This window comes from Streptomyces sp. NPDC017991 (genome assembly GCF_044328075.1).
Lineage (GTDB): Bacteria > Actinomycetota > Actinomycetes > Streptomycetales > Streptomycetaceae > Streptomyces.
The window spans coordinates 135,155-191,280 of the sequence record NZ_JBIRGP010000007.1; the positions used below are offsets into that span (position 1 = coordinate 135,155).

General features: G+C 71.5%; 50 protein-coding genes (2 of these 50 running past the window's edge). 16 read left to right on the forward strand and 34 right to left on the reverse strand.

Features of this window, described 5'->3' with window-relative positions; genetic code table 11:
• The 3 genes from ACH4DZ_RS21750 to ACH4DZ_RS21760 form a co-directional block, all read right to left on the reverse strand.
• Positions 1 to 191, reverse strand: the 5' portion of a protein-coding gene (locus ACH4DZ_RS21750; RefSeq protein ID WP_398288889.1) for a zf-TFIIB domain-containing protein. The gene continues 109 nt to the left of window position 1, outside the view; only the first 191 of its 300 coding nucleotides appear in the window; it begins with the start codon at positions 189 to 191; its stop codon lies beyond the left edge, outside the window.
• A gap of 74 nt (positions 192 to 265) precedes the next feature.
• Positions 266 to 1,213 (reverse strand): phosphotransferase, encoded by a 948-nt coding sequence (locus tag ACH4DZ_RS21755; protein WP_398288891.1) that lies wholly within the window; start codon positions 1,211 to 1,213, stop codon positions 266 to 268.
• Between the two features lie 222 nt (positions 1,214 to 1,435).
• Entirely contained in the window at positions 1,436 to 1,645 is a 210-nt protein-coding gene (locus ACH4DZ_RS21760; RefSeq protein ID WP_189772681.1) for a hypothetical protein, read from the reverse strand.
• 635 nt (positions 1,646 to 2,280) lie between these two features.
• Here ACH4DZ_RS21760 and ACH4DZ_RS21765 point away from each other — a divergent pair.
• On the forward strand, positions 2,281 to 3,720 hold the full coding sequence (locus tag ACH4DZ_RS21765) for a protein kinase (RefSeq protein WP_398289217.1): 1,440 nt from the start codon (positions 2,281 to 2,283) through the stop codon (positions 3,718 to 3,720).
• 264 nt (positions 3,721 to 3,984) lie between these two features.
• Here the strand turns inward: ACH4DZ_RS21765 and ACH4DZ_RS21770 are convergent, their stop codons facing one another.
• From ACH4DZ_RS21770 to ACH4DZ_RS21815, 10 genes are all read right to left on the reverse strand, one after another.
• On the reverse strand, positions 3,985 to 4,803 hold the full coding sequence (locus tag ACH4DZ_RS21770; protein ID WP_398288893.1) for a TrmH family RNA methyltransferase: 819 nt from the start codon (positions 4,801 to 4,803) through the stop codon (positions 3,985 to 3,987).
• 64 nt (positions 4,804 to 4,867) lie between these two features.
• Positions 4,868 to 6,124 carry a uroporphyrinogen-III C-methyltransferase gene (cobA, locus tag ACH4DZ_RS21775; protein ID WP_398288895.1) on the reverse strand — a complete coding sequence of 419 codons (1,257 nt, stop codon included), beginning with the start codon at positions 6,122 to 6,124 and terminating at the stop codon, positions 4,868 to 4,870.
• 254 nt (positions 6,125 to 6,378) lie between these two features.
• Entirely contained in the window at positions 6,379 to 10,437 is a 4,059-nt protein-coding gene (gene cobT / locus ACH4DZ_RS21780) for a nicotinate-nucleotide--dimethylbenzimidazole phosphoribosyltransferase (RefSeq protein WP_398288896.1), read from the reverse strand.
• A gap of 468 nt (positions 10,438 to 10,905) precedes the next feature.
• Positions 10,906 to 12,114: a precorrin-6y C5,15-methyltransferase (decarboxylating) subunit CbiE gene (gene cbiE, locus ACH4DZ_RS21785; protein ID WP_398288898.1), complete on the reverse strand. Its 1,209-nt coding sequence runs from the start codon at positions 12,112 to 12,114 to the stop codon at positions 10,906 to 10,908.
• Between the two features lie 177 nt (positions 12,115 to 12,291).
• A complete protein-coding gene (locus ACH4DZ_RS21790; RefSeq protein WP_398288899.1) occupies positions 12,292 to 12,930 on the reverse strand; it encodes a GNAT family N-acetyltransferase in 639 nt (212 codons plus the stop codon).
• Between the two features lie 153 nt (positions 12,931 to 13,083).
• A complete protein-coding gene (locus ACH4DZ_RS21795) occupies positions 13,084 to 13,917 on the reverse strand; it encodes a MetQ/NlpA family ABC transporter substrate-binding protein (protein WP_398288900.1) in 834 nt (277 codons plus the stop codon).
• A 54-nt stretch (positions 13,918 to 13,971) separates the two neighbouring features.
• A complete protein-coding gene (locus tag ACH4DZ_RS21800; RefSeq protein WP_398288902.1) occupies positions 13,972 to 14,799 on the reverse strand; it encodes a MetQ/NlpA family ABC transporter substrate-binding protein in 828 nt (275 codons plus the stop codon).
• Positions 14,800 to 14,901: 102 nt separating this feature from the next.
• Positions 14,902 to 15,741, reverse strand: a complete 840-nt coding sequence (locus tag ACH4DZ_RS21805) for a methionine ABC transporter permease (RefSeq protein WP_398288904.1) — start codon at positions 15,739 to 15,741, stop codon at positions 14,902 to 14,904.
• Entirely contained in the window at positions 15,738 to 16,802 is a 1,065-nt protein-coding gene (locus tag ACH4DZ_RS21810) for a methionine ABC transporter ATP-binding protein (protein WP_398288905.1), read from the reverse strand. The genes ACH4DZ_RS21805 and ACH4DZ_RS21810 overlap by 4 nt, the downstream gene beginning before the upstream one ends.
• Positions 16,803 to 17,179: 377 nt before the next feature.
• Positions 17,180 to 17,827 carry an HAD family hydrolase gene (locus tag ACH4DZ_RS21815; RefSeq protein ID WP_398288907.1) on the reverse strand — a complete coding sequence of 216 codons (648 nt, stop codon included), beginning with the start codon at positions 17,825 to 17,827 and terminating at the stop codon, positions 17,180 to 17,182.
• Positions 17,828 to 17,896: 69 nt separating this feature from the next.
• Here ACH4DZ_RS21815 and ACH4DZ_RS21820 point away from each other — a divergent pair, with 69 nt between their 5' ends.
• Both ACH4DZ_RS21820 and ACH4DZ_RS21825 read left to right on the forward strand, forming a co-directional pair.
• Positions 17,897 to 18,256, forward strand: a complete 360-nt coding sequence (locus ACH4DZ_RS21820; RefSeq protein WP_398288908.1) for a hypothetical protein — start codon at positions 17,897 to 17,899, stop codon at positions 18,254 to 18,256.
• A 1-nt stretch (position 18,257) separates the two neighbouring features.
• Entirely contained in the window at positions 18,258 to 18,743 is a 486-nt protein-coding gene (locus ACH4DZ_RS21825) for a hypothetical protein (RefSeq protein WP_398288909.1), read from the forward strand.
• An 85-nt stretch (positions 18,744 to 18,828) separates the two neighbouring features.
• Here ACH4DZ_RS21825 and ACH4DZ_RS21830 read toward each other — a convergent pair whose 3' ends face one another.
• The 3 genes from ACH4DZ_RS21830 to ACH4DZ_RS21840 form a co-directional block, all read right to left on the reverse strand.
• Positions 18,829 to 19,332, reverse strand: a complete 504-nt coding sequence (locus ACH4DZ_RS21830; RefSeq protein ID WP_398288910.1) for a GNAT family N-acetyltransferase — start codon at positions 19,330 to 19,332, stop codon at positions 18,829 to 18,831.
• 46 nt (positions 19,333 to 19,378) lie between these two features.
• Positions 19,379 to 19,885, reverse strand: coding sequence for an RNA polymerase sigma factor (locus ACH4DZ_RS21835; protein WP_398288911.1), 507 nt, complete (start codon positions 19,883 to 19,885; stop codon positions 19,379 to 19,381).
• Between the two features lie 174 nt (positions 19,886 to 20,059).
• Positions 20,060 to 21,262: a glycerophosphodiester phosphodiesterase gene (locus ACH4DZ_RS21840; protein WP_398288913.1), complete on the reverse strand. Its 1,203-nt coding sequence runs from the start codon at positions 21,260 to 21,262 to the stop codon at positions 20,060 to 20,062.
• 451 nt (positions 21,263 to 21,713) lie between these two features.
• On the opposite strand from ACH4DZ_RS21840, the gene ACH4DZ_RS21845 reads away from it, so the two are divergent.
• The gene (locus ACH4DZ_RS21845; protein WP_398288914.1) at positions 21,714 to 22,388 is read left to right on the forward strand and encodes a lysophospholipid acyltransferase family protein; all 675 of its coding nucleotides are present in this window, start codon (positions 21,714 to 21,716) and stop codon (positions 22,386 to 22,388) included.
• A gap of 279 nt (positions 22,389 to 22,667) precedes the next feature.
• Here ACH4DZ_RS21845 and ACH4DZ_RS21850 read toward each other — a convergent pair whose 3' ends face one another.
• From ACH4DZ_RS21850 to argH, 4 genes are all read right to left on the reverse strand, one after another.
• Positions 22,668 to 24,185: an MFS transporter gene (locus tag ACH4DZ_RS21850; RefSeq protein WP_398288915.1), complete on the reverse strand. Its 1,518-nt coding sequence runs from the start codon at positions 24,183 to 24,185 to the stop codon at positions 22,668 to 22,670.
• Positions 24,182 to 24,733, reverse strand: coding sequence for a TetR/AcrR family transcriptional regulator (locus ACH4DZ_RS21855; protein WP_398288917.1), 552 nt, complete (start codon positions 24,731 to 24,733; stop codon positions 24,182 to 24,184). The genes ACH4DZ_RS21850 and ACH4DZ_RS21855 overlap by 4 nt, the downstream gene beginning before the upstream one ends.
• A 95-nt stretch (positions 24,734 to 24,828) precedes the next feature.
• Positions 24,829 to 25,800, reverse strand: a complete 972-nt coding sequence (locus tag ACH4DZ_RS21860; protein ID WP_398288918.1) for an aldo/keto reductase — start codon at positions 25,798 to 25,800, stop codon at positions 24,829 to 24,831.
• Between the two features lie 616 nt (positions 25,801 to 26,416).
• Positions 26,417 to 27,850: an argininosuccinate lyase gene (gene argH, locus ACH4DZ_RS21865; protein WP_398288920.1), complete on the reverse strand. Its 1,434-nt coding sequence runs from the start codon at positions 27,848 to 27,850 to the stop codon at positions 26,417 to 26,419.
• Positions 27,851 to 28,189: 339 nt separating this feature from the next.
• On the opposite strand from argH, the gene ACH4DZ_RS21870 reads away from it, so the two are divergent.
• From ACH4DZ_RS21870 to ACH4DZ_RS21895, 6 genes are all read left to right on the forward strand, one after another.
• Positions 28,190 to 29,056 carry a hypothetical protein gene (locus ACH4DZ_RS21870; protein WP_398288921.1) on the forward strand — a complete coding sequence of 289 codons (867 nt, stop codon included), beginning with the start codon at positions 28,190 to 28,192 and terminating at the stop codon, positions 29,054 to 29,056.
• 159 nt (positions 29,057 to 29,215) lie between these two features.
• Complete coding sequence (locus ACH4DZ_RS21875) at positions 29,216 to 29,803, forward strand: pyridoxamine 5'-phosphate oxidase family protein (RefSeq protein WP_398288922.1); 588 nt, start codon at positions 29,216 to 29,218, stop codon at positions 29,801 to 29,803.
• 2 nt (positions 29,804 to 29,805) lie between these two features.
• Positions 29,806 to 30,507 (forward strand): L,D-transpeptidase, encoded by a 702-nt coding sequence (locus tag ACH4DZ_RS21880; RefSeq protein ID WP_398288924.1) that lies wholly within the window; start codon positions 29,806 to 29,808, stop codon positions 30,505 to 30,507.
• A gap of 258 nt (positions 30,508 to 30,765) precedes the next feature.
• The gene (locus ACH4DZ_RS21885; protein ID WP_398289218.1) at positions 30,766 to 32,094 is read left to right on the forward strand and encodes a ferric reductase-like transmembrane domain-containing protein; all 1,329 of its coding nucleotides are present in this window, start codon (positions 30,766 to 30,768) and stop codon (positions 32,092 to 32,094) included.
• Between the two features lie 73 nt (positions 32,095 to 32,167).
• Positions 32,168 to 33,043: an FMN-binding protein gene (locus ACH4DZ_RS21890; protein ID WP_398288925.1), complete on the forward strand. Its 876-nt coding sequence runs from the start codon at positions 32,168 to 32,170 to the stop codon at positions 33,041 to 33,043.
• 61 nt (positions 33,044 to 33,104) lie between these two features.
• Positions 33,105 to 33,842: an FAD:protein FMN transferase gene (locus ACH4DZ_RS21895; protein WP_398289219.1), complete on the forward strand. Its 738-nt coding sequence runs from the start codon at positions 33,105 to 33,107 to the stop codon at positions 33,840 to 33,842.
• A 607-nt stretch (positions 33,843 to 34,449) separates the two neighbouring features.
• Here the strand turns inward: ACH4DZ_RS21895 and ACH4DZ_RS21900 are convergent.
• The 5 genes from ACH4DZ_RS21900 to argC are packed head-to-tail and all read right to left on the reverse strand — an operon-like array spanning position 34,450 to position 39,330.
• On the reverse strand, positions 34,450 to 34,986 hold the full coding sequence (locus tag ACH4DZ_RS21900) for an arginine repressor (RefSeq protein WP_398288927.1): 537 nt from the start codon (positions 34,984 to 34,986) through the stop codon (positions 34,450 to 34,452).
• Positions 34,987 to 35,004: 18 nt separating this feature from the next.
• A complete protein-coding gene (locus ACH4DZ_RS21905) occupies positions 35,005 to 36,225 on the reverse strand; it encodes an acetylornithine transaminase (RefSeq protein WP_398288928.1) in 1,221 nt (406 codons plus the stop codon).
• Complete coding sequence (gene argB, locus ACH4DZ_RS21910; protein ID WP_398288930.1) at positions 36,222 to 37,130, reverse strand: acetylglutamate kinase; 909 nt, start codon at positions 37,128 to 37,130, stop codon at positions 36,222 to 36,224. The genes ACH4DZ_RS21905 and argB overlap by 4 nt, the downstream gene beginning before the upstream one ends.
• Positions 37,127 to 38,305, reverse strand: coding sequence for a bifunctional glutamate N-acetyltransferase/amino-acid acetyltransferase ArgJ (gene argJ, locus ACH4DZ_RS21915; RefSeq protein ID WP_398288931.1), 1,179 nt, complete (start codon positions 38,303 to 38,305; stop codon positions 37,127 to 37,129). The genes argB and argJ overlap by 4 nt, the downstream gene beginning before the upstream one ends.
• Positions 38,302 to 39,330: an N-acetyl-gamma-glutamyl-phosphate reductase gene (gene argC, locus ACH4DZ_RS21920; RefSeq protein ID WP_398288932.1), complete on the reverse strand. Its 1,029-nt coding sequence runs from the start codon at positions 39,328 to 39,330 to the stop codon at positions 38,302 to 38,304. Before argC ends, argJ begins: the two co-directional genes overlap by 4 nt.
• A gap of 258 nt (positions 39,331 to 39,588) precedes the next feature.
• On the opposite strand from argC, the gene ACH4DZ_RS21925 reads away from it, so the two are divergent.
• A complete protein-coding gene (locus tag ACH4DZ_RS21925; protein WP_398288934.1) occupies positions 39,589 to 41,184 on the forward strand; it encodes a protein kinase in 1,596 nt (531 codons plus the stop codon).
• Positions 41,185 to 41,246: 62 nt separating this feature from the next.
• Here ACH4DZ_RS21925 and ACH4DZ_RS21930 read toward each other — a convergent pair whose 3' ends face one another.
• Positions 41,247 to 43,751, reverse strand: coding sequence for an alpha-L-arabinofuranosidase C-terminal domain-containing protein (locus ACH4DZ_RS21930; protein WP_398288935.1), 2,505 nt, complete (start codon positions 43,749 to 43,751; stop codon positions 41,247 to 41,249).
• Between the two features lie 185 nt (positions 43,752 to 43,936).
• Here ACH4DZ_RS21930 and ACH4DZ_RS21935 point away from each other — a divergent pair, with 185 nt between their 5' ends.
• On the forward strand, positions 43,937 to 44,395 hold the full coding sequence (locus ACH4DZ_RS21935) for a DUF6314 family protein (protein ID WP_398289220.1): 459 nt from the start codon (positions 43,937 to 43,939) through the stop codon (positions 44,393 to 44,395).
• 29 nt (positions 44,396 to 44,424) lie between these two features.
• Here the strand turns inward: ACH4DZ_RS21935 and ACH4DZ_RS21940 are convergent, their stop codons facing one another.
• The 3 genes from ACH4DZ_RS21940 to ACH4DZ_RS21950 form a co-directional block, all read right to left on the reverse strand.
• Positions 44,425 to 45,009 (reverse strand): histidine phosphatase family protein, encoded by a 585-nt coding sequence (locus tag ACH4DZ_RS21940; protein WP_398288937.1) that lies wholly within the window; start codon positions 45,007 to 45,009, stop codon positions 44,425 to 44,427.
• Between the two features lie 123 nt (positions 45,010 to 45,132).
• The gene (locus tag ACH4DZ_RS21945) at positions 45,133 to 45,570 is read right to left on the reverse strand and encodes a GNAT family N-acetyltransferase (protein WP_398288938.1); all 438 of its coding nucleotides are present in this window, start codon (positions 45,568 to 45,570) and stop codon (positions 45,133 to 45,135) included.
• 17 nt (positions 45,571 to 45,587) lie between these two features.
• Entirely contained in the window at positions 45,588 to 47,066 is a 1,479-nt protein-coding gene (locus ACH4DZ_RS21950; protein WP_398288939.1) for a PLP-dependent aminotransferase family protein, read from the reverse strand.
• Between ACH4DZ_RS21950 and ACH4DZ_RS21955 the strand changes: the two genes are divergently transcribed.
• On the forward strand, positions 47,065 to 48,036 hold the full coding sequence (locus ACH4DZ_RS21955) for a DMT family transporter (protein ID WP_398288940.1): 972 nt from the start codon (positions 47,065 to 47,067) through the stop codon (positions 48,034 to 48,036). The two genes, ACH4DZ_RS21950 and ACH4DZ_RS21955, sit on opposite strands and share 2 nt — an antisense overlap.
• Positions 48,037 to 48,128: 92 nt before the next feature.
• Entirely contained in the window at positions 48,129 to 48,326 is a 198-nt protein-coding gene (locus tag ACH4DZ_RS21960) for a DUF1918 domain-containing protein (protein ID WP_398288941.1), read from the forward strand.
• A gap of 1 nt (position 48,327) precedes the next feature.
• On the opposite strand, the gene ACH4DZ_RS21965 is transcribed toward ACH4DZ_RS21960, so the two are convergent.
• Entirely contained in the window at positions 48,328 to 49,626 is a 1,299-nt protein-coding gene (locus ACH4DZ_RS21965; RefSeq protein WP_398288943.1) for a glycoside hydrolase family 10 protein, read from the reverse strand.
• 186 nt (positions 49,627 to 49,812) lie between these two features.
• Here ACH4DZ_RS21965 and ACH4DZ_RS21970 point away from each other — a divergent pair, with 186 nt between their 5' ends.
• Complete coding sequence (locus tag ACH4DZ_RS21970; RefSeq protein WP_398288944.1) at positions 49,813 to 50,673, forward strand: 3-hydroxybutyryl-CoA dehydrogenase; 861 nt, start codon at positions 49,813 to 49,815, stop codon at positions 50,671 to 50,673.
• Positions 50,674 to 50,963: 290 nt separating this feature from the next.
• On the forward strand, positions 50,964 to 51,221 hold the full coding sequence (locus ACH4DZ_RS21975) for a hypothetical protein (protein WP_189772944.1): 258 nt from the start codon (positions 50,964 to 50,966) through the stop codon (positions 51,219 to 51,221).
• Positions 51,222 to 51,242: 21 nt separating this feature from the next.
• Here ACH4DZ_RS21975 and ACH4DZ_RS21980 read toward each other — a convergent pair whose 3' ends face one another.
• From ACH4DZ_RS21980 to pheT, 4 genes are all read right to left on the reverse strand, one after another.
• Positions 51,243 to 51,788 (reverse strand): NUDIX hydrolase, encoded by a 546-nt coding sequence (locus ACH4DZ_RS21980; protein ID WP_107019813.1) that lies wholly within the window; start codon positions 51,786 to 51,788, stop codon positions 51,243 to 51,245.
• A gap of 163 nt (positions 51,789 to 51,951) precedes the next feature.
• A complete protein-coding gene (locus ACH4DZ_RS21985; RefSeq protein WP_398288945.1) occupies positions 51,952 to 53,292 on the reverse strand; it encodes a transcriptional regulator in 1,341 nt (446 codons plus the stop codon).
• Between the two features lie 305 nt (positions 53,293 to 53,597).
• Entirely contained in the window at positions 53,598 to 54,746 is a 1,149-nt protein-coding gene (locus ACH4DZ_RS21990) for a PP2C family protein-serine/threonine phosphatase (protein ID WP_398288946.1), read from the reverse strand.
• Positions 54,747 to 55,082: 336 nt separating this feature from the next.
• Positions 55,083 to 56,126: the final stretch of a phenylalanine--tRNA ligase subunit beta gene (gene pheT / locus ACH4DZ_RS21995; RefSeq protein WP_398288948.1), read on the reverse strand. The gene runs 1,458 nt beyond the window's last position; only the last 1,044 of its 2,502 coding nucleotides appear in the window; its start codon lies beyond the right edge, outside the window; it ends in the stop codon at positions 55,083 to 55,085.

Sequence of the window (56,126 nt, forward strand, 5' to 3'; positions counted from 1 at the left end):
GCGGACGGGTAGGCCTGCGGGGCGCCCTGCGGCGGCGGGCCGCCGGGCTGCGACCACTGGCCCTCCAGGCGGGTCAGCGACTCCAGCTCGCCGTAGTCGAGAAAGATCCCGCGGCATCCGCTGCACTGCTCGATCTGGACACCATTGCGGTTGTACGTGTGCATCGGCGCATGGCACTTCGGACACTGCATGCTCGGCTCAACTCCTCGCCTGTCGGTACTGCTTCCGCCAGGACAGACTCTGTCCGGCTGCGATCGGTTGCACCCTACGTCGCGAAGTCCGGCGCCAACTCCGGCGGGTGCGCCGCCATTCGGTCACATGCGTCGATCACGGACGTCTCCACCTCGTCCAACGGGCGCCCGGCCGCGACCGACTTGGCGATCGCCTGGGCCGCGGTCTGCGCGGTCAGGGCGCGGGCCGCGACGTCGAGGGCCGGCCAGGGGTCGCTGTCCGCCGGGACGGCCGTACCCCCTGCCTTCCGGTACGCGGTGAGGAAACGGGTCCACTCGTCGGGCGGGAGGAGCCCGCAGGCGAACCAGGCCGCGGGGCGGGCCAGATCCCAGGCGGGATCGCCGCGGCCGAGGTCGTCGATGTCGATGAGCAGCCAGTCGCCGCTCCCCGACCGCACCAGCTGACCCAGGTGGAGGTCGCCGTGGCACAGCGTGCCCGGATCCTGCATCGGGGCCTCGTCCCGTGCCCAGGCGGGCAGGAGGGCCCAGGCACGGAGCACGGGGGCGGACGCCGGGTGCGGGCCCGCCGCGCGGAGGCGGGCGACCGCGCGGGCCGCCTTCGCCGGGCCGCGCATGGGAGGCAGGCCGGGCGCGAGGACGGAGTCCGGCGTCCGGTGGAGCCGCGCGAGAAGGGTCGCGGCCTCCTCCCAGGGAGCGGCATCGGGGTCGTCGCGGTCCACGGGAGTGCCGTAGGACCAGAAGGTGACCGGCCTGCCCTTCAACTCGGCCGTGCCCGGTCCGCGCGGCGGCAGGAGGATGCCGTCGAGCGCGGGGTGCGCGGCCACGGCCAGCCGCGCCGCAAGCTCCGTGGGGTCGGTGCCGGCGGCGTGCGCCTTCGCCACCGTGCCTCCGTGCCGGACGACGGTGCCGTCGGGCCGGTCGGCCAGCACGGAGGTGTCCGTGCCGCAGACGCAGACCTCCGCCGCCGGATGGACGGCGGCGCGCACCTTCGCGCTGAGCGCGGGCAGCACATCTGCGGTCACTCGGATCCCCCTGAAGTCGTACGTCCCGTCCCCGTCCCCACCCCCGTCCCCATCCCACGCGAGCGGGTCCACCGGCTCTCAGGAGCGTACGCAGGCAAAGCAATGCGGGCGCAGCTCCCCAGCTGCGCCCGCATCTTTTGCCGTCCGCCGCACCCCCGTCCCCACGGGGTTTCATGGCCGGATGTCCCCGCCCGGACCGCTCTTCCGGGCCCGGGGCGCCGCTCAGCGCCCCAGCATCACGCCCACGGACGACGCCTGTGTGACCACTGCCTCCCAGCCGCCGAAGACGACTACGAGCAGGGTGGCCAGAGGGAGAACCATGGCCGTCGCCACCAGGGGGTGGCGCCGGCCGGACCGGCTGGGCCCGAACGCGGCGGTGTACGCCTTGCGTCCCTGTGCGCGGATCATGGTCCGCGATGCCGTGTCAGCCATGGTCCCTCTCCTGACCGTTCTGTTGAAAAGCTTCCGGTGTCCGACTTCTGGTGAGGCCCGACTTCTGATATCTGGCAGCGGCGGGTGTCTGACCTCGGGGGACGAGTGCTGCCACCCGCCGCTTGACAACAAATGTAGGCGGGAGGGGCGTGCGGGTCGTCATGCCCTCGTACCTATTACCGGGCCTCCCGGAGGATGAGCGGTGACCTGCGGAGTACTCCCCTGGGTGGAGAAGAGGTCCTGGGTCTCGGGGGTTTCCCGGAGGGGACGTCCGGTCTGTTCCGAGCGCGGGGTGCCCCCACCAGGTGACTTCGCTCACTCCGACCACCCCTCTGCGGACCGCTGTCTCCACCCGGAGGCCCGCCCGGCCGGCCACCACCTCGTACGTACGGGTCGGGTCTCCCGCGTCGACCACTGCCTCCACGCGATCACCCTGCACGGGTCCAATCCCCCTCCTGTGAGCGATGGTTGGGAATCCGCGCAGCTCAACGTCGCCGCGGGCCCCCGTCCCCTGACCACCTCTCAAGTTTCCCACCCGGCACCGACAATCGGTCGGACCGCGAGGGCGCGGCCTCTGCGCGCACCCGGCCGCGGAAACGTAAGCTGTGGCTCGTCAAACGGACCGGGCAGCGGGGATGGACATGGCGATGATGCGCCTGAGGCGCGAGGACCCGCGTGTCGTCGGCTCGTTCAGGCTTCACCGACGGCTCGGCGCGGGCGGGATGGGCGTTGTCTATCTGGGTTCCGACCGGCGTGGCCAGCGGGTCGCGCTGAAGGTGATCCGGCCCGACCTCGCGGAGGACCAGGAGTTCAGGTCGCGTTTCGCCCGCGAGGTGTCGGCGGCGCGGCGGATCAGGGGCGGGTGCACCGCGCGGCTCGTCGCCGCGGATCTGGAGGCCGAACGGCCCTGGTTCGCGACGCAGTACGTTCCCGGGCCCTCGCTGCACGACAAGGTCACCGAGGACGGACCGCTCTTCGCCTCCGAGGTGGCGTCCGTCGGCGCCGCCCTCTCCGAGGGGCTCGTCGCCGTGCACGAGGCCGGCGTCGTCCACCGGGACCTGAAGCCGTCGAACATCCTGCTGTCCCCGAAGGGGCCGCGCATCATCGACTTCGGTATCGCCTGGGCGACCGGCGCGAGCACGCTCACGCATGTGGGTACGGCGGTGGGGTCGCCCGGGTTCCTCGCGCCGGAGCAGGTGCGGGGTGCGGCGGTCACGCCGGCCACGGATGTCTTCGCGCTCGGCGCGACGCTGGCGTACGCCGCGACGCAGGACTCGCCCTTCGGGCACGGCAGTTCCGAGGTGATGCTCTACCGCGTGGTGCACGAGGAGCCGCAACTGCACGGTGTGCCCGACGCGCTGGCCCCTCTCGTGCGCGCCTGTCTGGCGAAGGATCCCGAGGAGCGGCCCAGCACACTGCAGTTGTCGTTGCGGCTCAAGGAGATCGCGGCGCGGGAGGCGCAGGGTATGGGCGAGGTCCGGCCGCCCGCTCCCCGTGCGGCGGAGGCCGACCGGCCGACCGGGCGGCTTGCCGACGACTACGACGACTACAGCAACTACGGCGACTATCCGGAGCAGCGCACTCAGCGGCGTACACAGGGGCGTACGCAGGGGACTTCCGCGCCGCGTGGCAGTGGCGGCGGCAGTGGCAGTGGCGGCGGCAAGGGGCCCTCGTCGCGGTCCGGGGCGCGGCCGGGTGATCCCTCGCGCGGCGGGGCGACGCGCTCCGGCACCGGCGGCCGTACCGGTCAGTCCGGTAGCCGTACCGGTCAGTCGGGCAGCCGTACCGGTCAGTCCGGCAGTCGGAGCGGGACGCCGCGTAGCGGGGCGGGGCGGGCTGGGCCGCGGACCGGGCCCCGGACCACCGGGACGGGGCGGCGGCCCGCGAATCCCCGGCTGCTGCGGCAGCGGCTGTTCGTGTTCGTGGTGGTGACGCTGCTCGTGGCGTTGGCCATCGCCGCGGCGCAGGGGTGCCAGGGGCCTGCCCGGGGGCTTGATCGTGGGGGCCCCTCGGGCGGGGCTGCGTGGCAGGAGCGGGCGGACCATCAGCGGGGCGGGGTCGGTCTCGGCGGGTAGGTGTTGTTCGTCGGCTGCGGGATGGTGGGGGCTTGTCGCGCAGTTCCCCGCGCCCCCTGGGGCCCCGTCGCCCGGCGCCATAGAGGGCCCCAGACGTTGTTCGTCTACTGCGGGTGTGTTGTGGCTGAGCGCGCCGTTCCCCGCGCCCCCTACGGGGCGCCCGTCGACCGGCGTCATGGAGGGCACCCAGACGCTGTTGGGTCCAGCGCGCGGGTGCGTCGTGGGCGAGCGCGCCGTTCCCTGCGCCCCTTACGGGGTGTCTCGTCAGTTTTGCGGTCTGCCTGTTGCCACCGCGTAGAACGCCACCGCTGCCGCCGCTCCCACGTTCAGGGAGTCGACTCCGTGGGCCATCGGGATGCGGACCCATTCGTCTGCCGCCACCAGGGCCTGGGTGGACAGGCCGTCGCCCTCCGCGCCCAGCATCAGGGCGACCCGTTCCATACGGTGCGGGGCCACCTCGTCGAGGGTCTTGGCCTTCTCGTCCGGGGTGAGCGCGAGAAGGCCGAAGCCCGCCTCCCGGACCGAGTCGAGACCCTTGGGCCAGGAGTCCAGGCGTGCGTACGGCACGGCGAAGACGGCGCCCATGGAGACCTTCACCGAACGCCGGTACAGCGGGTCCGCGCAGTCCGGGGAGAGCAGGACCGCGTCCATGCCGAGGGCGGCGGCCGAACGGAAGATCGCGCCGATGTTGGTGTGGTCGTTGACCGACTCCATGACGACGACCCGGCGGGCCGTACGGAGCAGGTCGTCGGGGGTCGGCAGCGGTTTGCGCTGCATGGAGGCGAGCGCGCCGCGGTGCACGTGGTAGCCGGTGACCTGTTCGGCGAGGTCGGGGCTGACCGCGTACACCGGGGCCGGGAGTTCGTCGATGACGTCGCGCATGACGTCGACCCACTTGGCGGACAGCAGCATCGAGCGCATCTCGTAACCGGCGTCCTTGGCCCGTCTGATGACCTTCTCGCCCTCGGCGATGAACAGGCCCTCGGCCGGTTCGCGCTTGCGGCGCAGCTCCACGTCGGTCAGGCCTGTGTAGTCACGCAGGCGCGGGTCGGCTGGGTCCTCAACGGTGATGAGATCGGCCACAGGGTGATACTGCCTTGTCCTGGGTGCGGTGCCAACGGCTTGGAACGGGTTGTGTTACCCGGGGTTACTCAGATGCCCCGTCAGAGGTCTCGAACGAGCCGTCCGCCCCCACGGTCACGACCTCCCCGATGACGATGACCGCCGGGGGCCGCACCTCTTCGGCACGGACGGTCTCGGCGACCGTGGCCAGGGTCGCGTCGACGCGGCGCTGCGCCGCGGTCGTGCCCTCCTGGACGAGTGCCACGGGGGTGCCGGGTGCCTTGCCGTTCTCCATGAGGGTACGGGCGATGGCACCGATCTTGTCCACGCCCATCAGGACGACCAGGGTGCCGCGGAGCTTGGCGAGCGCCGCCCAGTCGACCAGGGAGCGTTCGTCGTCGGGGGCCACATGACCGCTGACGACCGTGAACTCGTGGGCGACTCCGCGGTGCGTGACCGGGATGCCCGCCGCGCCCGGGACGGAGATCGAGCTGGAGATGCCGGGAACGACCGTGCAGGAGATGCCCGCCTCGGCCAGCGCCTGGGCCTCCTCCATGCCGCGGCCGAAGACGAAGGGGTCGCCGCCCTTGAGCCGGACCACCGACTTGCCCTGCAGGGCGTGCTCGATGAGCGCGTTGTTGATGGCCTCCTGGGCCATGAAGCGCCCGTACGGGATCTTCGCCGCGTCGATCACCTCGACGTGCGGCGGGAGTTCGGCGAGCAGGTCGCGCGGGCCCAGGCGGTCGGCGATGACCACGTCCGCCTCGGCGAGGAGGCGACGGCCGCGGACCGTGATCAGGTCCGGGTCGCCGGGACCGCCGCCGACCAGGGAGACGCCGGGCGTACGGGTGCGGTGGTGGCGTGCCACGAGGGTGCCGTCGCGCAGCCCCTCGACCACCGCGTCACGGATGGCCGCGGTGTGGCGGGGGTCGCGGCCCTTGGCGTTCGTGGTCAGGACGGCCACCGTGACGCCCTCGCTGTGGCCCGTCGCCGGGGTCCAGGCGGTGGCCTCGTCCGCGTCGTCCGCGCGGACGCACCACACACGGCGGGCCTCGGCCTCGGCGGAGGCCTCGGCGTTCGCCGCGGAGTCGGGAGTGGCGATGAGGACGTACCAGGATTCCGCGAGGTCGCCCGACTCGTACCGGCGCCTGGTCCAGGTCAGTTCGCCGGCGTCCGCCATGGCCTCGACCGAGGGGGTCGCGGACGGGGATACGAGCTGGATCTCCGCGCCCGCCGCGATGAGGGACGGGAGGCGGCGCTGGGCCACCTGGCCGCCGCCGAGGACCACGACACGGCGGCCGGCGAGGCGGAGGCCTACGGGGTAGGCGGGGTTTTCGGCCATGGAGGTGCGGCTCCTCATGCGGGTGGTGCGGGGTGGCGCGCTGCGGCGGTGGAGCGCGCCTGACGTGCGGATTTTATGGGGCGGGGCGGTGGGGGGCTGGGGTGGGTGGGGGTACTTTCCCCTGGCCCGCCCCTTCCCGAAACCGGGGCTGCGCCCCGGGCCCCCGCGTGTGCGGGTCCGTCGTCGGTCTGTGCCCACCCTCCCCCACGCTCGGCTCCGCTCGCGCGGGGGGGGCACAGACCGACGACTCGCGCCTACTTCTCCGTAACGCCCGCCGAGTCGAACGTCGCCACCTCGTGCATCGCCCTGGCCGCGCTCTGGACCACCGGGAGGGCAAGGAGGGCGCCCGTGCCCTCGCCGAGGCGGAGGTCGAGGTCGACCAGGGGGCGCAGGCCCAGTTTGTTGAGCGCGGCCACATGGCCAGGTTCGGCGCTGCGGTGACCGGCGATGCAGGCCGCGAGGACCTCAGGGGCGATCGCTCGGGCGACCAGCGCGGCGGCACCGGCGCTGACACCGTCCAGGATCACCGGCGTACGCAGGGAGGCACCGCCGAGGAGGAGGCCGACCATCGCGGCGTGCTCCAGGCCGCCGATGGCCGCCAGGACGCCGATCGGGTCGGCCGGGTCCGGCTGGTGGAGTTCCAGGGCGCGGCGTACCACGTCGGTCTTGCGGGCCAGGGTCTCGTCGTTGATGCCGGTGCCGCGGCCGGTGACCTCGGCCGGGTCGCTGCCGGTGTAGACGGAGATCAGGGCGGCGGACGCCGTGGTGTTGGCGATGCCCATCTCACCCGTGATCAGCGCCTTGTTCCCGGCCGCCACCAGATCGCGGGCGGTCTCGATGCCCACCTCGATGGCCGACCTGACCTCCTCGCGGGTCAGCGCGGGACCGGTCGTCATGTCGGCCGTGCCCGCCCGGACCTTGCGCGGCAGCAGACCCGGGGTCGCGGGCAGGTCGGAGGCCACGCCCACGTCGACGACGCAGACCTCGGCGCCGACCTGGGCGGCGAAGGCGTTGCAGACCGCGCCGCCGCCGAGGATGTTGGCCACCATCTGGCCCGTGACCTCCTGCGGCCACGGGGTGACGCCCTGGGCGTGTACGCCGTGGTCGCCGGCGAAGATCGCGACGGCTGCCGGTTCCGGGATCGGGGGCGGGCACATCCTGGACAGGCCCGAGAGCTGGGCGGAGATGATCTCCAGCATGCCGAGGGCCCCGGCAGGCTTGGTCATGCGCTTCTGGCGCTCCCAGGCCTCGCCGAGCGCCTTGGCGTCCAGCGGCCGGATGTTGGTGATGGTCTCGGCGAGCAGGTCGTGCGGCTCCTCGCCGGGCAGGGCGCGCCGGCCGTACGTCTCCTCGTGGACCACCCAGGACAGCGGACGGCGCTTGGACCACCCCGACTGCATCAGCTCGGGCTCGTCCGGGAACTCGTCGACGTATCCGACGCAGAGGTAGGCGACGACCTCAAGGTGCTCCGGCAGGCCGAGGCCGCGGACCATCTCGCGCTCGTCGAAGAAGCTGACCCAGCCCACGCCCAGGCCCTCGGCACGGGCCGCGAGCCACAGGTTCTCGACGGCGAGCGCCGAGGAGTACGGGGCCATCTGCGGCTGGGTGTGGCGGCCCAGCGTGTGCCGGCCGCCCCGGGTCGGGTCGGCGGTGACGACGATGTTCACCGGGGTGTCGAGGATGGCCTCGATCTTCAGTTCCTTGAACTGCTTAGCGCGGCCCTTGGGCAGCGACTTGGCGTACGCCTCGCGCTGGCGCGCGGCCAGTTCGTGCATCGTGCGCCGGGTCTCGGCCGAGCGGATGACGACGAAGTCCCAGGGCTGTGAGTGACCGACGGACGGCGCCGTGTGGGCCGCCTCCAGGACGCGGAGCAGCACGTCGTGCGGGATGGGGTCGCTGCGGAAGCCGTTGCGGATGTCGCGGCGCTCGCGCATGACGCGCAGGACGGCCTCGCGCTCGGCGTCGTCGTAGCCGGGCGCGGCCGGGCCGGTGGACTCACGTGTCTGGGCCACGGCGGCCGTGCTCTCTTCCTGGTCGGCGGCCCGGGTGTCCAGGTCTTCCGCCTGCTGTGCGACTACGGGCTCCGGGCTGTCGTCCTCGGCCCCGACGGGTGGCTGCGGTACGGGGAGCGCCCCGGTCCCGGGGGCCGGCTCGGGCTCCCGGGGGGCCGGCAGTACGAGGATCGGCTCGTCGTCCAGCTCCTCTTCGGACGCGAGGTCGGGCCCTGCGGCGGGTACCGGCGCGAGGGCCGGTCCCGGGGCGGATTCAGCCACGGGCTCCGGCGCGGACTCCGGCGCGGGCTGCTCGACGAGCGCCGCGGGCGGGGCCGCCGCCGCTTCGGCGGGCTGCTCGGCCCGCTCCTCGGGAAGGGGCACCACCGTCACGCCGTGCGGCGGGGTGGGGGCAAGGTGCGGGGTGGTCGGGACCGCGCCCTCCACCGGTACGAACTGTCCGACCTGCTCGCCCTGTCCGACTTGCTCGCCCTGCTCGATCTCTACGGCATGCTCGTTCTCTACGGCTTGTCCGACAGGCTGCTCCGGCGTCTGGAAGCCGTCCTGGAGCTGGGCCGCCTCGCCCTGCGACTCGTCCTCGAAGGTCTGGGCGGCGGGTGCCGTGGGTGCCTCGGGGTGCGGGACGGGGTCGGGCTGGGTCGGCTGTGCCGTGCCGGGGGCAGCGACGCTCGGGGCCGCCCCCTCCGCCGCCTCCACCGGGCTCCCGGGCTCGGCAGGCGCGGCGAAGTGCGGGGCCTCGGCGGCCTCCTGCATCTGGAAGGCCTCCGCGACGACGGGATCGGCCTCCACCGGCTGAGGCTGCGGCTGCGGTTGGGGCTGCGGCTCCTGGAGTCCGGTGTGCGGTCCGGCCTCGGCGAAGGGCACGGCCGCGTCCTGGGCCTGCGGTTCCACCAGGTGGACGGGCTGCGGGACCGGTGCCGGGTACTCGGGGTGCTGCGTCGCGTCTTCGGTAGCCGGGGCGGCGGGGGCCTCAGCGGCGTGCTGTCCGGCCGCGTCGTCCGAAGGGTGGGCGAAGTGGACGGCGGCGGGTGCGGCCGGGAAGGGCGTGGGCTGCGGGGCGTGCGCGAAGTCGGGGAGCGCCTGGGCGTACTCGGGTCCGGGGCCCCCTTCCGGAGCCTGCGGGAACAGCGAACCGTCGGCGAGCTGCGGGGCCTGCGCGTAGTCCTGCACCAGGACCGGTTCCGGAACCTGGAGAGCTTCCGGGGCCTGGTCGTTGCCGGCCAGTTGTTCAGGGGACTGGACCGGTTCCGGCTGCGGAGGAACGTACGCCTCCGCGGGAGCCTGTTCCGGAACCTGCGCGGCTTCCGGAACCTGCGCGGCGGCCACTGCCGGGTCGAGGACCGCCTGAGCCGGGGCCTCTACGGCCTGAGCCGGGTCCACCACGCTCTCGGCGGGCCCCGCGACTACCGGGGCGGGCGCCGCCTCGGAGAGCGGGTCGACACCCGAAGCGTCCTGCGGCTGTGCCTGCGCCGGGGTCTGGGGCAGGGTCTGGTTCTGGTTCTGGTTCTGGTTCTGCGGGAATCCTGCCGCCTGCTCCGGCACCGAAACAGCCTCGGCCTGCTCCGGCGGAACGGGAACCTCCTGGTTCTCGGCGAGCGACGGCCCCTCCCCCGCGTCGGACGCCTGCGCCACCGGCGCGGACGCCTGCGCGACGGGCGCGGCCCCCGCGGTCACCGGAGCGCCCGCGTACGCCTCCGTACCCGCACCTGACCCCGCACCCGCCGGGAAGACCGTTTCTGCAGGCGTCCCCTCGGAGACGACCTGTGCCACCGGAGGCGCGACCTGGACCTGAGCCCGGGCGCCCCAGGGAGACGCGCCCTGCAACGCGATCTCGTCACGCGGCGCGTCGAGGTACTCGGGGCCGGACGTGGCCGGGCCGGTCTGCCGCCCGGGGAACGGGGTGCCCGGGGCCCCCGCCGGACCGCGGTCGGCGAGCGAACGCACCGGGCTGCCGGCGCCGTCCGGGGTCGGCGGGCCGAGGTGCAACGGGCGACGGGCGACGGGCGGCTGCGGCGCGGAGGACGACATCCGGACGGCGCTGAGGTCGACCGAACCGCTGTCGCGGCCCGATGTCTCGTGCGGACCGGGCTCGTGGACGGCCTCGACGACCGGCACCGGGACCGGTGGGGCCACCTCGTTGCCCCACGCACCCTGGGCGCCCGGCAGCAGCAACAGGTCTTCGTCTTCGGCGGTGGGCTCGGAGAGGTAGGTGTACGCACCGGGGGCGGGGACGCCCGGCTGCTCCACCATGCCTGCGTTCTCCGGCAGTCCCTCGCCCGGGACCTGGCCGGTGTCGGTCATGCGTACCCCTCGCCCATCGGTTTAGTGCTCCTACGACCTGCTCGTCCGGGGCGGCGCACCGACCGCCCGTCATGAGAACGAGCACACGGGCCGGGCGGCACGAACGACCGGTCGACAAAGCCATTAACTGGCATTGTCGCGGTCGGCCCGCCACCGCGACAGGGTGATCCGTCACGGCCCGCTGTGGACTGCGCCACTTTGCGCGTCCTCCGGTTCTGCCGTACCACACGCCCCTCAAAATGGGTGCGTTTCGCGGGCATTGACCGGCGAAATACCGGACAACCCGATTGCAGTACAACGATCGGCCAGCCTACCGCGCGCAGTACGACAACAGGATCACAGGACGATGATCAGCACCTGGGCGGCGGCGTCCCCGAAGGGTCGCGGGGACCGCGCGCCCAGCCACGACACGCCCGCAGACAACGCACCGGCCCCCGGCGGAACACTCCGCGGAGCGCTGCGGCGGAGCTACGGACGGCGGTCCAGCTCCCCCGAGAGCAGAAACGCCACACTTCGCTCCTTCTCCGTCCAGGCGCGGGTGTCCAGTTCGACGGACTGCAACAGGGCGCACTCGACCCGGTAGCCGTGCTCGGTCAGGTCCCGGCCGATGAGTTCGGCGGCGTCGCGGGTCGAGGCGTGGGTGACGATCCGCTCGGGGCGCCGGTCGGCGACGGCGGAGACCACCGCGGCACCGCCGCCCCCGACGCGCACGACGTCCGGCTCGGGGAGGTCCTCAAGGATGTACGGGGCGGTGCCGTGCGCGATCTGGAACTGGACGCCGAAACGGCGGGCGGTCGCCATGGTGCGGGCGCAGGCGTCCGCGTCGCGGTCGACGGCGATGACGGCGGCGCCGCAGCGCGCTGCCTCCGTGGCGAAGGCGCCGCTGCCCGAGCCGATGTCCCAGACGAGGTCGCCGACCCTCGGCCCCAGGCGGGCGAGTTGCGCCGCGCGCAGCACCTCGGTCTCGCCCTCCCCCAGTTCGTCGCCGTACATCTCGTCGGGCAGCGCCCAGCCGCGCTGGCCGGTGCCCGGGTCGCGGCCGGCGATCCAGCCGCCGCCCTCGGAGGAGGTGACCGGTCCGCCCATGACGATGACGACGTTCGGGTCGCGCCAGGTGTGGTCGGCGACCTTGTCGGAGGTGAGGATCGTGACGCGTTCGCGCGCGGTGCCGAGTTCCTCGCAGATGACGAAGGTGCGGTGGACTCCTTCGAGGAGCAGACCGAGTTCGGCGGGTCCGGCGCCGGGTGAGGTGAGGACGGCGACCTTGGTGTGGGCCCGGCACACGTTCACCGCGCGTCGCAGGGTGCGCCGGTGTGCGACGACCACCTGTGCGTCGTCCCAGGGCATCCCGGCGCGGGCGAAGGCGGCGGCCACGGGCGAGACCGCGGGGACGACCTCGACCTCCAGGCCGAACTCGGGGTCGCGCAGGGTGCGTACGACCCCGAAGAAGCCGGGGTCCCCGTCGGCGAGGACGACGGCCGTGCCGCGGTGGGCGGCGACGCGGCGGGCCGCGAGGGCGACGCTGCCGAGCCGGATGCGTTCGGCGGCCTGGGGCACCTCGGGGAGGGCCAGGTGGTGTGCCGCGCCCGCCACCAGTGTGGCGGCGCCGAGGGCCGAGCGCGCCGCGTCCGTCAGCGGCGAGCCGTCGCAGCCGATCACCGTGACCCGGTCGGCCATCGTTGTCAGTCTCCTGGAGTCATCGCAGGTCGTCGGATGGGCGGCGGGCCGCGGGGCAGGCGCGCGGAGCCCCGTGAGCGTACCTCGTGATGTCCGGGGGTCTCGGTGGGGGTGTCTGCGGGGTCTCCGTACGGGTCCCGGTGGGGATGCGGGCCGGAGGCCGGGGCCTCTGCCCCTTCAGTTCCAGTCGGAGTACGCGGTGAAACCACCGGTGTCGGCGAGCTGCTCGGCGATGCCCTCGATGTCCTCGGGAAGCAGGCCCCACACGATGAAGTCGGTGCGCAGGTCCTCCCAGCGCCCGTCCTCGGTGCGGGTGCGCGCTATGCAGGCACCCCGCAGGACGCCCTCGCTGATGCAGCCGATCTTCTGCGCGACCTGCTGGGAGGCGGTGTTGTCCGCCGCGGTGCGCAGTTCGAGACGCTCGAACTTCTGGTCGTTGAACAGCCACTGGGCGGTGGCGAGCGCCGCCTCGGAGGCGTAACCCTCGCCGCGGGCCCAGGGGGCGGTGATGTACGACAGCTCTGTGGAGCGGACATGCCAATTCGTGTTGCCGAGCCGGATGATGCCGACCAGGCGCTGGGTCAGGAACTCCGTGACCACGAGGTCGAGTCCGCGGCCGGAGGTGCGCTCGGCGGGTGCGGACTCGTCGATCCAGTTGCGGGCGGCGGCCTCGGTGAAGGGCTGCGGCACGGACGTCCAGGCCGCGACCTGTTCGTCGTTCATCATCTCCGTGAAGGCAGGAATGTCCTCGTCCTCAAGAGGGCGCAGCACCAACCGCTCCGTGTTCAGGGAGATGTCGGGGAAGGTGTTCGTCATGCGCCGCTCCGTAACCATCAGGGACCGTCGGGCCTGCTGAATTGCCCAGCATGCAGCATGCAGGCACCGAACTGCACCACGGAGTCGGCTCCTTGTCGACGAGTCGACACCGTGGCGCAGCGGGAACGGCTCCGGGGCGGCCGGGGAACGGGGTCACCCGGAAGTGACGGGCAGCACCGATCCCTTGTACTTGTCCCGGATGAACTTCCGCACCTCGTCGGAGGTCAGGAGCTCGGCGAGTTTCTCGACCCGCGGATCGTCCTCGTCACCCTTCTTCACGGCGAGGAGGTTCGCGTACGGGTTGTTCTTCGCGGACTCCAGCAGGACGGCGTCGTCGGCCGGGCTGAGGCCCGCGTCCTGGGCGTAGTTGTTGTTGATGACCGCGGCGGCCACGTCGTCCAGGGAGCGCGGCAGCTGCGCCGGTTCGAGCTCCTTGAACTTCAGGTTCTTCGGGTTCTTCACGATGTCCGCCGGGGACGCGGTCGTACCGGCCCCCGCCCTGAGCGTGATGACACCCTCGGAGGCGAGGAGTTTCAGGGCGCGGCCCTCGTTGGTGATGTCGCTGGGCACCGCGACGGTGACACCGTCGGGGAGGTCGGCGACGTCCTGGACCTTCTTCGAGTACACGCCCATGGGCGGCAGGTACGCGTCCACGACCGGGACCAGGTCGGTGCCCTTGGACTTGTTGAAGTCGTCCAGGAACGGCTCGTTCTGGTACAGGTTCGCGTCGAGCGAGCCCTCCTGGAGCGCGGTGTTCGGCAGGACGTAGTCCGTGAACTCCTTGATCTCCAGGTCGAGTCCGTTCTTCGCGGCGAGGTCCTTCTTGATGTACGACAGGACCTCGCCGGCCGGGACAGCGGTGGCGCCGACGATCAGCGCGCCGCCGTCACCTCCGCCGCCGGACCCCTCGCCCTTGGAACCGCAGGCGGTCAGGGTCAGGCCGAGGGCCAGTGCGGCGGCCGCCGCGGAGATGACGGGCTTGCGCATCGTCGGCGCCTTCCTCAGGTGGTTCCGGTGGCTCGGACGGTTCGGAGCGGTCGGTCAGAAGGACGCGATGACGGAACCGGCGTACTTGTCCTCGATGAACTTCTTGACCTTGGCGGAGGTCAGGAGCTTGGCGAGCTTCTTGACGCGCGGGTCGTCCTCGTTGCCCTCCTTGACGGCGAGGAAGTTGCCGTACGGGTTGTCGTCGGCGGACTCCAGCACGAGGGCGTCCTCGGAGGGCTTGAGGTCGGACTCGATGGCGTAGTTGCCGTTGATGACCGCCGCGTCGACGTCGTCCAGGGAGCGCGGGGTCTGGGCCGCCTCCAGCTCCTTGAACTTGAGGTTCTTCGGGTTCTTCGCGATGTCCTTGGGGGTCGCGTCGTTGCCCGCGCCGTCCTTGAGCGTGATGATCCCGTTGGCGTCGAGGAGCTTGAGCGCCCGCGCCTCGTTGACCGTGTCGTTCGGGACGGCGACCGTCGCGCCGCTCTTCAGCTCGTCGGCCTTCTTGATCTTGCTGGAGTAGAGGCCGAGCGGCTCCAGGTGGACCGTGACGACGGGCACGATGTGGGTGCCGTTCTTCTTGTTGAAGTCGTCGAGGTACGGCTGGTTCTGGAAGTAGTTGGCGCCGACCGAGCCGTCCTCGGTCGCGGTGTTCGGCAGGACGTAGTCCGTGAACTCCTTGACCTGGAGGTCGAGTCCCGCGTCCTTCGCGAGGTTGTCCTTCACGTAGTTCAGGATCTCGGCGTGGGGCACGGGGCTGGCGGCCACGATCAGCGGCCCGCTCGTGTCGGAGGCGTCGTCCTTGTCCGAGCCGCAGGCCGTGAGGCCCAGGGTGAGGGCTCCGGCGGCGAGGACAGCGGTGGTGAGCTTTACGGCGTTACGCACGAAAAGTGCCTTTCCATTTGGGCTGGGTGACCCCGCGAAGGGTGTGCGGGGACGTCTGCGGGTGGGGTGGGGACGTGTACGGGGAGCTGTTTACGGAGGGCTTCAGGCGACCTTGCCGACGTCGGCCGCGGGCGCTTCGGCGGAGGTGTCCGCGTCAGCGGGGCCCGTACCGGAGCCGTTGCCGACGCCGGTCCCGGGGGCTGAGCCGACGGTCGCCCGGGAACCGGAGTTCACCGCGGCCCTGCTCCTCAGCAGCCTGAGCCGCGGCGCGGCACCCGACTGCCCGCCGCGCCGGTGCAGCCCCCGCGCGGCGTAGTCGCCGACGAACTGGATGAGGGAGATGACCACGGCGAGAACGGCCACGGTGATCCACATCAGTTCGGTCTCGAAGCGCTGGTAGCCGTAGCGGATGGCGATGTCTCCGAGGCCGCCCGCGCCGACGGTGCCGGCCATCGCGGAGTAGCCGATGAGAGCGACGATCGTCGTCGTGGTGCTGGAGATCAGCGACGGGAGCGACTCGGGGACGAGCACCTTGCGGACGACGGTCCAGGTGTTGCCGCCCATCGACTGCACGGCCTCGACGAGCCCGCCGTCCACTTCGCGGACAGCCGTCTCGACCAGGCGCGCGAAGAACGGGATCGCACCGATGGCGAGCGGCACGATGGCGGCCTCACGGCCGATGGTGGTGCCGGTGATCGACCGGGTGAAGCCCATCAGCGCGACCATCAGGATGATGAACGGCATCGAGCGGGCGATGTTCACGACCTGCCCGATGACCTTGTTCAGCACGGTGTTCTGCAGCAGGCCGCCCCGGTCGGTCAGGACCAGCAGGATGCCCAGCGGCAGACCACCGACGACGGCGATGACCGTCGACCAGCCGACCATGTAGAGGGTGTCCCAACAGGCCTGCTCCAGCAGCGGCTGCATCTCGGACCAGGTCACTTGGCACCTTCCTTCACCAGCGCGGACGCCAGGGCCGCTTCTCCGACGAGCTCGATCTGCAGTCCCTGCTCGCGCAGGGAGCCGACCGGCACGACGTTGTCCTCGTACCGCCCGGGAAGTTCGATGCGCATACGGCCGACCTGCCGGCCCGCGACGGTGTCCATCGCGGCGCCGAGGATCGAGATGTCGATGTTGTACGTGCGCGAGAGCTGCGAGATGACCGGCCGGGTCGCGGCGTCGCCGTGGAAGGTGACGTCGATGACCGTGCGGTCGTCCGCCGAGGCGTCACCGCTGACCGGGAAGAGCGCGGCGGCCAGCTCGGAGCCGGGCGTGGCGAGCAGCTCGGTGACGGTGCCCGACTCGACGATCCTCCCGTTCTCCATGAGCGCCGCCGAGTCGCAGACGGTCTTGACGACGTCCATCTCGTGCGTGATGAGCAGGACGGTCAGACCCAGCTGGCGGTTCAGGTCGCGCAGCAGGTGGAGGATGGAGCGGGTCGTCTCGGGGTCCAGGGCGCTGGTCGCCTCGTCCGAGAGGAGCACCTTCGGGTCCCCCGCCAGGGCGCGGGCGATCCCGACGCGCTGCTTCTGACCGCCGGAGAGCTGGGCCGGGTAGGACTTGGCCTTGTCGGTGAGACCGACCAGGTCGAGCAGTTCCAGCGCCTTGCGGGACCGCTCCCTGCCCGACCTGCCGAGGATCTCCAGCGGCAGCTCGACGTTGTCCTGGACGGTCCGCGTGGACAGCAGGTTGAAGTGCTGGAAGACCATGCCGATACGGCTGCGCGCCTGCCGCAGTTCCCGGCCGGCGCGCGGGCCGCGCCCGGCGAGGGCCGTGAGGTCCTGTCCGGCGACGGTCACGGTGCCGGCGGTGGGGCGCTCCAGCAGGTTGACGCAGCGGATGAGGGAGGACTTGCCGGCGCCGGACTGTCCGATGACGCCGTACACCTCGCCTTCGCGGACATGCAGATCGACGCCGTCCAGGGCGGTGACCTCTCGGCCGCGCGAGCCGTGAGCCCGATACACCTTCGTCAGGCCTGTTGTCGTGATCACTGGGGTTTCCATCACTGTCGAGTGCGGGGCGTGGGTGTGCGCCGGGCACGGGTGCGTTTCGCTCGAAAGCGGCACGGTCGTCACGCGGTGGCGTCGAGAACCGGGCTTTCGGCAGAACTGCGTGCGCGGGGCAGGCTCAGTCGCGTACGAAAAGGGCGTACGGGCAGACGTGAGCGGACTCGCTTCGGGGCGCGAGGCTGGGGGTGGTGCGGGGGCCCTCTAGAAGGCGCACATTCGACACATACAGCGAGCACCGGGCGTCATGGTCGCCTCGGTCGCAAGGATGCGGCTGCTCGTCGTGGTCATGAGAAAATTAAAGCAGATCTTTGCTCGGCACAGGGAACCGCTGTCCGCATCACGGACAGCGATGGACACTCCGCGGACGCCGTTCACTCCCCGACGGAGAGCTCCACTCCTTCAGCGGTGACCAGTGCTGACACGGCCGAGAGGTCCTCGACCACGACATCCGCGGTCAGCTCGGCGGCCCGGTGCGTTGTGGTCAATGCCACGGTGGTCATGCCGGCCGCACGGCCCGCCTGGAGACCCGCGGGCGCGTCCTCGAAGACGACACAGCGGGCGGGGTCCACGCCGAGCAGCCGGGCGGCGAGCAGGAACGGCTCGGGGTCGGGCTTGCCGCGCGTGATGTCGTCGGCGGCGACCAGGTTCTTCGGGCGGATGCCGACCTCGGCGAGACGGGCCTCGCCCAGGCGGCGGGTGGCGGAGGTGACGACGGCCCAGCGGTCGGCGGGCAGCGAGTCGAGGAGCGCCTTCGTCCCCGGCAGCAGGTGCACACCGCCCGCGACGTCCTCCACCTCCAGCTGCTCGATACGCACGACGGCCTCGGGCACCCTGGCGGCGGGCAGCAGGTCGGCGGCTATCTCGGCGGCCGGGCGGCCGTGCAGCTCGACCCGGGCGAACTCCTCGGCGGTGATCCCGTACTCCGTGGCCCACCTGCTCCAGCACCGGTACACCGACTCAAGGGACGAGACGAGTGTTCCGTCGTTGTCGAACAGCAGGGCATCGGCTTGGATCTTCATGCCCTCGACCCTACGGGGCACCCCGGGGGCGAGCGCATCGGGCCTTTTGGCCCGTAATAGGGTCGCGGCATGCTTGATGCCCTGACGGTCGCGACGGCCGTCGCCGCGCTAGCGCTCGCCGCCTGGTGCGGCTGGGCCGCCCACCGGGACCAGCCGACCAAGGACTGGCACTTCATCGGCATGGCCGTGGTGACGCTCCTCACCCTCGTCCAGCTGGTGGTCGGCATCGTCCAGCTGGCCCGCGGCGAGAAGCCGGAACAGGGCACGACGATCTTCGTTTCCTATCTGATCGGCGCCTTCGCGTGCGTTCCGGCGGCGGGCTTCATGTCGCTGGCGGAGCGCACCCGCTGGGGTTCGATCACGGTCGCGGCGGGCGGCGTGGTCCTCGCGGTGCTGCAGGTACGGCTCTACGACATCTGGGGAGGCTGAGATGGCGGTGCCCGCCGAGAAGCCCGGGACGCCCGAGAAGCCCGAGGGGCCCGGGACGCCCGAGGACTCCGGGACGTCCGGCAGGCCCGGCCGCACGCGGCTCATCGGCGGCCCCGGCATCCTGCTGGTCTGGCTGTACGGGGTGATGGTCGTCGGCGCCGTGTCGCGCTCGGCCGTGCAGATCGCGACGGAATTCGACAAGGCACCGCTCGCCTACTCGCTGTCGGCGGTGGCCGGTCTCGTGTACGGCTTCATCACCTACTCGCTCGTACGCGGCGGCGAGCGGGCCCGCAGGGCGGCGCTGGTGTGCTGCGCCGCCGAACTCGCGGGCGTCCTGATCGTCGGCACCTGGACCCTGGCCGACCCCTCCGCCTTCCCCGACGCCACGGTCTGGTCGGACTACGGCATGGGCTACCTGTTCATCCCGATCCTGCTCCCGGTCACGGCGATGTTCTGGCTGCGCAGGAGCAGGGCGGCCACTTCATAGAGGGCGCGCGCCCAGCCAGGGGCGCGGGGAACTGCGCGCCCAGCCACGACGGACCCGCGGACTCCCACCGGCCCGCCCCATGGCGCTACGCGCTGGCCACGAACGCGCCGGCCCGCACATCCTTCGCCAACGTCACGAGACTGAGCCGCTCGTCGACCCGCTCGGTCGACACCGCCTCGTACCCGTGCTTCCGGTACAACCGCAGGTTGTGATCACTGCGATGCCCCGTGAACAGCTGGAAGCTCTTCGCCCCGGCATCGGCCGCGAGCCGCGACTCGATCGCGTCGAGCAACCGCCCGCCCAGCCCGTGCCGCTGCATCCGCGGGTGCACGATCAGCTTGTCGATCCGGGCCGTGCCATCCGCGCCCACGGAGCCGCGCACCGAGGCCACCACCTCGTCGCGGAGCCGGGCCACCAGGACCGTGCCGTCCGTGAGCTCCGCCTTGAGGGAGTCCAGCGGCTGGGTGAGGGGCTCGATGCTGTAGTCGCCGTACAGCTCGGCCTCGCTCTGGTAGCAGAGGAACTGCAGTTTGAGGATCTGTTCGGCGTCCTGTTCGGTCGCCGCCGAGATGGTCACGCTCATGCCCATGTGTGCATGCCTCCCGCTCACCTGTTCCGCCGGTTGTCCCTCACTCCTATCCCCGCGGTTCATGCGCCGCAACCTCCGATGTGAGCATTCGGCGCAGACAACTCAGACATCTGGAACGATCCGGACCGAGACTCCCCTGTGAGATACCCAACTCCCCCGCGATCTCCCGGTAGGTGAGGTCCTTCGGGGACAGCAGAGCCGCCATGAGGCGCGGGCAGCGGCCCGGCAGCCGTCGTACGGCGGAGTGCAGTGCGCGGCGCCGGGCGGCGCTGAGCGCGAGTTGCTCGGGCCCCGGCCGGCTGTCGTCGGCGGGCTCGGACACGTACGGCCGTTCGATGTTCGCGGTGTGCCCGGCGCGCCGCGCCTCGGTGCGGACGGCGACGCGCAGCCAGGCGGCCGGATCGGCGGGCGGGCCGTCCGTACCGAGGCGTTCCAGGAGGCGCACCCAGACGTCCTGTTCCAGGTCGCTGGATTCGGTTCCGGAGGCATATGCCTCGGCCGAGGCCTCGGCGACGAGCAGGGGGCGCAGTGTGGCGAGCATGTCGTGGGTCATATGCGGCACGACGCGGCCGCCCCGGCACGAGGTTGCCGGGACGGCCGCGCGTCACCCGACCGGGTCCGCGGGCTCGACTGTTGACGGGCGGGGCGGGACCGCAGAGGGATCAGCTGTGGATCGTTTCCGGATCGATCCGGATCAGATCTGGATCGGTTATGGATCGGTTCTGGATCAGTTCTTCTTGAGGAAGTCCTCGCGGGCGAGGAGGCCGGTGTCCGGGTTGTCGGTGAAGACGCCGTCGATGCCGGTGGCGAAGTACGTCCCGAAGGCGCCGAAGGCGTCACCGTAGGCGTCCACGCCGGTACCCCTGCGGTAGCTCGTGGGCAGGAAGGGGTTCTCGTTGCGCATCGTGTACGGGTGCAGGATCAGGCCCTCGGCGTGCGCGTCCCGGACCAGGGTGGTCGGCGTGGTGAGGTTGCCGCTCGCGTCCTTCGGAATGATCAGGTCGAGGGTCGGTCCGATGCCCTGGGCGTACGAGGCGATCCACTTCAGGCCGGCGGGCTTGACCAGGTCGGCGACCGTACGCGGGTCGCCCGTCTCCACGAAGTCCCAGGGGCGGGTGTTCGCGGCGGACAGGAGCACGGCAAGGGGGTTGTCCACCAGCTTGTTCAGGCGCTGGATGCTGGTCGGCTCGAAGGACTGGAGGATGACCGGCGAGTTCTTCTTGTCCAGGCCGTGCCTGCGCAGCACCTTGGTGACCCGCTCCTCCAGGCCGAGGCCCAGCTTGCGGAAGTAGGTGGGGTGCTTCAGTTCGGGGTAGATCCAGACCTGCCGGCCGAGCTTCCTGCTCTGCTCCTCGCGCCAGCGCAGCACCTCTTCGAAGGTGGGGATCTCCCAGCGGCCGTCGTAGAGCGTGTTGTGCGGGCGGTTGGCCGGGACGCGCTCCTTGGCGCGGAGGGTCTTCAGTTCGGCGAGCGTGAAGTCCTCGGTGAACCAGCCGGTCGTGGAGACGCCGTCGAGGAGCTTGGTGGTCTTGCGGTCCGCGTACTCGGGGTGCGCGGAGACGTCCGTCGTGCCGCCGATCTCGGGCTCGTGGCGGCACACGAGATGGCCGTCCTTGGTGGGCACCAGGTCGCCCGCCTCGATGACGTGCGCGCCCAGGTCGAGGGCGAGCTGGTACGAGCCGAGCGTGTGTTCCGGGCGGTAGCCGCTGGCTCCGCGGTGCCCGATGACCGTGGGCTTGGGCAGGCTCTTGTAGCCGCCGTTGTAGCCGCCGTTCCCGTGCTTCTCGCCGGCTCTCGCCGTGGCCGGCAGTCCGAGGACCGCTCCGCCGGCGCCGAGGACCGCGGCCCCGAGCAGTGCGCGCCGGCCCGGGGTGGTCCCGGTACGGCCCTCGTTCGAGTCCTGCGTGTCCTGCGTCCCCTGCGTGCCCATGAGCGCTCCTCCGCATACTGCCCTGCACCTGTCAAAGCGGGACTGATCGTAGGTGCGGCGGGGTGACGGGTGGGAGACCTTGGACGGAACACGTGGGTGACGGTGCGTGTCTTCCTGCCACTGCCCTGGGGAGTGGCAGGAAGGCGGGGCGCGGTCCCTCGCCCCCCACCGGTCGGCAGTCGACGTCAACGTCGACGTCAAACGGAAGTTTGGACGGCGCTGGGTGGGAACCTGCCCCATGAGGGCTAACTCGTGCGGATTTCGTCACACCGTCTCGTACGGATGACAGCCGTGTGACACGGCGCCACCCCAGGTAAACAAGGGTCAACAGTGCGTATCCAGTCGGTGAACCCGATGTGCACGACCCCGGCGTGCGCGAGTATCGTCCTCACCTGCACAGACTTGAAACCCACACAGACTTGTCACCCACCCCTTGACACCGGAGGGCCCGTTGTCCCGCTTCGCGCTCATCAAGGCAGTGCTCGGACCGATCATGCGCCTGATGTTCCGCCCACGGGTGGAGGGTGCGGAGCGCATCCCGGGCACGGGCCCGGTCATCCTCGCCGGCAACCATCTCACGTTCATCGACTCGATGATCATGCCGCTGTTCTGCGACCGCCAGGTCTTCTTCATCGGCAAGGACGAGTACGTCACCGGCAAGGGCCTCAAGGGGCGGCTGATGGCGTGGTTCTTCACCGGCTGCGGCATGATCCCGGTCGACCGGGACGGCGGACGCGGCGGTGTCGCGGCGCTGATGACGGGGCGTCGGGTGCTGGAGGAGGGCAAGGTCTTCAGCATCTACCCGGAGGGCACGCGGTCCCCCGACGGCCGGCTCTACCGGGGCCGCACCGGTATCGCGCGGCTCGCGCTGATGACCGGGGCGCCCGTGGTGCCGTTCGCGATCATCGGCACGGACAAGATCCAGCCCGGTGGTGCCGGGTTCCCCCGGCCCGGGCGGGTCACCGTTCGCTTCGGCGGGGCGATGGAGTTCTCGCGGTACGAGGGTATGGACCGTGACCGGTATGTGCTGCGGGCCGTGACGGACTCGGTGATGGCTGAGGTCATGCGGTTGTCCGGGCAGGAGTATGTGGACATGTACGCCACGAAGGCCAAGGAAGCGGCTTAGCTCCGCTGGTTTTTTGACCGGGTGGTCGTCGGTTTGTCGGCTGCGGGGCGTCTTGGGCTGAGCGCGCCGTTCCCCGCGCCCCTGGTAGTGGGGCGCGAGGACAGTTGCTACGTGACCGTCGCCGTGGGCTGAGCGCGCAGTTCCCCCGCGCCCCTGGTAGTGGGGGGCGGGGGCAGTTCGTACGTGACCGTTGCCTTGGGCTGAGCGCGCCGTTCCCCGCGCCCCTTGCGGGGTCCGGGGGCGCATGTCGATGCCGTCTCGCGCCCCTTGCGGGGAGGGCTACAGCTTCTCGTTTTTCAGCAGTGTCCATGCTGCCGCCGACGCGGCCAGTAGGACCGCCGCGCCAAGGCCCGCCGCCAGGGCGACGCCGTCGACGAAGGCCGTGCGGGCCGCGTCCAGCAGGGGCTCGGGGGTGGGCAGGGACGAGGACGCCTCCACCGCTCCGCCGAGGGATTCATGGGCCGCGTCGGCGATGTCCGGCGGTGTGCCCGCCGGGGCCGTGAAGCCCGCGTAGACGCCCGTGACGATCGAGCCGAGCAGGGCGATGCCGAGAGCCGCCCCCAGCTCGTACGCCGTCTCGGAGACCGCGGACGCGGCGCCCGCCTGTTCCTTGGGCACGCTGGAGAGGATCACGTCGGCGGTCACGGTGAAGGCGAAGCCCGCACCTACGCCCACGACCAGCAGGGCCGTGCCGAGGAGCGGATACCCGGTGGACTGGTCGAGCACGGTCAGCGCGGCCAGGGCGAACCCGATCGCGGCGAGACCGCCCGCCACGACGGCACGTACCGAGTACCTGCGGGCGAACGTTCCCGCGACCAGACCCGCCGCCACCGCGCCCACCGCGGCGGGCAGTTCGGCGAGGCCGGCCTCCAGCGGGTCGCGCCCCTGCACGAGTTGCAGATACTGCGAGAGGAAGAAGACCACTCCGGACAGGCCGAGGATGGTCAGCAGATCGGCGAGCACGGCTCCGGAGAAACCGCGGTTGCGGAACAGCCGCATGTTCAGGAGGGGGACGGGGAGGGTCAGTTGGCGGCGTACGAATCCGTACAGCGCCGTCGCTCCCAGCAGGGCCGCCACGCCCGCCGTCGCGTTCGGGCCGTGCGACGCGGCCTCCTTGATGCCGTACACGATGCCCACCATGCCGACGAGGGACAGCACGACGCTGATGAGGTCCCAGGGGCCGGGCTCGGGGTTGCGGGACTCCGGCAGCAGCTTCACACCGACCAGGACGAGGACCGCCATCACGGGCAGGTTGATCAGGAAGACCGAGCCCCACCAGAAGTGTTCGAGCAGGAAGCCGCCGAGGACGGGGCCGACCGCCGTACCGGCCGAGGCGGTGGCGCCCCAGATACCGATGGCGAGACTGCGTTCGCGCGGGTCGTGGAAGAGGTTGCGGATCAGCGCGAGGGTGGCGGGCATCAGCGTGGCACCCGCGACACCGAGCAACGCCCGCGCCACGATCAGCAGTTCGGGCGTGCTCGCATAGGCGTTGAGCACGGAGACCAGGCCGAACGCGACCGAGCCGACGAGCAGCAGCTTCTTGCGGCCGACTCGGTCGCCGAGACTGCCCATGGAGACGAGCAGACCGGCGATGACGAACGAGTAGACGTCACCGATCCACAGGAGCTGGTTGCCGGAAGGCTTCAGGTCCTCGCTGATGTAGGGGGTCGCGAGACCGAGGACGGTCGCGTCGACGGCCACCAGCAGCACGGCGAGGACGAGGACGGAGAGCGCGAGCCAACGGCCCGGTCGCTTCTCCGTCTCCGCCGCGAACGCCGGCCGCGTCGTGCTGGTCATGATTCCTCTCTCCGTAGTGCGCCGCCGAGCAAGAGCTCGACGATCATGTACTGGAAGTCCTTGGCCGCCACCCGGCCCTCGCTCACGGCCCACGCCCCGGAGGCGAAGAGCCCGTAGAGGGCCTCGGTGAGCCAGGCCGGGGTCAGGTCGATACGGAACTCGCCGCTCTCCTGGCCCCGCCGGAACAGCGCGGCGATCCGGGCGTCGATCCGGGCCCAGCCCGCGTTCTGCTCCTCGCCCTCGAACAGCTGGTTCTCGGTGTAGAGAAAACCGAGCAGCCCCGCGGCGCTCTCGAACTCGCGCACCAGACGGCGTACTGCCTCGCGGGCGGTGTCGTCGTCGAGCCGGGCCGCGTCGAGCGCGGCCTCGCACTCCTGGATGCCCAGCTCTTCGAGCGCCCGTACGAGGGCGTCCCGGCCCGCGAACTGACGGTGCAGGGTCGCCCGGCTGATCCCGGCCGCCTTGGCGACCTCGTCCATCGGGGCGGTGGCTCTGCGGGTCAGCAGGGCGGCTGCGCTGCGCAGCACGTGTTCACGGTCGACGGCCATGAGACAAGTATAGTCCAGATGAGACATGACTGTCTCACGCGGCACGTGTGACGCTCACCGGTAGGGGTTCGGTCAGGTCGGTCAGGTCGGGGAAGTCAGTGCCAAGGGAGCCCGGCGCGGTGTTCCCAGTACGCGCCCGGCTCCTCGGCCAGGGTGTCGAGACGGGCCACCTGTCCGTCGTCGAGATCGACCACCGCCGCGTGCAGGTTGGACGCGAGCTGGTTGGTGGTGGCGGCGCCGGAGAGGACCACGCCCGCCCAGGGCCTGCGCAGCACGAAGGCGAGGGCGACCGCGTCGGAGCCGGCGCCCGCTTCCTCGGCGACGGCGCGCACGGTGGCCGGCGCGTGCGGGTCGGCGAGGCGGCCGTTGGCCATGCCCTCCTTGACGATCACGGTGAGTCCGGCCTCGTGGGCTTCGGCGAGCGCGGGTCCTGCGGAGGTGTCGAGGACGTTGTACGTGGCCTGGACGGTCCGGAAGAGGGGGGTCGAGCCGACGGTCACGGCGAGCGCGGCGCGGATCGCGTCGGCCTGGGCCGGGCCGCTGGTGGAGAAGCCGACGGTCAGGCCCCGCGCGGCGGCCTCGGCCAGTTCGGCGTGCAGTTCCTTGTCGGTGAGGGCCGGGCTCTCGGGCGTCACGGAGTGGATCTGGTAGAGGTCGAGACGGTCGCCGAGCAGTTCGGCGGTCTCGGCGCGCTGCCGCTCGTACGTGGTGAGGCTGTGGTCCTTGATCTCGTGGGCGTCGGCGTCGGTGCGCCAGTCGGCCGTGTAGGTGTAGCCCCATTTGCTGCCGACGACGATGTCGTCGATGCCGGGGTGCGCCTTCAGCCAGCTTGCCAGGAACTCCTCCGAGCGGCCGTACGAGCGGGCGGCGTCGAAGTAGCGGACGCCCTGGGCGTAGGCGGCGTCGAGGAGTTCGTGGGTGCGGGTGCGCAGCGTGTCGACGCTGCGGTCCTCTCCGAGGTCTTCGTCGCGGCCGAGAGTGATGTAACCGGGGCGACCGATTGCGGCGAGACCCAGGCCGATGTGGCAGGTGGGGGTGGTTGCTGTTGCCAGTCGGGCGAAGGGCATCGCGAGCTCCGTTGGTCGGCTCCGGGACGGCTGTCCGACCAACGTATCCCGATGACCTTCGGGTGGGGGGAGGTGTTCCGGCTCGGGACGGGCGGGGCGGGCGGGGCGGGCGGGGCGTTCGTCGGGTGCGGGTGCGTCGTGGCTTGTCGCGCAGTTCCCCGCGCCCCTGCAGACGAAGGGCCGGGGCTCCGCCCCACGGCTCCCTTGGGCCGGCCGCCTGCTGCGGGCCGCCTGTGGCTGAGCGCGCCGTTCCCCGCGCCCCTAAAAACAAAGAACCGGGGCTCCGCCCCACACCCCCCTTGGGCCAGCCGCCTGCTGCAGGCCGCCTGTGGCTGAGCGCGCCGTTCCCCGCGCCCCTAAAAGCAAAAGGCCGGGGCACAGGCCCGTTTTTTAGGGGCGCGGGGAACTGCGCGGCCAGCCACGACGGGCCCGCAGCATGCCATCGGCCGTCCCCCTCCAAGGGGCGCGGGGAACTGCGCGGCCAGCCACGACCGGCCCGCAGCTTGCCATCGGCCGTCATCCCCCAAGGGGCGCGGGGAACTGCGCGGATGACCGCGGCGTGCCCGCAGTGTGTGGTCGGCCGTCAGCCCCCCCGTACCTACAAAAGAGGCGCAGCCTACCGGTTGGTCTTGGCCGTGGCCCACGCGTGCTGGGACGCCACGTCCGACTTCACCTCGGTGAGCTGGACGGCGACCGCACTCGGAGCCGTACCGCCGCGCGCGTCGCGGGACGCGAGCGCGCCCGGCACGTTCAGGACGGACCGCACCTCGGGCGTGAGATGCACGGAGATCTTCGCGAACTGTTCGTCGGTGAGCCCGTCCAGCTCGACCCCGTCGGCCTCGGCGACCTTCACACACTCCCCCGCGACCTCGTGCGCGACCCGGAACGGCACCCCCTGCTTCACCAGCCACTCAGCGATGTCGGTGGCGAGCGAGAACCCGGCCGGGGCCAGCTCCTCCATCCGCTCGCGGTTGACCGTCAGCGTGGCCATCATCCCGGTGAAGGCCGGCAGCAGGACCTCCAGCTGGTCGCAGGAGTCGAAGACCGGCTCCTTGTCCTCCTGGAGGTCGCGGTTGTAGGCGAGCGGGAGGGCCTTGAGCGTGGCCATCAGGCCCGTCAGGTTGCCGATCAAACGGCCGCTCTTGCCGCGCGCCAGCTCCGCGATGTCGGGGTTCTTCTTCTGCGGCATGATCGACGAGCCGGTGGAGAACGCGTCATGGAGGGTGACGAAGGAGAACTCCTTCGTGTTCCAGATGATGACCTCCTCCGCGATCCGCGAGAGGTTGACGCCGATCATCGCGGTGATGAAGGCGAACTCGGCCGCGAAGTCGCGCGAGGCCGTGCCGTCGATGGAGTTGCCGACGCTGCCGTTCTCGAAGCCGAGATCCTTCGCGACCGACTCCGGGTCGAGACCGAGGCTGCTTCCCGCGAGCGCGCCGGAGCCGTACGGCGACACCGCGGTCCGCTCGTCCCACTGCCGCAGGCGCTCGGCGTCCCGGGAGAGGGCCTGCGCATGGGCCAGCACATGGTGGGCGAACAGCACCGGCTGGGCGTGCTGCAGGTGCGTACGGCCGGGCATCGCGACGTCCGGGTGCGCCTCCGCCAGACCGACGAGCGCGTCCTGGAGCTCGGCGATCAGACCGCCGATGATCCGCGCGTGGTCGCGCAGGTACATCCGGAAGAGCGTGGCCACCTGGTCGTTGCGCGAACGGCCCGCGCGCAGCTTGCCGCCGAGGTCGGGGCCGAGCTGCTCCAGGAGTCCCCGCTCCAGGGCGGTGTGGACGTCCTCGTCGGCGACGGTACCGACGAAGGAGCCGTCCGCCACGGCGGCCTCCAGCCGGTCGAGGCCCGCCAGCATGCGGGTCAGCTCGTCGTCGTCGAGGAGGTGCGCCTTGTGCAGCACGCGCGCGTGGGCACGCGAACCGACGATGTCGTAGGGCGCCAGCCGCCAGTCGAAGTGGACGGACGCGGACAGCTTCGCCAGGGCCTCGGCAGGACCGTCGGCGAACCGGCCGCCCCAGAGCCGTACGTCACCGCTGTTGCTGCTCACTGGCTGCGCTCCTCAGAACTGTTGGGAAGAGGGCGCCCCCTAAGGGACGCGGGGAACTGCGCGATCAGCCACGACGCACCCGCACCCGGCCACCCGCCGGGTCTCATCGCAGCACACTCACCGCCATGCATGATTATGCAGAGTTCCGCATGACTCGTCAATCCAGAGAGTCGGGGCAACGAAATCGCTCGCCCTTTGAACGTGAGAAACCGCTTTCCCGTATTTCACCGCGAACGCCGGCGCCGCGTCCGCAAAGCCACTCCGAACCCACTTCCGATCCACTCCCCACCCCCTCTCCACCCCCTCCCGACCCACTCCTGACCCAAGTGAGGCACCCCCATGTCCAGGGCTCTTCCGAAGTACAACAAGCGCCGCGTGGCGATCATCGGCGGCGCTGCCGCGGTGGCGTTGTCCGGAGCGGTGATCGCAGGTTCCGCCCTCGCCGGGGAGACGTCCAAGAACAACAACGGCCAGGCCGCCACCCTCGCGTCCCCCGGCACGATCAGCTGCCCCGCCGTGGACGGCAGCCTGCCCGCGATCCCCGCGTCCGCGCAGGACGAGGTCACCAGGAACCTCGCCCTCCTCGACACCCAGATCGCCGAGGCCAACCAGCGGCTCATCGACACCGTCGGCCAGGGCGGCGCCAACTTCGTCCAGAACGCCATCCTCGGCCCCCTGGAGGACAAGCGCGTCGCCGTACTCAACCGCATCGAGACCGCCATCGGCCGCACCGCCGCCAAACCCGAGGGCCTCGAAGCACTCGCCCCCTGCGAACTGAACGCCGACGGTGCGGCGGAAGCGGGCGAGGAGGCCGGGGCCGAGCCGTCCGAGGCGGCCACGGAAGAGGCCGGCGGGAACGCGGGCGACGCCGGCGGGGCCGAGGACGCGGGCGACACGGGTGAGGCGGGCGCCGTCGGCACGGTCGACTGCCCCGCCGTCGAGGGCAGCCTGCCCGCGATCCCCGCGTCGGCGCAGGACGAGGTCACCAGGAACCTCGCCCTCCTCGACACCCAGATCGGCGAAGCCAACCAGCGGCTCGTCGACACCGTCGGCCAGGGCGGCGCCAACTTCGTCCAGAACGCCATCCTCGGCCCCCTGGAGGACAAGCGCGTCGCCGTACTCAACCGCATCGAGACCGCCATCGGCCGCACCGCCGCCAAGCCCGAAGGCCTCGAAGCACTCGCCCCCTGCGAACTGAACCAGTAGAACCGGCGGGAACCGCAGAACCAGCAAGCCAACTCCCCCCAACGGCGCCCCGCACGCCGGCCGGGGCGAGCCCGGGACCCGGGGCCACTCGGCCCTCGGGTCCCGGTGCCCGCGCAAATAGTTAGACAGGCGAAAGACTTTCGCCGATAATCACCGACCATGGGAAAGACCTACGAACGCATAGACGGCCGCCTGCGTACGTTCATCGAGGCGCAGCCCCTCTTCTTCACCGCCACCGCGCCGCTGTCCGGCGACGGCACGGTCAACCTCTCCCCCAAAGGACTGACCGGTTCCTTCGCGGTCCTCGACGACCTCACCGTCGCCTACCTGGACTTCGCCGGCAGCCACGCCGAGACCATCGCGCATCTGCGGGAGAACGGCCGGATCACCCTGATGTGGTGCGCCTTCCAGGGCCCGCCGAACATCGTCCGCGTACACGGCCGGGGCGAGCCCGTCTTCCGCGACGACCCCCGGTTCGAGGAACTCCTCGCCCATTTCCCGGACATCGCCCCCGACCCGCACGGCCTACGGGCGATCATCGTGGTGACGGCCGAACTCGTCCGGGACAGCTGCGGTTACGCCGTGCCCTTCATGTCGTACGACGAGGACCGCGACCTGCACGCCAAGCGCTTCGCGCGCGAGGACGACGTCTCACTGAACGCGTACTTCGAGAAGAAGGAGCACATCGGGACCAGCATGGACGGCCTGCCCGGGCTGCCGCTGCCCCTGCCGGCCCGTACCGTCTGAGCATGCGCCCCGGAGCCGCCGTACTCGCGACCGTGTCTCTCCTCGTCCTGGCCGCGGGACCGGTTCCCGAGGGCCGGGCCCCGCTGCCCGAGCGGATGGCGGACACGGGCGGCGGCAGCCAGCTCATCACCGCGCGGGCCGCCCGGACCTCCTCGACGACCGGCACGGTCACCTGGTGGGACCGTCGTCACGGGCGCTGGGTGGAGGCGGGTTCGGCGCCCGCGCGCTTCGGCGCCAAGGGGCTCGTCGAGGGCGGCTCGCGCGAGCAGGGCACGAACACCACACCCACCGGCCTGTACGACCTGCCGTACGCCTTCGGCATCGAACCGGCGCCCGAGGGGACGAGCACGCCGTACCGGCCGGTGCGGCCGACCTCCTGGTGGTGCCAGGACAACGCCTCGCGCTCCTACAACCGGTGGGCCGACCCCCGCCCGGCCGACTGCCGCGCCGCCGAGTCCGAGCACCTGGTCTCGTACGGGACGCAGTACGCGTACGCCCTCGTCGTCGGCTTCAACTACGCGCGGCCCGTGCGCGGGCGGGGTGCGGGGATCTTTCTGCACGTCGACGGGCGTGGGGCGACGGCCGGTTGTGTGTCCGTGCCCAGGGACGCCATGCGGCGCATCCTGAACTGGGCCGAGCCCGCCCGCGGTCCGCACATCGCCATCGGGACGGACGACGGGCCGACCGCCGTCACTCGCTACTGAGCACTCGCTGTCGAGCACCGCTGTGGAGCACCGCTGTCAGTAGGTGTCGCCAGTAGGTGGCAGGTGTAGGTGGCAGGAGTAGGTGGCCGCCGCCGGTTACCGCGAGTCTCAGCAGTTCACGGCTTGCCCCGCGGGCCGTTGAACACACGGCCGTCCCGGGACGTACCAGTGGGCCGAGGGGTCACTCCCCTTCCCAGCGTCCCCCACGGAGGAACCGTGAGCACGATCGCCGGCGGTCGCGCCGCGCGGCGCCAGACGATGCGCCGTATCCGCCCCCGCCGCTCCCCCGCCATCGCGTTGCTGATCGCCGTATGGGCGGGCGCGGCGGGCGTCGTCTGGCTCTGGTGGAGCAACACGCCGGCCATCGCCGACGACAAGGGCCGGATCCTGAACGCGGGCCGGATCACCGGTCTGCTGGCCGGGTATCTGATGGCTCTCGTGGTCCTGCAGATGGCCCGCGTACCCGCCCTGGAACGCCGCGTCGGCTCGGACCGGGTCGCCCGCTGGCACGCCATGAGCGGCCGTTACACGCTCTGTCTCGTCCTCGCCCACATCGGGCTGACGATGTACGGCTACGCCCTCCAGGCGAACACGGGGGTCGTCGACCAGACCATCGACTCGGTCAAGACCCTGCCCGACATGGGCAAGGCGGCGATCGGCACGGGTCTGCTGCTGTTCATCGGCCTGATCTCGGTCGGCGGACTGCGCAAGAGGATCCCGTACGACACCTGGTACCACATCCACCTGCTCACGTACGTGTCCGTGTACCTGTCGTTCTGGCACCAGCTGTCCACGGGCAACGACTTCGCCGTCGAGCCCGCCGCGACCACGGCCTGGTACGTGCTGTACGGGACGGTCACCGCGCTGGTCATCTGGTACCGGGTGATCACTCCGGTCCGGCTGAACCTGCGTCACCGGATGCAGGTCGAGGAGGTCGTCGAGGAGGCGCCCGGCATCGTCTCCGTGCTGATCAGCGGGAAGCGGCTGCACCGGATCGGTGCCGAGCCGGGGCAGTTCTTCCGCTGGCGGTTCATCGCGCCGGGCATGCGGCTCAGTTCGCACCCGTACTCGCTGTCGGCCGCGCCGCGCCCCGGGCTGCTGCGGATCACCGTCAAGGCGCTGGGCGACCACAGCACCGCGCTGAAGGGGCTGAAGCGGGGCACGCGGGTGTGGGCCGAGGGCCCGTACGGCGCGCTGACCGCGTCCCGGCGCAGCCAGGGCAAGGTGCTGCTGATGGCCGGCGGCGTGGGCATCACCCCGATGCGGGCGCTGTTCGAGACGTTGCCCGCGGCGCGTGGCGACCTCACCCTGCTGTACCGGGCCAACAGCACCCAGGACCTGGCGCTGTGGGACGAGTTGTCGGCCATCGCCGACGAGCGCGGTGCCCGGCTGATGTACGCGGTGAACAGCCCCGACGGGGAGCGTCCCGACATCAACGCGGAGACGCTGCGCCAGAAGCTGCCCGACATCGACGACCACGACGTGTTCCTGTGCGGGCCGCCCGGCTTCGCCGAGGGCGCGTACACCGCACTGCGCGGCGCCGGCGTGCCCGCCCGCCGCATCCACCACGAGTCCTTCGAACTCTGAGAACCCTCAAGACCCTGAGAACCCTGAGAGCTCTGAGAACTCTGCGCATCCTGAGGAACGGGAGTCCGGACCCATGAAGAAGAGCCATCCCCTGCGCCGCGTCGTGCTGGCCGGTGCCGCCACGGTGTCCGGCATCGTCCTGCTGCTGGCGCTGAAGCCCGCGTCGGACCCGGCGGCGGCGTCCGCCGACGCCGCGGCACAGCAGCAGGCGTCGGCCGCCCCGCAAGGTTCCGGAGGAGTGCAGGCCGCGGGTGGCACCGAGGCCCAGACGCTCACCGGTGACGTCGTCAAGACCGACTACGGCAACGTCCAGGTCCGGATCACCGTGGCTGGCGGGAAGATCACCTCGGCCGCGGCCCTGCAGTCGCCGACCGGTGGACGCAGCACGACGGTCAGCACCGACGCCGTGCCCAAGCTGAACAAGGCGGCCGTCACGGTCGGCAGCGCCGACATCGACGCCGTCTCCGGAGCCACCTACACCAGCGGCGGCTACAAGAAGTCCCTGCAGTCGGCCCTGGACAAGGCGGGTGCGGCCGGAGCGGCGGGTGAGGAGGGTGCGACCGGCGGGGGCTCGGCCGAGGCCGGCGGCACGGGTGGTGGTACGGGTGGCGGCGGTGGTTCCGGCGACGCGAGCGGGTCCGGGTCCGGGTCCGGGTCCGGGTCCGGCGCCGCGCAGGCGAAGGCCGTCACCGGCAAGGCCGTCACGACCGACTACGGGCCCGTGCAGGTACGGATCACCGTGGCCGGCGGGAAGATCACCAAGGCCGAGGCGGTGCAGCAGCCCAAGGGGGGTCGCAGCGACCAGATCAGCGGGGACGCGGTGCCCAAGCTGAACGCGGCGGCGGTCGCCGCCGGCAACGCCGACATCGACGCCGTGTCCGGGGCCACCTACACCAGCGGCGGCTACAAGGAGTCCCTGCAGTCGGCCCTGGACCAGGCCGGTGGCTGAACCCTCTGAGTCCGCCGAGTCCGCCGAGGCGCCCCTGGCGGTGCGTCACGCGGAGGAGGTGATGGGCACGGTCTTCTCCTTCGACGTACGAGGGGGTGAACCCGCGGCCGTTCAGGCAGCGTTGACGGCAGCGGTCGCCCAACTCCATGTGGTGGACGAGGTGTTCAGCACCTACCGCCAGGACAGCCAGATCTCCCGGCTGGCGCGGGGGCTGCTGACCGTGGACAAGTGCGATCCGGAGGTCGCCGAGGTCCTCGAACTGTGCGCGGAGGCCGAGCGGTTGAGCGACGGCTGGTTCAGTTCGACGTACGCGGGGTCCGTCGACCCGACCGGCATCGTGAAGGGCTGGTCCGTCGAGCGGGCGGCCCTGCGGCTCGTGGAGGCCGGGGCGAGCGGGGTGAGCGTGAACGGCGGGGGTGACGTGCAGATGTACGGCGTGCCGGGGCCGCACCGGCCCTGGCGGGTCGGGGTGGCCGACCCGTTGCGGCCGGGAGGGCTGGCCGCGGTGGTGTCCGCGGCCGGTGTGGACCGGCTGGCCGTGGCCACGTCGGGCTCCGCGGAGCGGGGTACGCACATCGTGGATCCGCGCACGGGGCGCTCCGCGGTGACCGACCTCGTCGCGGTGACCGTGGTCGGTCCCCGCATCACCTGGGCGGACGCCTGGGCGACGGCGGCGTTCGCGATGGGCTCCCGGCAGGCGCTGGCCTGGCTGGAGTCCCTCCCGGACATCGAGGCGCTGCTGGTCACGGCGGGGGACGAGGTCCGCTGCACGGGTGGTCTGGCCGACCGCCTGGGCTGAACCGCCCTGTCACCGCCCACGACCCGGTCGTGACCGACGGCACAGTTCCCCGCGCCCTTGAAGGGGCCCGACCCCCACACTCAGTCAGGCGCGGGCCGCATCGTGGTCACCCGCGCCGTTCCCCGCGCCCCTCAAGGGGCCCGACCCCCACACCCAGTCAGGCGCGGGCCGCATCGTGGTCACCCGCGCCGTTCCCCGCGCCCCTCAAGGGGCCCGACCCCCACACTCAGTCAGGTGCGGGCCGCGTCGTGGTTGCCCGCGCCGTTCCCCGCGCCCCTGAAAGACGGGGCTTCGCCCCTGCCTTTCGTCTTCCATGGGTGCGGGGCTGTATCAAGGTGCCGCCCAGCCCCGCGCCTTTGGGGGCGCGGGGAACTGCGCGGCCAGCCACGACCGACCCGCAGCCGAAAAACCAGGGCCCAGCCCCGACTTTCAGGGGCGCGGGGAACTGCGCGGCCAGCCACGACCGACCCGCGGCCGAAAAACCAGGGCCCAGCCCCGACTTTCAGGGGCGCGGGGAACTGCGCGACCGGCCACTACGGGCCCGCGGCCGAAAAACCCGTGGGCCGGACGGCGTGGGCGGCCACGGCGAACCGCCCGTGCCCTCACCTCAGTGGTGGCTCTGGGCCAACCGCAGCAAGTGGTCCGCCAACGCCTGCCCGCCCAAGGGATCGCGGCTGATCAGCAGCAGCGTGTCGTCGCCCGCGATCGTCCCCAGGATGTCCTGCAACTCCGCCTGGTCGATGGCCGAGGCGAGGAACTGCGCGGCCCCGGGCGGGGTCCGCAGAACCACCAGGTTCGCCGACGCCTCCGCGGAAATCAGCAGCTCCGCGGAGAGCCTCCGCATCCGCTCCTCCTTCGCCGACTCCCCCAGCGGAGCGCGAGGCGTCCGGAAACCCCCCTCGCTCGGCACCGCGTAGATCAGGTCGCCGTCGTTGTTGCGGATCTTCACCGCGTTCAGCTCGTCCAGGTCCCGGGACAGCGTCGCCTGCGTGACGTGCAGCCCGTCGTCGGCGAGCAGCTTCGCCAACTGGCTCTGCGAGCGCACCGGCTGCCGGTTGAGGATGTCCACGATCCGGCGGTGGCGTGCGGTGCGGGTCTGCGGAACAGCGGGCCCCGCGTGGTCGTGATCCTGCGCCTGACTCATCGTCGTCTCATTCCCCGGTCATTCTCCGGTTCGTCCGTCCCCGTGGGACCCGTTGGTCACGCCGGTCACCGTGTCGAGAACACCGGGAAGGGCCAGGAGGAACGCGTCCACCTCGTCCTCGCCGATGTTCAGGGGCGGCATCAGCCGTACGACATCGGGGGCGGGCGCGTTCACCAGGAGGCCGGCGTCCTGAGCCGCCTGTTGCACCCGGGGTGCGAGCGGCTCGGTGAGCACGATACCCAGGAGGAGCCCCGAGCCCCGGACATGGTCGACCAGCGGGTGTCCGAGCGCCTCGATCCCGGCACGCAGTTTCTCGCCGGACCGCTTCACGTTCTCCAGCAGTCCCTCGGACTCGATCGTGTCGAGGACGGCGAGCCCCGCGGCGCAGGCGACCGGGTTGCCGCCGAACGTCGTGCCGTGGTGACCCGGCCCCAGGAACTGGGCGGCACGTCCGAAGGCGACGGTCGCGCCGAGCGGCAGCCCGCCGCCGAGCCCCTTCGCCAGCGTGACGATGTCCGGCAGGACGCCCTCGTGGGCCTGGTACTCGAACCAGTGCCCGGTCCGGCCGACGCCGGTCTGCACCTCGTCCAGGACCAGGAGGCTGCCGGTGGCGGCGGTGATGGCACGGGCCGCCTTCAGATAACCGGGAGGCGGCACGACCACGCCGTTCTCGCCCTGGATCGGCTCGATGACGACGAGCGCGGTGTCCTCGGTGACGGCGGCGGCCAGCGCCTGCGGGTCCCCGTACGGGACGTGCGTGACGTCGCCCGGCAGCGGCAGGAACGGATCCCGTTTGCCCGGCTGGCCGGTGAGCGAGAGCGCGCCCATGGTGCGGCCGTGGAAGCCGCCGTCGGTCGCCACCATGTGCGGGCGGCCGGTCAGCCGGCCGATCTTGAAGGCGCCCTCGACGGCCTCGGCCCCCGAGTTGCAGAAGTAGACGCGGCCGTCCCGGCCGAAGAGCTGGAGGAGCCGCTCGGCGAGCGCGACGGGCGGCTCGGCGACGAAGAGGTTGGAGACATGGCCGAGGGACGCGATCTGCCGGCTCACGGCCTCGACGATCGCCGGGTGCGCGTGGCCGAGCGCGTTGACCGCGATCCCGCCGACGAAGTCCAGGTACCGGGTGCCGTCGGCGTCCCACAGTCTGGTGCCGGCGCCGCGGACGAGCGGCAGCCGGGGGGTGCCGTAGTTGTCCATGAGCGCGCCCTGCCAGCGCTGGGTGAGTTCCTCGTTGGCGGTCATGCGTCGGCGTCCCCCTCCGCATCGGGCACGACCATCGTGCCGATGCCTTCGTCCGTGAAGATCTCCAGCAGGATCGAGTGCTGGACCCGGCCGTCGATCACGCGGGCGGTGTTCACGCCGTTGCGTACGGCGTGCAGACAGCCCTCCATCTTCGGCACCATGCCGCTGGCCAGGTCGGGCAGCAGCTTCTCCAGCTCCTTGGCGGTGAGCCGGCTGATGACCTCGTCGGAGTTCGGCCAGTCCTCGTAGAGGCCCTCGACGTCGGTGAGGACCATCAGTGTTTCGGCGCCCAGCGCCGCAGCGAGTGCCGCAGCCGCCGTATCAGCATTGACGTTGTAGACATGTCCGTCGTCCTGGCTACGGGCGATCGAGGAGATGACCGGGATGCGGCCGTCGGCGAGCAGTGCCTCGATCGCGCCCGTGTCGATCGCGGTGATCTCGCCCACCCGCCCGATGTCGACCAACTCCCCGTCGATCTCGGGCTGGTGCTTGATGGCGGTGATGGTGTGCGCGTCCTCGCCGGTGAGTCCCACGGCGAGCGGACCGTGCTGGTTGAGCAGCCCCACGAGTTCGCGCTGGACCTGCCCGGCGAGCACCATGCGTACGACGTCCATGGCGTCCTCGGTGGTGACCCTGAGACCCGCCTTGAACTCGCTGACGATGCCGTGCCGGTCCAGGGCCGCGCTGATCTGCGGGCCGCCGCCGTGCACGACCACGGGCTTGAGCCCGGCCTGGCGCAGGAACACCACGTCCTGGGCGAACGCGGCCTTCAGGTCCTCGTCGATCATGGCGTTGCCGCCGAACTTGATGACGACGGTCCTGCCGTTGTGCCGGGTCAGCCAGGGCAGCGCCTCGATGAGGATCTGGGCCTTGGGCAGCGCGGTGTGCTTACGGGTGGCGCTCATGACGAGTACGCGCTGTTCTCGTGGACGTACTCCGCGGTGAGGTCGTTGGTCCAGATGGTGGCGGTCTCGTCGCCCGCGGCGAGGTCGGCGACGATGTGGACCTCCCGGTAGCGCATGTCGACCTGGTCGCGGTCCTCGCCCACAGAACCGTTCTTGCAGACCCAGACGCCGTTGATGGCGACGTTCAGCAGGTCGGGCTCGAAGGCGGCGGAGGTCGTGCCGATGGCGGAGAGCACGCGGCCCCAGTTGGGGTCCTCGCCGTGGATGGCGCACTTGAGGAGGTTGTTGCGGGCGATGGAGCGGCCCACCTCGACGGCGTCGTCCTCGCTCGCCGCGTTGACGACCTCGATCCTGATGTCCTTGCCGGCGCCCTCGGCGTCCCGGATCAGCTGCTGGCCGAGGTCGTCGCAGACGGCCCGTACGGCCTCGGCGAACTCCGCGTACTCGGGAGTGATCTGCGAGGCGCCCGAGGCGAGCAGCAGCACGGTGTCGTTCGTCGACATGCAGCCGTCGGAGTCGACGCGGTCGAAGGTGACCTTCGTGGCCGCCCGCAGCGCCTTGTCCAGGGTGTCGCTGTCGACGTCGGCGTCCGTGGTCAGGACGACCAGCATCGTGGCGAGGCCGGGGGCGAGCATGCCCGCGCCCTTGGCCATGCCGCCGACGGTCCAGCCCTCGCCCTGTACGACCGAGGTCTTGTGGACGGTGTCGGTGGTCTTGATGGCGATGGCGGCCTTCTCGCCACCGTGCGGGCCGAGTTGGGCGACGGCCTTGTCGATGCCCCGGCGTACCTTGTCCATCGGCAGGGGGATGCCGATGAGGCCCGTGGAGCAGACGGCGATCCAGCCCGGGGAGTGACCGCCCGTGTCGTCGAGGCCCGCGCTGTTGAGGGAGTCGGCGGTCTTCTCGGCGGTGGCGTGCGTGTCCTGGAAGCCCTTGGGTCCCGTACAGGCGTTGGCGCCGCCGGAGTTGAGGACGACGGCGGTCAACTGACCGCCCTTGAGGACCTGCTCGGACCACAGCACCGGCGCGGCCTTCACGCGGTTGGAGGTGAAGACGCCCGCGGCGGCGAGGCGGGGCCCGTTGTTGACCACGAGGGCCAGGTCGGGGTTGCCGTTCTCCTTGATCCCGGCGGCGATGCCGGCCGCCGTGAACCCCTTGGCTGCCGTGACACTCACGGTGCGACTCCGATCGTGGAAAGCCCGGTGGCCTCGTCGAGTCCGAGGGCGATGTTCATGCTCTGGACGGCACCGCCCGCGGTGCCCTTGGTCAGGTTGTCGATGGCGCTGATCGCGATGATGCGCCCCGCGGCGGCGTCGTACGCGACCTGCACCTGAACGGCGTTGGAACCGTGGACGGACGCGGTCGCCGGCCACTGCCCCTCGGGCAGCAGGAACACGAACGGCTCGTCCGCGTACGCCTTCTCGTAGGCGGCCCGGACGGACTCCGCGGTGACGCCGGGCTTCGCCCTGGCGCTGCACGTGGCGAGGATGCCCCGGGACATCGGGGCGAGGGTCGGGGTGAAGGAGACGGTGACGGGTCCGTCCGCGACCGCGCCGAGGTTCTGGATCATCTCGGGGGTGTGCCGGTGCCCGCCGCCGACGCCGTACGGGGACATGGACCCCATGACCTCGCTGCCGAGCAGATGCGTCTTGGGGGACTTGCCGGCGCCCGACGTCCCGGACGCGGCGACGACGACGGCCTCGTTCTCGGCGAGACCGGCCGTGTAGGCGGGGACCAGCGCCAGTGTGACGGCCGTCGGGTAGCAGCCGGGCACCGCGATGCGCCTGGACCCTTCCAGCGCCGCGCGGGCACCGGGCAGCTCGGGAAGGCCGTAGGGCCAGGTCCCGGCGTGCGCCGAGCCGTAGAACCTCTCCCAGTCGGCCGCGTCCCTCAGCCGGAAGTCGGCGCCCATGTCGACGACCAGGACCTCCGGTCCGAGCTGCTCGGCCACGGCGGCGGACTGCCCGTGGGGCAGTGCCAGAAAGACGACATCGTGCCCCGCGAGGGCCTCGGCCGTGGTCTCCTGGAGCACGCGGTCGGCCAGCGGCAGCAGATGCGGCTGCAGCGCGCCGAGCCGCTGTCCCGCGTTGGAGTTGCCGGTCAGGGCGCCGATCTCGATCTCGGGGTGCACCAGAAGCAGACGCAGCAGTTCCCCGCCCGCGTACCCACTCGCTCCGGCCACTGCCGCACGTACCGCCATGGAACCCTCCTCTTGGATGGCATGACTATACGTTTCGCTGCACGTTTATGCAATCTTCCTGGGGTTCCCCGGGGAGGGGACGGCCTCACGGGCGCTATATTCTTCGTCCTCAGGGCGGAGCGAAGTAACGGTGGTACCGGAACCGACATCCCGCCCCGGAGAGTCTTGGACACCAGCCCCGTCCCTACGGACGCGCGTGTCTCGACTGCCTGGAGGGCGTGTCAGGTGTACCCGCTGCAAGATTCCGACCCGACGAACATGGGTCGCTACCGTCTGCTGGGCCGACTCGGTTCCGGCGGCATGGGAAGCGTCTACCTCGGCCGGACGCCCGGGGGACGGCCCGCCGCGGTCAAGGTCATCAACTCCCATCTCCAGTACGACCCGGCGGCGTTGCAGCGCTTCCGTCGCGAGGTGGAGACGCTGGGGACCATCCGCAACGCCTTCACCGCGGCACTCATCGACGCCGAGATGGACAGCCCGCCGTTCTGGATGGCGACCGAGTACGTGCCCGGCCCGACGCTGGCCGACGCGGTCGCGGCGACGGGGCCCTTCCCCGTCGACCTCGGCCGTGCCGTGCTGGCCGCGCTGGCCGAGGGACTCGCGGACGTCCACGTGCACGGTGTGCTGCACCGGGACATCAAGCCGCAGAACGTCATCCTCTCGTCCACGGGTCCCCAGCTCATCGACTTCGGGATCGCCCGCAGCGAGGACATGGCGAACATCACGCAGGTCGGCACCGCGATAGGCACCCCCGGATTCATAGCCCCGGAGAGCCTGACCCGGAGCGAGGCGGGGCCGCCGTCCGACGTGTTCGCCCTCGCCGTCACCCTGGCCTACTGCCTCACCGGCCGCGCGCCGTACGGGCAGGGCTCGTTGGCGACCGTCTCCTACCGCACCGTCCACGAGGAGATGGACCTCGCCGGGGTTCCCGCGGAGATGGCCGAGCTGATCGCCCTCTGCGCGCACAAGGACCCGGCGATGCGCCCCGAGCCGCAGCGCATCGTGGAACTCTGCGCCAGCGAGACCGACATCGTGCGGCATCCCGCCTACCAGCGGATCACCGCCATGGCGGGCGCCTCGGACACGGCGGCGACCGCTCCGCCCACGCCCTCGACGCCGTACGCCGCCACGAGGATCGACGCCGACGCACCCACCGCGTCCGTCGACGCCGCGGCCCTGCCGGGCGCCCTGCCCTCATCTGCGGCCCCGGCCCCGGCGACCGTCGCCCAGACACGGTTTCTGGCTTCTCCGCCGTCGACCGAACCGCCCGGCACTCCCGCGCCAGGCGTCCGGCGCCCCTGGTACCGCCGCACACCGCTCATCGCCGCCGGCGCCGTGGTCACGGTCGCCGTCGTGGTGGCCACCGTGCTCGCCCTGCAGGGCGCCGGCTCGACCGCCGACGCCAAGGACCCGAAGGGGTCCGCGAGCCGCGGCGGCTCCCACCGGAGCACGGCCGACGCCGGCGAGCCGGCGGCGAGCAAGACGCCGGAGAGCCCCGAGCCCCTGCCGGAGACGCTGACGGTCGAGCCCCGGCGGACCCTGCGGACAGGTGAGTTCCTGCAGACCGCGCACATGAAGCTGATCATGCAGACGGACGGCAACCTCGTCGCCTACGACGTGAACGACAAGGCCGTCTGGGCGTCCCTCACCTCGGGCGAGAACTACAAGGCCGTCTTCCAGGAGGACGGCAACCTGGTCGTCTACACCGCCGACGACAAGCCTGTGTGGGCCACCGACACGGGATACCCCGACGGAGGAGCCGTCCTCGAACTCCGCGCCGACGGCAGCTTCGCCATCACGAAGAACGGCCAGGACCTCTTCCTGAGCACCGAGGACAGCACCGAGAAGGGCTGACCGGTCCGCTCGGCTCCGGGGCGGCCCGGGCGTCCGCCACCATGCCCGGACCGCCCGGCCCGTCACCCCTTCCTGATGCGCAGGAACGTCACCGAATTCGCCGGGAAGGTGTACGTGAACTTGCCTGCGACTCCCGAGAAGGTGGACGTGGCCGGTGCGACGGCCGTGTCCGTCTCGGTGTTCACGGCGTCGGGCGCGGCGGCGAGGGTGGTCACCTCGGCCTTCGGGCGGACCTTCGCGCTCCCGAGGTCGACCGCCGTACGGGCGTCCACCGCCTGGGCGTTGACCACCTTGACGATCAGGTCGCCGGTCCTCCTGTCCTTGGTGACCACCTGACGGAACGGCTCGGCGGGCTTGTCGTCGGTGAAACTACCCCACTCCTGTCCGTCGAGGAGGAGGGTCACCTGCCGGCCGCGCACCTTGATGTCGATGTCGTAGGCGCGGCCCGTCTCGATCGACCCGGCCTTGGAGACCAGCGTCGACTTGCCGCCGTCCACGGCCTGTTCGACGGCGGACTGGGTGTTGTTCCAGCCGCCCAGGTTCCACCAGTAGTAGTTGCCGGTGTCCTTGACGCCGAAGGCGACGAGGAAGCCCTCCTTGCCGGCCTTCTTGGTGGCCTTCACGTGCACGTCGTAGTCGTGCCAGGCGGGGTCGCCCGCGGAGACCATGGTGTTCTCCGCGGCCTCGTCGCTCTGCATGTACTGCCCGTCCTGGACGCTCCAGCTGCCGCCGCCCGTGTGGGTCCACCGCGAGGCGTCACCGGAGAAGTCGTCGGCGAGGAGTTCCGTGCCGTCCGCGCCGGTCACCCGCACATCGTCGTAGGCGGCGCTCGTCGCCCACGTCGACAGGCCGACCGCGCCCGTGATGGGACCGCTCACCGACGGTGTGCCGGTCGCGCTCGACGGCACGACCCGGTCGCCGACATTGCGCATGAAGAGCTTCTGCACCTCGTAGTTGGCGGAGTTCCAGGAGGCGTGGTTGTTGAACCAGATCAGGTCGGGGCGCCACTGCACGTAGTCCTCGTTGGCGAGCAGTGGGGCGTACGAGGCGAGCTTCACGACGTCCGCGTTGCGTTCGAGGCCGGTCATGAACGCGGCTTCGGAGAGGGCGTTCTTGAAGGTGTTGCCCTGGGAGGCGTACTCGCCGAGGAAGACCTTGGGGCCGTTCCTGTCGTACGAGTCGTAGCGGTCGTTGTTCTGCAGGAACCACTGGGGGCTGTTGTAGTAGTGCTCGTCGACCAGGTCGACGTTCGCTTCCCGGTTGAGTTTCCAGGCCGTGTCGAAGGTCGAACCGCTGTCGTCCGGGCCGGAGTTGGAGACGACGGTGACGTCCGGGTACTTCGCCTCGACGGCCGCGCGGAACTGCTTGAAGCGCTCGAAGTATTCGTCCGGCAGGTTCTCCTCGTTGCCGACCGCGAGGTGGGTGAGGCGGAAGGGCTTCGGGTGGCCCATCCGCGCCCGCTTCCCACCCCACTCGCTGGTCACCGGCCCGTTGGCGAACTCGATGAGGTCCAGGGTGTCCTGGATGTGCCGCTTCAGCAGCGCGTCGTCGTCGACGGCCTGGTTCTGGCCGCAGCCGGTGACGAGGGCGGGCACCACGGGCAGCGGCATGGCTCCGACGTCCTCGGAGAACTGGAAGTACTCGTAGTAGCCGAGGCCGTAACTCTGGTTGTAGCCCCAGAAGTTGGCGTTCGTCGCGCGCTGCTCGACCGGGCCGATCGTGTCCTTCCACTGGTACGCGCGCTTGCGCTCCCAGCCGGACTCCTCGTCGTACCCCTTCATGCTGCCGGTGTTGACCAGGCAGCCGCCCGGGAAGCGGACGAAGGCGGGGTCCAGTACGGCGATCTTCCGGGCGAGGTCCGCGCGCAGGCCGTGGCCCTTGTACGTGTCGCGCGGGACGAGCGAGATCATGTCGAGCGCGGCGGGGCTGCCCGACGCCACCGTGAGGCGGCCGGTGGCGCTGGTGCGGGTAGCGGTGAGGCGTGCCGTGTACTTGGCCCAGCCGCCGCGCGCGGTGACGCGGCGGGCCTGCGCCAGCTCGCCGTCCGCGTCCTGGAGGGTCACTGTGAGGGCGGAGGATCCGTCGGCGCGGGCCCATACGGAGAAGTCGTAGGTCTTGCCCTCCTCCACCGAAATCCCGGTGTTGTAGCCGGAGTTGGTGACGGACGAGTCGGCACCCAGGGCGAGGTAGGTGCGGTTGCGGGCGTTCAGCCGGCCGTCGTCGTCCGCGGTCGCCGCGGTGCCGGTGGTGGCCCAGGAGGTGAGCGGGGTGTACGCGCGGTTGTCGGCGGTCGAGTACTCGAACGACCGGTTCTGGACCAGCTCCGCGTACAGTCCGCCGTCCGCGGCCCGGTTGATGTCCTCGAAGAAGACGCCGTACATCGTGTCGTCGATCTTCGCGCCCGTGGACTTCGGGTCGACCGTGATCGCGTAGTCGGCGGCGTCCTCGGCCGCGGCAGCGGGGGCGGGGGCCGCGCTCACCGGGGGCGGGACGAGGAAGGAGGCGGCCAGCAGAGTGCCGGCCGTGAGGGCGAGTCTCCGGCGAGTGCGGGTGCGGGCATGTGACATGGGTCCTCCGCGGCTCTGAGAGGCGTGCGACATGGCATGCGGTGCGCGTGATGTGCGTGATGTGCGTGATGTGCGTAGTGCGTGTTCGATATATCGGACGCTGATCAATACTTCGAACGGCAAGATAGGTAGGGGGCAGGATCACGTCAATGGGTTGGACAGGAGAGGCCGCGGTGACGGAGGGGATGGCCGGATTCCGGCCGGTGGGCGACGTGCTGGCGTACCTGGCCGGGAGCTGGCACGTGGAGCGTTCGGTGCGGGATCTCGCGAGCGGGGCGACGGGCGCCTTCAGGGGGACGACGGTGTTCGAGGGGCTGGACAACGACGGCTCCGGCCCCTCCGAGGGGCTGCTCCACCGCGAGTCCGGCACCTTCGAGTGGCAGGGCGTGGCCCGGCCCGCCGAGCGCACCCTCAGATTCCTGCCGGGCGACGGGAAGAGCCGGGCCGACGTACGGTTCGCCGACGGCCGCCCCTTCCACGACCTGGACCTCGCCACCGGCAGGTACGTCACCGACCATCCGTGCTCGGCGGACCTCTACCGGGGCGAGTTCACCGTGTACGGCGCGGACCGCTGGCGGACGGTGTGGCGGGTGGGCGGACCCGCCAAGGACCTGCTCCTCACGACGGACTACACACGCGCCTGACCAGGCACACCCGCTCCGGGCACCGCGGACTACACGCGTTCGTACTGGGCGTCGAAGCGGAGGTTCCAGCGGCCGGCCCAACCGATGAGGGTGGCCGTCGACAGCGGGCGGACGTCGAAGTTCCAGTACGTCGACGGGTACGCCCGCAGGGCGTAGACGAGCGCGGCGCGGACGACCGCGGGTTCCGCCACGGCGACGATCCGGCCGCCGTCGTCGGCGGGGCGGGTGTCGAGCCAGCCGCCCACCCGCTGGACGAACTCGGCGAGCGGCTCGCCGCCGTGGGCCGCGGAGTACGGGTCGGCGAGCCAGGCGTCCACCGCCTCGGGTTCTCGGGCCATCGCCTCCCCGAGGGTCAGACCGCGCCAGCGGCCCATGTCGCAGTCCCGCAGCGCCGGCTGGACCAGCGGCGCGAGGCCCAGCGCGTCCCCGGTGGCCCGGCTGCGCGGGGTCGGCGAGCAGTACCGCATTTCGGCCGCGGCGAGCGGGACGAGGGCATGGGCGACGCGCTGCACCTCGCCCCAGCCCGCCTGGTCCAGCGGCCGGTCGTCGTCGAAGCGCTCGGCGAGCAACGAGGAACCGCGGGCGGCGGCTATCAGCGTGACCCGAACATGCATGCGGCGATCGTGAGCGCCGGAACTGCGCAGGTCAAGAGCAGATCGACGGCACACACGGAATACTCACGCGAAGGCCCGCACAAACTTCGCGGGACAGTGCACGGACGGAGAATCGAGACACCGTCATTCGAGGCCCAGTGTCATCCACCGGTCGGGCCGGTCGAGCGCCTTGAACCCGAGCTTCTCGTAGACCCCGTGCGCGTCGTGGGTGGCGAGCAGCACGCGGCGCAGGCCGAGGGGCCGCAGGTGGTCGCATACGGCGGTGACCAGGGCGGTGCCGAGCCCCTTGCCCCGCGCGGAGCGGTCCACGTACACGTCGCAGAGCCAGGCGAAGGTCGCCCCGTCGGTCACCACGCGCGCGTACGCCGCCTGGTCGCCCGAAACCTTCTCGTACGCCCCGAAGTTGAGCGATCCGGCCATCGCGCGCTCCTGCTTCTCCCGCGGCCGGTCGAGGGCCCAGTACGCGTCGCCGGCGAGCCAGCGGTGGACCCGGTCGACGTCGATACGCGCCGGGTCGGTGGAGATCTCGTAGCCCTCGGGCAGGCTGGGTATGTCGGTCATGGCGGGAGAGTCGCAGGTCAGGCTCCCGCTGTCGAACCGGTTTCGACGCAGGCCGTGTGCAGCCTGCGGACGCCCTCGGTGATCTCGGCGGTGCTCGCGACCGCCGCGAAGCTCAGGCGCAGGTAGGCCGCCGGGGGCTCGGCGCTGAAGTAGGGGCGGCCCGGGGTGACGGCCACGCCCGCGCGCAGGGCGGCGGACAGGAGCGCCGACTCTCCCCCGGAGCCGAAGGCCTGGGAGGTACCCCCGGTGCCGTCGGGCAGGCGCAGCCACAGCTGGTAGCCGCCGGACGGGATGTGGGGCAGGGCGAGTTCGGGCAGCCGCAGGCGCAGTGCGGCGGCCATCGCGTCCCGCCGGACGCGCAGTTCCGCCGAGACGGCTCGCAGATGGCGGGGCCAGGCGGGCGAGCCGACGAGTTCCAGGGCCGCCTCCTGGAGCGGCCGTGGCACGAAGAAGGTGTCGACGACCTGGATGGCCCGCAGCCGTTCCAGTACGGGCCCGCGGGCCGCCAGCGCGCTCACCCGGAAGCTCGGCGAGGTGGCCTTGGTCAGCGAGGAGACGTGCACGACGACTCCGTCGGGGTCGTCCGCGGCCAGCGGACGCGGCAGCGGCCCCGCGTCCTCGTGCACGAGCCGGCGTACGAAGTCGTCCTCGACGACGAACGCGCCCGCCTCCCGGGCGATCCGCAGCACCTCGCCGCGCCGCTCGGGGGCGAGCACCGCGCCGGTCGGGTTCTGGAACAGCGGCTGGCAGACGAAGACGCGGGCGCCGGTGGCCCGGAAGGCATCGGCGAGCAGTGCCGGCCGCACTCCGTCCCGGTCCACGGGCACGGGCACGGGCCGCTGTCCGGCCGCGCGGGCGATCGCCAGCATGCCGGGATACGTGGGCGACTCGACGAGGACCGGAGCGCCGGGCGGGGCGAGCGCGCGCAGCGCGGTGGTCAGCGCGGACTGGCCGCCGGCCGTGATGAGCACCTCGGCGGCGGTGATGGCGCCGCCGATGCCCCGTGCGAACCACTCGCGCAGCTCCGGCAGCCCGTCCACCGGCGGGCGCGCCCAGACGCCAGGACGGCGGCCCGCCCTGGAGAGCGCCGCGGCCATCGCCCGTTCCGGCTGCAGCGAGGGGTGCAGATAGCCGCCGTTGAACTCGATGACTCCCGGCGGCGGCGCGGCCAGCGAGACGAGCACGCCCGAGGCGTCCACCGTGCGGGGTACGAGGTCGGTCGTGGCGTCCGCGCTGAGGGCGACCTCCTGCCAGGAGGTGTCCCCGACGGCCGGCCCGGCGGCGCGCGGCTCGGCCCGGAACGCCCCCGCCCCGGGCCGGGTGACCACCAGCCCCTCGGCGGAGAGCTGGGCCAGCGCCCGGGACACGGTCACGGGGCTCACCCGGAACCGCTCGACTAGTACGCGACTGGACGGCAGCTTTCCACCTGGAGAGTAGCGGTCCAGCTCGTTCCGCAGCCGATCGGCCAGCTCAGCAACGCTGCTACGCTCATGCATGAGAGCAGAGAATAGCGCTACCACGCGGACCTCGATAGCGGTGACCGGCGGGCCCAGTGTGTCCGGCACGCCCGGCGGCCCTTCAGCGGCCCCCCGGGGCTCCGGGCGGCCGGATCCCCGTTCCGGGACCCTCATGGCCGCGCTCGGCGTCGTCGCCTTCTCCCTCACCTTTCCCGCCACCGCGTGGGGCCTGGAGGGCTTCGGCCCCTGGTCGCTCGTGGCCGTGCGGAGCGTCCTGGCCGCGATCGTCGCGGGCGGCTGTCTGCTCGCCCTGCGCGTCCCGCTGCCCGGCCGCCGCCACTGGGCCGGGCTCGCCGTCGTCGCCGCCGGAGTCGTCCTCGGCTTCCCGATGCTCACCACCCTCGCCCTGGAGACGTCGACCACCGCGCACGCCGCCGTCGTCGTCGGTCTGCTCCCCCTGACGACCGCCCTGTTCTCGGCCCTGCGCGTCGGCACCCGTCCCTCCCGCACCTTCTGGGCGGCGGCGTCGGCGGGCGCCGCCGTGGTCATCGCCTTCACCGTGCAGCAGAGCGGCGGCGCCCTGAGCAGCGCGGACGCCTACCTCTTCGGCGCGCTTGTCATCTGCGCGGCGGGCTACACGGAGGGCGGCCGGCTGGCCCGGGTGATGCCGGGCTGGCAGGTCATCGGCTGGGCGCTGGTCCTGTGTCTGCCGCTCACGGTGCCGGTCGCCGCGATCGCCCTGTCGTACGAGCCCGTGGAACTGACCGCACACAGTGTGACCGGGCTGCTGTGGGTCGCGGTCGGCTCACAGTTCCTCGGCCTGGTCGTCTGGTACCGCGGGATGGCCGCGATCGGCATACCGAAGGCCAGTCAGCTGCAGCTGGCCCAGCCGCTGCTCACCCTGGTGTGGTCGGTACTGCTCCTGGGCGAGCACCTGACCCCGGCCGCCCCGCTGACAGCGGCCGGGGTACTCGTCTGCATCGCGGTCACCCAACGGGCCCGGGGCTGACCGGTTCGTACGGCCCGGGCCCAACGCGCGCCACCCGCCGTAGACTTGCGGTCACGAAGCGCCACTCCCGTGCGGAACGAGAGGCCCTACAGATGCAGGCAACCGTAGGCGACCATCTGCTGGTGCACGGCAGGATCGTCGGGCAGCACGACCGGGTCGCGGAAGTCATCGAGGTGCTCGGACAGCGCGGGAACCCCCCGTACCGGGTCCGCTTCGAAGACGGTCACGAGACCCTGATGTCTCCCGGCCCCGACTGCGTGGTCCAGCGCCACGAGGACACCACCCGCTGAATCAGCGGGTGGGCGTCGCCGGCTGCTGGTAGTGGTCGGCGACCACTCTCGCCATGGCTCCGATCCGGTCGGCGGCCACTTCCTTGGCCGAGAAGAAGACGTGCCCGCCCACCTGCGGATGGTTCGCGGCGAGGGTGAGATGCCCGGACAGCTCGGCCGGGTCCTGCCAGGCCGCGGGCTGCGCCGGATCACCGGCCTTGTACAGCGCCTCGCCCACGTACAGCTTCGTCCCACTGCCCTGCGCGACCTGCGACCACCAGGGGACGAGCTTCGCGTAGTCGGCCGCAGCGAAGCCGATGTTCCAGTACAGCTGCGGGCAGATGTAGTCGATCCAGTTCTCCCGGACCCATTTCCTGGTGTCCGCGTGCAGGTCGTCGTACGTCTGCACGCCGGCCCGGCTGTCCGAGCCCAGTGGGTCGGTCGCCGCGTTGCGCCACACCCCGAAGGGGCTGATCCCGAACCGCGTGCCGGGGCGGACCTTCTTGATCCGGGCGGCGGTCTCCAGCACCAGCCGGTCGATGTTGTCGCGCCGCCACGCGGCCCGGTCGGGGAACTGCCCGCCGTGCGCGGCGTACGCGGCGTCGTCGTCGAAGACCTGGCCCGCGACCGGGTACGGATAGAAGTAGTCGTCCCAGTGGACGGCGTCCACGGCGTACTTCCCCACCGCGTCCAGCATCGCGTCCTGCACGAAGGCGCGGACCTCGGGCAGACCGGGGTTGTAGTAGAGCTTCCCGCCGTAGGGCACGATCCAGTCGGGGTGGACGCGGGCCGGGTGCGAGGCGACGAGCCGCGTCGGGTCGGTGTGGTTGGCGACGCGGTACGGGTTGAACCAGGCGTGCAGTTCGAGCCCCCGCGCGTGGGCCTCCGTGACGGCGGTGCCCAGCGGGTCCCAGCCGGGGTCCTTGCCCTGGACACCGGTCAGGTACTGCGCCCAGGGCTCGAAGGGCGAGGCCCACAGGGCGTCGGCCGTGGGGCGCACCTGGAAGATCACGGCGTTCAGCCTGCGCTCCACCGCCGTGTCGAGGTGCGTGAGCAGTTCGGCCCGCTGCTGAGCGGCCGTCAGGCCGGGCTTCGAGGGCCAGTCGCGGTTCGCCACGGTCGCCAGCCACATGCCGCGCAGCGCACCGGCGGGGTCCCGGCGCCGGTGCCGGCGGCCACCGGAGCCGCCGTGCCCGCCCCTGCCTCCGCCGCCACCGCCTCCCCCGGACAGCTCCGCCGCCACAGCCACTCCCGCGGTGACGAGTCCCGACAGTCCGGCCGCCGCGGCCGTCGCGAATCCCCGGCGTGACATACGCCCCATGCCGCACACCCCAAACGCAGTGGGTCCGCCCGGTCACGGACCGTCTACCTCGCACAGCATGCCCGACCCGGCCCGCCGTACGTGGACAGATCCGGAGTAACGTGCGTGGCGTCGGCGGGTACCGGACAACGGACACCCGCCGGACCCATGACAGTGGGAGCGGACAGTGAGAGCGAAAGGGACGATGTGACCGACATCGAACGCGTCGGAGTGGTGGGCTGCGGCCAGATGGGAGCGGGCATCGCCGAGGTGTGCGCCCGCGCCGGCCTGGACGTGAAGGTCGCCGAGACCACTGGTGAGGCGTTGGAGATTGGCCGGACCCGGCTCTACAACTCGCTCTCCAAGGCCGCCGAACGCGGCAAGATCACCGAGGAGGAGCGGGACGCCACACAGGACCGGCTCTCCTTCACGACCGACCTCGGCGAGTTCTCCGACCGCGATCTGGTGATCGAGGCGGTCGTCGAGAACGAGCAGGTGAAGACGGAGATCTTCCAGGTGCTGGACCAGGTGGTGCTGCGCCAGGACGCGATCCTCGCCTCGAACACCTCCTCCATCCCGCTGGTGAAGCTCGCCGTCGCCACCTCGCGCCCCGACCAGGTCATCGGCATCCACTTCTTCAACCCGGCACCGGTGCAGAAGCTCGTCGAGCTGATCCCGGCGCTGACCACCTCCGAGGGCACCATCAGCCGGGCGCAGTCCCTGGTGGAGAAGATCCTCGGCAAGCACGCGATCCGCGCGCAGGACCGCTCGGGCTTCGTGGTCAACGCGCTGCTGATCCCGTACCTGCTCTCCGCGATCCGGATGTTCGAGTCCGGCATGGCGAGCCGTGAGGACATCGACAACGGCATGGAGCTGGGGTGCGCCCATCCGATGGGGCCGCTCAAGCTGTCCGATCTGATCGGGCTCGACACGGTGGCTTCGGTCGCGTACTCGATGTACGAGGAGTACAAGGAGCCGTTGTACGCGGCTCCGCCGCTGCTTCAGCGGATGGTCGACGCGGGGCGTCTTGGGCGGAAGTCGGGCTCCGGGTTCTATACGTATCCGTAGGCGCCCCCGCCCGGTGATTCCGGAGACCGCGGGTTGCTCGTCGGGTGCGGGTCCGTTGTGGCTGGGTGCGCGGTTCCCCGCGCCCCTCAAAGGCAAGTGGTCACCCTCTGTGTAAGCGTTGGCCTGCGCGGGCCCGGCTCTCTTTCGAGGGCCGGGCCCGCCGTATTCACACACCGTGTGCGCTCCGGGCCCGCATATGCCCCTCGCACACGCTCCCCACGCACCCACCAGGCCTGTTGACTTTCCGTGCACGTGTTAGGGATGTGACGACTACGGAAAGGAGCGGACACGTGACCGCCGACCCGGAGCATCCCGTGGTCCGAGGAGAAGTCGCAGAGTTACGCCGCCGTCTCGATGTGGCCCATGCCACCGTCGAGGGGTGCATGACTCTGCTCAGTCATCGCGCCGAACAGACCGCCAAGGAGCTCGACGACCTGAGTACCCGGGTCATCGCGCTGGAACACACCCGCTGGCCGCTGCGCGCGGTCGCGGTCGTCACGGCAGTGGGCGCGCTGGCCGTGGCGGTCTGGCAGGCTCTGGGCCGTTGAGCCCGTGGACGCGGTGGGGGATCAGGGCAAGGCGTCCTGCCCGAGCCTCAAATGGTGCAGGAGGAGCAGCGCGGCAGCCATGTTGGCGGCCGGAACCTCACCACGGGCGACCATGTCGGGAGCGAGCTTCAGGGGAACCCATTCCCGGCGGTCGGACTCGAAGTCGTCCACAGGATGCCCGATGTACGCGCCTTCGTCGGCCCAGTAGATGTGGTGCCGGGCGTCGGTGAGCCCGTTCGAGGGCTCGACGCTCATGAGATGGCGCAGAGGTCCCGGCCGCCAGCCGGTCTCCTCCTCCAGTTCGCGGGCCGCCGCGACGGCGATGTCCTCACCGTCCTCGACGACCCCCGCGGGAAGCTCCCATCCCCAGCTGTCGGTGATGAAGCGGTGCCGCCACAGAAGCAGCACCTCGTTCGCCTCGTTCACGACAGTGGCCACGGCGACGGGCCGCAGCCGGATTAAGAAGTGATCGAGATGCCGGCCGTCGGGCAATGCGACATCTGCGAGATTGACGCTGAACCAGCGATTTGCGTACACGATTTGTTCGTTCTGTTTCGTCCACTGCACTTTTCTGCCACCTTTCGACGGGTAGGTGGCAATATCGCAGCAGGAGTGTCCGCACAGCAGGCTCGCAGTGGGCCGCTCCCGGCGCAGTGGCAGGCGCGAAGACACCCGCCAGGAGGACTCGTGGCCCCCGGGCGGTCGGGACGGTCGGGTGTCGGAGCTGTTCCTAGAGCGGCACGCGCAGGGCTCCGTCGATGAGTTCGGCGGCCTCGGAGGTGCCCGCGCATCCGCTGGCCACCAGGTGTTCGCGTACCGCCCGCAGTCTGTCGCGCAGCCGCTGGGACTCCATCCCGCGTGCCCGTTCCGCCATCTCGACCGCGGTGACCACCGCTCGGTCGGCGTTTCCCTGGCGCAGTTCGATCTGGCTGAGCATGGCGAGCCGGTGCACCCGGCCACGGTCGTGCGCCGGATTGTCCACCGCGGCCGCCGCGTGCTCCCGCGCGGCGGTCAGATCGCCGAGGCTCAGCAGCGCCTCCGCCACCTGCACGTTGACCAGGCCCGGCTGGACATAACCGGTCTCGTCCGGCTCGTAGCCGCGCCGGATGCGGTCGGCGGCCTGCTCGGCACGCCGGATGCAGGACAGCGCGCTGCTGCCGTCACCGAGGTGCGCGTACGCCTTGGCCTGCATCGCGGAGAGGTCCGACGCGAGCGCCGGCGTGATGTGCCGCCCCGCGGCGCGCAGCGCGGCCTCGGCGAAGGCCACCGCCTGCCGGTTCTCACGCATGAACAGCGCCTGGTTGACGAGGAGCGCGATCACATAGGCGCCAAGTCCTCTGTCCCCGCTGGCCTTCGCGAGTCTGAGCGCCTGGTGGAAGTAGCGCTGGGCGAGCCCGTGCGCGTCGGAGTCGTACGCGCAGATGCCGGCGATTGCCACCAGGCCGCCGGTGGCGCGGTGGAGCTGACGGCCGGTGGCGTCGGTGTAGCTGCCGCGCAGAAGAGGCGCGGTCTCGGAGTTGAGGAATCCGACGATGCGCGTACGGGTCGCGACGCCGCCGGCCTTGCGGTACATCTGCTCGTAGTGGGCGCGGGCGGCGCGCAGCATCTCGATGTCGGACATGCGTACGCGGTGGCGTCCGCCGCGTGAGACGTCCACGTCCTCCGGCGGGTTCTCCCACTCCCACACGGGCATCACGGCGGGCGTGCCGGTGACGGCGGGGGCGCCCAGTATGTGCGGGCGCTGCTGTTCGTCGGAACGCCACAGCGCGGTGGCCCGCTCGACGAAGCCGGAGAGCGTCGTACCGTGCGGGGTGGCCGGTTCGCCGGGCACCCCGAGGCCGATGTCGTCGAGTGTGACGGGCCGTTGGAGCCGGGTGGCGAGGACCTCGCAGATCAGGTCGGGCACCTGGCCACGGGGGCGCTGCCCCTTCAACCACCGTGCCACGGCGGTGTGTTCGTAGCGGAGCGCGAGACCGCGCACCCGTCCTGCCTGGTTCACATGGGCGGCGAGTCCCGCGTGTGAGATTCCGGCCTCGTCGAGGATCGCGTCGAGCAGAGTGTTGGGCTGCATGAAGGCCATCCGATGGCTGGGTGCAGACGGTGCTTTTCAACCTAGCGCCTCTCCCTTCACACGGGGTGTGAACGGAGTGCCCGGATCCGGGCAGTGTGCGCGCTGTTGCGGAGAGTGGTGAGCCGGTTGACTGAAATGCCTCGCAAGAGGCCGGCCGGGCCGCCGGCTCCCCCTCGTACAGTGCGGCGGCCCGGAACTACGCCGTCCGCCCTGCCGCCTGCCCGACACTCCGTGGCGGGCGGACGGCTCCGTCTCCACCGGTCACGCCCACGCGGCGGAGCCGCACCTGTCACAACCCCGAGCCCTTAGAGGGGTGTTGCCACTTGCTCTCGGTGGGACGCCGGGACCTGTGTCCTGCCGTTGGCGAGTACCAGGAGGGCGACGTCGTCGGTCGGGAGGCCGTCCGCGTGGGCCAGGAGCTGGGTGAAGACCGAGCCCAGGACCTCCTGTGGTGAGGTCGCGTGGGTACGGGTGGCCTCGGTGAGCGCGGCGGGCAGGGGGAAGAAGCGGCCGGTGCTGTCGCGAGCGTCCTCGACACCGTCCGTGTAGAGGAAAAGCGCCTCGCCCGGCAACAGCGGCCCGCAGCGGACGACGGGCAGTTCGGCGGGGAGCGGAAAGGCCCCGAGGGGAGGCAGGGGGTCTCCGAAGCCGAGGTGCTCCACGTGTCCTCGTTCCCGGCCTGTCGCCTCGGCCGCTCCCCCGTCCGCGCGCAGCAGATACGGCCACGGGTGACCGCAGTTCAGGGCGCTCACCTCGCCGTCACGGCCGATCTCCAGAAGCAGCACGGTGACGAACTCCTCGGCGACCGGGCTGTCGGGGTCGAGTCCGGACGAGGGGTGCTCGGCCTTCGCCCGCTCCCTGAGGTGCCGGGCCATGGCGCGCTCCAGTTTCCGCAGCACGCCGGGGAGTTCGGGTTCGTCGTGGACGGCCTCGCGGAAGCTGCCCAGTACGGCGGCGACGGTCCCGATGGCGGCGAGCCCGTGCCCGCGGACGTCGCCCATCACGACCCGGACGCCGTGTTCCGTACCGATCACCTCGTACAGGTCACCGCCGACGCGGGCCCCGCGGTCCGCGGAGACCTGGGCGGCCGCGACGTTCAGGCCGTCGACGCTCGGCGGCAGCGGACGCAGGAGGACGCCCTGGGCGGCGCCGGCGACCCGGTGGATCTGCCGCAACTCCCGCAGCAGCCCCCGTCTGACGTGCAGCATCAGTCCTGTGCCGACGGCGAAGAACACGGCACAGGTGGCGATCCGCGCGCCCAGCCCGTTCTGCTGGGCGAGCGGACAGGCCAGTTTGTAGGTGATCGCCACCGCGCCCCAGGCGGTGGGCAGCCCCAGCGCGAGCAGGCGGCGCAGCCGCTGCCGACGGCGGGCGCGGGCCCTGGTGCGGCCGAGTGTCAGGTGGTTCCTCCGGGGCCCGGCCCGACGGGGCACCCCAGCCTTGAAACGGATCATGCCGACGGCCCCCCAGACCCTGTCCAGCGCAGGCACCGGCCTCTTCGGCCGGGTCGATTCTGTCGACCACACCCCCCGCCCGACCCGAACCACCCACGCATGTCACCCAAATGAGTGAGCCCCCCACAAACAGCACAAAGGGCGCCCCCGCAAGGAGACGCCCTGTGCCTTCAGGGGCGCGGGGAACTGCGCGGCCAGCCACGATGCACCCGCACATCACCACACAGCCCGAGGGCAACGCCCTCAAGGGGCGCGGGGAACTGCGCGGCCGGCCACATCGGACCCGCACCCGACGAGCGACCCGCAGTCCCCCCACCCCCATCAGGACCAGCGGAACTAACTACGCAGAACCGCCCCCGTACGCTCGCCCGCGAGGGCGACCGCCGAGTCCCGCGCGGCGGACGCCTCGTCCACGGTCAACGTGCGATCCCCCGCACGGAAGCGCAACGCGTAAGCGAGCGACTTCCGCCCCTCACCGAGCTGCTCCCCCTCGTACACGTCGAACAGCCGGACGGATTCGAGGAGTTCACCCGCACCCTCACGCAACGCGGCCTCGACATCGGCGGCCGGCACGTCCCGCGCGACGACGAGCGCGACATCCTGCGTCGCGACCGGGAACGCGGAGATGCGCGGCGCGGCCGGCGCACCCGCGCCCGCCCGCTCCAGGAGATCCAGCTCGATCTCCATGGCGCAGCTGCGCTCCGGCAGATGCAGCGCCTTGACGACCCGCGGGTGCAGCTCACCGGCGTGACCGACGAGCGTCTCCTCGCCGTTCACCGTGACGTACAGCGCGGCGCAGCGCCCCGGGTGCCAGGGCGCGTGCCGGTCGCCGCGCACGGTCAGTTCGACGCCGGCCTCCCGGGCCACGGTACGGGCGGCCTCGACGGCGTCCGCCCAGTTGGCCGGGCGTCCCTTGCCCCACCAGCCGGCCTGTTCACGGGCGCCCGCGAGGACGACGGCGGCACGGCGCGGCTGGCGCGGCAGCGCGGCGTCGATCCCGGCGATCTCCTCGTCGGTGGGGCGCCGGTCGACGGGCAGGCGTTCGGCCCTGCCCTCCTCGCCGGTCGGCCGGAAGACCAGGCCGGTCTCGAAGAGCGCCAGGTCGTGCGAGCCCCGGCCGTCGTTGCGGCGCAGCGCGCCGAGGAGCCCCGGCAGCAGCGTCGTACGCATCGCGGGCTCCTCGTCGGAGAGCGGGTTGGCCAGCGTCACCACGGTGCGGCGCGGGTCGTCGGCCTCCAGACCGAGCTGGTCGAGCACCTCGGTCCCGATGAACGGGTAGTTCAGCGCCTCCACGTACCCGGCGCCGGCCAGCGCGCGGCCGACCCGGCGGTGCAGCCGCTGCCGGTCGGTCAGGCCCAGACCCGCGGGGGGCCTGGGCAG

Excerpts from the sequence above, each read along its gene's own strand:
- ACH4DZ_RS21760 (WP_189772681.1), bottom strand. The coding sequence starts at position 1,645 with ATGGCTGACACGGCATCGCGGACCATGATCCGCGCACAGGGACGCAAG.
- ACH4DZ_RS21765 (WP_398289217.1), top strand. The coding sequence starts at position 2,281 with ATGGACATGGCGATGATGCGCCTGAGGCGCGAGGACCCGCGTGTCGTC.
- cobA (WP_398288895.1), bottom strand. The coding sequence starts at position 6,124 with ATGGCCGAAAACCCCGCCTACCCCGTAGGCCTCCGCCTCGCCGGCCGC.
- cobT (WP_398288896.1), bottom strand. The coding sequence starts at position 10,437 with ATGACCGACACCGGCCAGGTCCCGGGCGAGGGACTGCCGGAGAACGCA.
- cbiE (WP_398288898.1), bottom strand. The coding sequence starts at position 12,114 with ATGGCCGACCGGGTCACGGTGATCGGCTGCGACGGCTCGCCGCTGACG.
- ACH4DZ_RS21790 (WP_398288899.1), bottom strand. The coding sequence starts at position 12,930 with ATGACGAACACCTTCCCCGACATCTCCCTGAACACGGAGCGGTTGGTG.
- ACH4DZ_RS21795 (WP_398288900.1), bottom strand. The coding sequence starts at position 13,917 with ATGCGCAAGCCCGTCATCTCCGCGGCGGCCGCCGCACTGGCCCTCGGC.
- ACH4DZ_RS21810 (WP_398288905.1), bottom strand. The coding sequence starts at position 16,802 with ATGGAAACCCCAGTGATCACGACAACAGGCCTGACGAAGGTGTATCGG.
- ACH4DZ_RS21815 (WP_398288907.1), bottom strand. The coding sequence starts at position 17,827 with ATGAAGATCCAAGCCGATGCCCTGCTGTTCGACAACGACGGAACACTC.
- ACH4DZ_RS21820 (WP_398288908.1), top strand. The coding sequence starts at position 17,897 with ATGCTTGATGCCCTGACGGTCGCGACGGCCGTCGCCGCGCTAGCGCTC.
- ACH4DZ_RS21825 (WP_398288909.1), top strand. The coding sequence starts at position 18,258 with ATGGCGGTGCCCGCCGAGAAGCCCGGGACGCCCGAGAAGCCCGAGGGG.
- ACH4DZ_RS21830 (WP_398288910.1), bottom strand. The coding sequence starts at position 19,332 with ATGGGCATGAGCGTGACCATCTCGGCGGCGACCGAACAGGACGCCGAA.
- ACH4DZ_RS21835 (WP_398288911.1), bottom strand. The coding sequence starts at position 19,885 with ATGACCCACGACATGCTCGCCACACTGCGCCCCCTGCTCGTCGCCGAG.
- ACH4DZ_RS21840 (WP_398288913.1), bottom strand. The coding sequence starts at position 21,262 with ATGGGCACGCAGGGGACGCAGGACACGCAGGACTCGAACGAGGGCCGT.
- ACH4DZ_RS21850 (WP_398288915.1), bottom strand. The coding sequence starts at position 24,185 with ATGACCAGCACGACGCGGCCGGCGTTCGCGGCGGAGACGGAGAAGCGA.
- ACH4DZ_RS21855 (WP_398288917.1), bottom strand. The coding sequence starts at position 24,733 with ATGGCCGTCGACCGTGAACACGTGCTGCGCAGCGCAGCCGCCCTGCTG.
- ACH4DZ_RS21860 (WP_398288918.1), bottom strand. The coding sequence starts at position 25,800 with ATGCCCTTCGCCCGACTGGCAACAGCAACCACCCCCACCTGCCACATC.
- ACH4DZ_RS21870 (WP_398288921.1), top strand. The coding sequence starts at position 28,190 with ATGTCCAGGGCTCTTCCGAAGTACAACAAGCGCCGCGTGGCGATCATC.
- ACH4DZ_RS21875 (WP_398288922.1), top strand. The coding sequence starts at position 29,216 with ATGGGAAAGACCTACGAACGCATAGACGGCCGCCTGCGTACGTTCATC.
- ACH4DZ_RS21880 (WP_398288924.1), top strand. The coding sequence starts at position 29,806 with ATGCGCCCCGGAGCCGCCGTACTCGCGACCGTGTCTCTCCTCGTCCTG.
- ACH4DZ_RS21885 (WP_398289218.1), top strand. The coding sequence starts at position 30,766 with ATGCGCCGTATCCGCCCCCGCCGCTCCCCCGCCATCGCGTTGCTGATC.
- ACH4DZ_RS21890 (WP_398288925.1), top strand. The coding sequence starts at position 32,168 with ATGAAGAAGAGCCATCCCCTGCGCCGCGTCGTGCTGGCCGGTGCCGCC.
- ACH4DZ_RS21895 (WP_398289219.1), top strand. The coding sequence starts at position 33,105 with ATGGGCACGGTCTTCTCCTTCGACGTACGAGGGGGTGAACCCGCGGCC.
- ACH4DZ_RS21900 (WP_398288927.1), bottom strand. The coding sequence starts at position 34,986 with ATGAGTCAGGCGCAGGATCACGACCACGCGGGGCCCGCTGTTCCGCAG.
- ACH4DZ_RS21905 (WP_398288928.1), bottom strand. The coding sequence starts at position 36,225 with ATGACCGCCAACGAGGAACTCACCCAGCGCTGGCAGGGCGCGCTCATG.
- argB (WP_398288930.1), bottom strand. The coding sequence starts at position 37,130 with ATGAGCGCCACCCGTAAGCACACCGCGCTGCCCAAGGCCCAGATCCTC.
- argC (WP_398288932.1), bottom strand. The coding sequence starts at position 39,330 with ATGGCGGTACGTGCGGCAGTGGCCGGAGCGAGTGGGTACGCGGGCGGG.
- ACH4DZ_RS21925 (WP_398288934.1), top strand. The coding sequence starts at position 39,589 with ATGGGTCGCTACCGTCTGCTGGGCCGACTCGGTTCCGGCGGCATGGGA.
- ACH4DZ_RS21930 (WP_398288935.1), bottom strand. The coding sequence starts at position 43,751 with ATGTCACATGCCCGCACCCGCACTCGCCGGAGACTCGCCCTCACGGCC.
- ACH4DZ_RS21935 (WP_398289220.1), top strand. The coding sequence starts at position 43,937 with ATGGCCGGATTCCGGCCGGTGGGCGACGTGCTGGCGTACCTGGCCGGG.
- ACH4DZ_RS21940 (WP_398288937.1), bottom strand. The coding sequence starts at position 45,009 with ATGCATGTTCGGGTCACGCTGATAGCCGCCGCCCGCGGTTCCTCGTTG.
- ACH4DZ_RS21945 (WP_398288938.1), bottom strand. The coding sequence starts at position 45,570 with ATGACCGACATACCCAGCCTGCCCGAGGGCTACGAGATCTCCACCGAC.
- ACH4DZ_RS21955 (WP_398288940.1), top strand. The coding sequence starts at position 47,065 with ATGAGAGCAGAGAATAGCGCTACCACGCGGACCTCGATAGCGGTGACC.
- ACH4DZ_RS21950 (WP_398288939.1), bottom strand. The coding sequence starts at position 47,066 with ATGCATGAGCGTAGCAGCGTTGCTGAGCTGGCCGATCGGCTGCGGAAC.
- ACH4DZ_RS21960 (WP_398288941.1), top strand. The coding sequence starts at position 48,129 with ATGCAGGCAACCGTAGGCGACCATCTGCTGGTGCACGGCAGGATCGTC.
- ACH4DZ_RS21965 (WP_398288943.1), bottom strand. The coding sequence starts at position 49,626 with ATGGGGCGTATGTCACGCCGGGGATTCGCGACGGCCGCGGCGGCCGGA.
- ACH4DZ_RS21985 (WP_398288945.1), bottom strand. The coding sequence starts at position 53,292 with ATGCAGCCCAACACTCTGCTCGACGCGATCCTCGACGAGGCCGGAATC.
- ACH4DZ_RS21990 (WP_398288946.1), bottom strand. The coding sequence starts at position 54,746 with ATGATCCGTTTCAAGGCTGGGGTGCCCCGTCGGGCCGGGCCCCGGAGG.